Source organism: uncultured Albimonas sp. (assembly GCF_963977235.1).
Classification (GTDB): Bacteria; Pseudomonadota; Alphaproteobacteria; order Rhodobacterales; family Rhodobacteraceae; genus Albimonas.
Window position 1 is genome coordinate 1 of sequence record NZ_CAXBOD010000003.1, and the last position, 55,853, is coordinate 55,853.

General features: G+C 71.8%; 50 protein-coding genes (1 of these 50 running past the window's edge). 21 read left to right on the forward strand and 29 right to left on the reverse strand.

What is annotated here, in order from left to right:
* Window positions 1-77: 77 nt before the first annotated feature.
* Window positions 78-1,007 carry a class I fructose-bisphosphate aldolase gene (locus AAC134_RS03670; protein ID WP_339947703.1) on the reverse strand — a complete coding sequence of 310 codons (930 nt, stop codon included), beginning with the start codon at window positions 1,005-1,007 and terminating at the stop codon, window positions 78-80.
* 102 nt (window positions 1,008-1,109) lie between these two features.
* Entirely contained in the window at window positions 1,110-3,047 is a 1,938-nt protein-coding gene (locus AAC134_RS03675) for an acyltransferase family protein (protein WP_339947704.1), read from the reverse strand.
* Between the two features lie 524 nt (window positions 3,048-3,571).
* Here AAC134_RS03675 and AAC134_RS03680 point away from each other — a divergent pair.
* The gene (locus tag AAC134_RS03680; protein ID WP_339947705.1) at window positions 3,572-4,084 is read left to right on the forward strand and encodes a TspO/MBR family protein; all 513 of its coding nucleotides are present in this window, start codon (window positions 3,572-3,574) and stop codon (window positions 4,082-4,084) included.
* Window positions 4,085-4,230: 146 nt separating this feature from the next.
* Here AAC134_RS03680 and AAC134_RS03685 read toward each other — a convergent pair whose 3' ends face one another.
* A complete protein-coding gene (locus AAC134_RS03685) occupies window positions 4,231-5,805 on the reverse strand; it encodes a hypothetical protein (RefSeq protein WP_339947706.1) in 1,575 nt (524 codons plus the stop codon).
* A gap of 256 nt (window positions 5,806-6,061) precedes the next feature.
* A complete protein-coding gene (locus tag AAC134_RS03690; RefSeq protein ID WP_339947707.1) occupies window positions 6,062-7,252 on the reverse strand; it encodes a phosphoglycerate kinase in 1,191 nt (396 codons plus the stop codon).
* 267 nt (window positions 7,253-7,519) lie between these two features.
* Here AAC134_RS03690 and AAC134_RS03695 point away from each other — a divergent pair, with 267 nt between their 5' ends.
* The 6 genes from AAC134_RS03695 to AAC134_RS03720 all read left to right on the forward strand — a co-directional run bounded on the left by AAC134_RS03695 (window position 7,520) and on the right by AAC134_RS03720 (window position 13,429).
* Window positions 7,520-9,556 (forward strand): Ig-like domain-containing protein, encoded by a 2,037-nt coding sequence (locus AAC134_RS03695; RefSeq protein ID WP_339947708.1) that lies wholly within the window; start codon window positions 7,520-7,522, stop codon window positions 9,554-9,556.
* A gap of 37 nt (window positions 9,557-9,593) precedes the next feature.
* Complete coding sequence (locus AAC134_RS03700; protein ID WP_339947709.1) at window positions 9,594-10,439, forward strand: SDR family NAD(P)-dependent oxidoreductase; 846 nt, start codon at window positions 9,594-9,596, stop codon at window positions 10,437-10,439.
* A gap of 121 nt (window positions 10,440-10,560) precedes the next feature.
* Window positions 10,561-10,764: a twin transmembrane helix small protein gene (locus AAC134_RS03705; protein WP_339947710.1), complete on the forward strand. Its 204-nt coding sequence runs from the start codon at window positions 10,561-10,563 to the stop codon at window positions 10,762-10,764.
* Window positions 10,765-10,819: 55 nt separating this feature from the next.
* Entirely contained in the window at window positions 10,820-11,392 is a 573-nt protein-coding gene (locus AAC134_RS03710) for a cob(I)yrinic acid a,c-diamide adenosyltransferase (protein WP_339947711.1), read from the forward strand.
* A 347-nt stretch (window positions 11,393-11,739) separates the two neighbouring features.
* Window positions 11,740-12,501 carry an electron transfer flavoprotein subunit beta/FixA family protein gene (locus AAC134_RS03715; RefSeq protein WP_339947712.1) on the forward strand — a complete coding sequence of 254 codons (762 nt, stop codon included), beginning with the start codon at window positions 11,740-11,742 and terminating at the stop codon, window positions 12,499-12,501.
* A 1-nt stretch (window position 12,502) separates the two neighbouring features.
* The gene (locus AAC134_RS03720; RefSeq protein ID WP_339947713.1) at window positions 12,503-13,429 is read left to right on the forward strand and encodes an FAD-binding protein; all 927 of its coding nucleotides are present in this window, start codon (window positions 12,503-12,505) and stop codon (window positions 13,427-13,429) included.
* A 219-nt stretch (window positions 13,430-13,648) separates the two neighbouring features.
* On the opposite strand, the gene AAC134_RS03725 is transcribed toward AAC134_RS03720, so the two are convergent.
* The 3 genes from AAC134_RS03725 to AAC134_RS03735 form a co-directional block, all read right to left on the reverse strand.
* Complete coding sequence (locus AAC134_RS03725; RefSeq protein WP_339947714.1) at window positions 13,649-14,041, reverse strand: RidA family protein; 393 nt, start codon at window positions 14,039-14,041, stop codon at window positions 13,649-13,651.
* Window positions 14,042-14,173: 132 nt separating this feature from the next.
* A complete protein-coding gene (locus tag AAC134_RS03730; protein ID WP_339947715.1) occupies window positions 14,174-15,421 on the reverse strand; it encodes a multidrug effflux MFS transporter in 1,248 nt (415 codons plus the stop codon).
* A 157-nt stretch (window positions 15,422-15,578) separates the two neighbouring features.
* Complete coding sequence (locus AAC134_RS03735; protein ID WP_339947716.1) at window positions 15,579-16,490, reverse strand: DMT family transporter; 912 nt, start codon at window positions 16,488-16,490, stop codon at window positions 15,579-15,581.
* 506 nt (window positions 16,491-16,996) lie between these two features.
* Between AAC134_RS03735 and AAC134_RS03740 the strand changes: the two genes are divergently transcribed.
* From AAC134_RS03740 to AAC134_RS03770, 7 genes are all read left to right on the forward strand, one after another.
* Complete coding sequence (locus tag AAC134_RS03740; RefSeq protein WP_339947717.1) at window positions 16,997-18,043, forward strand: ABC transporter substrate-binding protein; 1,047 nt, start codon at window positions 16,997-16,999, stop codon at window positions 18,041-18,043.
* Window positions 18,044-18,140: 97 nt separating this feature from the next.
* Window positions 18,141-18,899 carry an ABC transporter ATP-binding protein gene (locus AAC134_RS03745; protein ID WP_339947901.1) on the forward strand — a complete coding sequence of 253 codons (759 nt, stop codon included), beginning with the start codon at window positions 18,141-18,143 and terminating at the stop codon, window positions 18,897-18,899.
* Between the two features lie 4 nt (window positions 18,900-18,903).
* Window positions 18,904-19,797, forward strand: a complete 894-nt coding sequence (locus AAC134_RS03750) for an ABC transporter permease (RefSeq protein WP_339947718.1) — start codon at window positions 18,904-18,906, stop codon at window positions 19,795-19,797.
* Between the two features lie 13 nt (window positions 19,798-19,810).
* Window positions 19,811-21,079 carry a cytosine deaminase gene (locus tag AAC134_RS03755; protein ID WP_339947902.1) on the forward strand — a complete coding sequence of 423 codons (1,269 nt, stop codon included), beginning with the start codon at window positions 19,811-19,813 and terminating at the stop codon, window positions 21,077-21,079.
* Window positions 21,076-22,482: an FAD-binding oxidoreductase gene (locus tag AAC134_RS03760; RefSeq protein ID WP_339947719.1), complete on the forward strand. Its 1,407-nt coding sequence runs from the start codon at window positions 21,076-21,078 to the stop codon at window positions 22,480-22,482. Before AAC134_RS03755 ends, AAC134_RS03760 begins: the two co-directional genes overlap by 4 nt.
* 111 nt (window positions 22,483-22,593) lie before the next feature.
* Window positions 22,594-23,550: a 2-oxoglutarate and iron-dependent oxygenase domain-containing protein gene (locus AAC134_RS03765; protein ID WP_339947720.1), complete on the forward strand. Its 957-nt coding sequence runs from the start codon at window positions 22,594-22,596 to the stop codon at window positions 23,548-23,550.
* Between the two features lie 3 nt (window positions 23,551-23,553).
* Window positions 23,554-24,369 (forward strand): creatininase family protein, encoded by an 816-nt coding sequence (locus AAC134_RS03770; protein WP_339947721.1) that lies wholly within the window; start codon window positions 23,554-23,556, stop codon window positions 24,367-24,369.
* Window positions 24,370-24,604: 235 nt separating this feature from the next.
* On the opposite strand, the gene AAC134_RS03775 is transcribed toward AAC134_RS03770, so the two are convergent.
* Window positions 24,605-26,809, reverse strand: a complete 2,205-nt coding sequence (locus AAC134_RS03775; RefSeq protein ID WP_339947722.1) for a methyl-accepting chemotaxis protein — start codon at window positions 26,807-26,809, stop codon at window positions 24,605-24,607.
* A 64-nt stretch (window positions 26,810-26,873) separates the two neighbouring features.
* Window positions 26,874-27,503, reverse strand: coding sequence for a hypothetical protein (locus AAC134_RS03780; RefSeq protein ID WP_339947723.1), 630 nt, complete (start codon window positions 27,501-27,503; stop codon window positions 26,874-26,876).
* A 217-nt stretch (window positions 27,504-27,720) separates the two neighbouring features.
* Here AAC134_RS03780 and gap point away from each other — a divergent pair, with 217 nt between their 5' ends.
* The 3 genes from gap to AAC134_RS03795 all read left to right on the forward strand — a co-directional run bounded on the left by gap (window position 27,721) and on the right by AAC134_RS03795 (window position 31,735).
* Window positions 27,721-28,722, forward strand: coding sequence for a type I glyceraldehyde-3-phosphate dehydrogenase (gene gap / locus AAC134_RS03785; RefSeq protein WP_339947724.1), 1,002 nt, complete (start codon window positions 27,721-27,723; stop codon window positions 28,720-28,722).
* Between the two features lie 82 nt (window positions 28,723-28,804).
* Window positions 28,805-29,086, forward strand: a complete 282-nt coding sequence (locus AAC134_RS03790; RefSeq protein ID WP_339947725.1) for a hypothetical protein — start codon at window positions 28,805-28,807, stop codon at window positions 29,084-29,086.
* Window positions 29,087-29,344: 258 nt separating this feature from the next.
* Window positions 29,345-31,735, forward strand: a complete 2,391-nt coding sequence (locus tag AAC134_RS03795) for a DNA topoisomerase IV subunit A (RefSeq protein ID WP_339947726.1) — start codon at window positions 29,345-29,347, stop codon at window positions 31,733-31,735.
* A 96-nt stretch (window positions 31,736-31,831) separates the two neighbouring features.
* Here the strand turns inward: AAC134_RS03795 and AAC134_RS03800 are convergent, their stop codons facing one another.
* The 4 genes from AAC134_RS03800 to AAC134_RS03815 form a co-directional block, all read right to left on the reverse strand.
* Window positions 31,832-32,260, reverse strand: a complete 429-nt coding sequence (locus tag AAC134_RS03800; protein WP_339947727.1) for an EVE domain-containing protein — start codon at window positions 32,258-32,260, stop codon at window positions 31,832-31,834.
* A complete protein-coding gene (locus AAC134_RS03805) occupies window positions 32,260-32,535 on the reverse strand; it encodes a YciI family protein (protein WP_339947728.1) in 276 nt (91 codons plus the stop codon). The genes AAC134_RS03800 and AAC134_RS03805 overlap by 1 nt, the downstream gene beginning before the upstream one ends.
* Before the next feature lie 181 nt (window positions 32,536-32,716).
* Window positions 32,717-33,838, reverse strand: a complete 1,122-nt coding sequence (locus tag AAC134_RS03810; RefSeq protein WP_339947729.1) for an FAD-dependent oxidoreductase — start codon at window positions 33,836-33,838, stop codon at window positions 32,717-32,719.
* Between the two features lie 53 nt (window positions 33,839-33,891).
* On the reverse strand, window positions 33,892-34,380 hold the full coding sequence (locus AAC134_RS03815; protein ID WP_339947730.1) for an Lrp/AsnC ligand binding domain-containing protein: 489 nt from the start codon (window positions 34,378-34,380) through the stop codon (window positions 33,892-33,894).
* A 97-nt stretch (window positions 34,381-34,477) separates the two neighbouring features.
* On the opposite strand from AAC134_RS03815, the gene putA reads away from it, so the two are divergent.
* A complete protein-coding gene (gene putA / locus AAC134_RS03820; RefSeq protein WP_339947731.1) occupies window positions 34,478-37,996 on the forward strand; it encodes a bifunctional proline dehydrogenase/L-glutamate gamma-semialdehyde dehydrogenase PutA in 3,519 nt (1,172 codons plus the stop codon).
* Between the two features lie 124 nt (window positions 37,997-38,120).
* On the opposite strand, the gene AAC134_RS03825 is transcribed toward putA, so the two are convergent.
* From AAC134_RS03825 to AAC134_RS03880, 12 genes are all read right to left on the reverse strand, one after another.
* Window positions 38,121-38,624 (reverse strand): prepilin peptidase, encoded by a 504-nt coding sequence (locus AAC134_RS03825; RefSeq protein ID WP_339947732.1) that lies wholly within the window; start codon window positions 38,622-38,624, stop codon window positions 38,121-38,123.
* A gap of 104 nt (window positions 38,625-38,728) precedes the next feature.
* Window positions 38,729-39,598, reverse strand: a complete 870-nt coding sequence (locus tag AAC134_RS03830) for a tetratricopeptide repeat protein (protein ID WP_339947733.1) — start codon at window positions 39,596-39,598, stop codon at window positions 38,729-38,731.
* Entirely contained in the window at window positions 39,595-40,188 is a 594-nt protein-coding gene (locus tag AAC134_RS03835) for a tetratricopeptide repeat protein (protein WP_339947734.1), read from the reverse strand. The genes AAC134_RS03830 and AAC134_RS03835 overlap by 4 nt, the downstream gene beginning before the upstream one ends.
* An 818-nt stretch (window positions 40,189-41,006) precedes the next feature.
* Window positions 41,007-41,969, reverse strand: coding sequence for a type II secretion system F family protein (locus tag AAC134_RS03840; RefSeq protein ID WP_339947903.1), 963 nt, complete (start codon window positions 41,967-41,969; stop codon window positions 41,007-41,009).
* A 172-nt stretch (window positions 41,970-42,141) separates the two neighbouring features.
* Window positions 42,142-43,104 (reverse strand): type II secretion system F family protein, encoded by a 963-nt coding sequence (locus AAC134_RS03845; protein WP_339947735.1) that lies wholly within the window; start codon window positions 43,102-43,104, stop codon window positions 42,142-42,144.
* 3 nt (window positions 43,105-43,107) lie between these two features.
* Window positions 43,108-44,526: a CpaF family protein gene (locus tag AAC134_RS03850; protein ID WP_339947736.1), complete on the reverse strand. Its 1,419-nt coding sequence runs from the start codon at window positions 44,524-44,526 to the stop codon at window positions 43,108-43,110.
* A 41-nt stretch (window positions 44,527-44,567) separates the two neighbouring features.
* Window positions 44,568-45,764 carry an AAA family ATPase gene (locus AAC134_RS03855; RefSeq protein ID WP_339947737.1) on the reverse strand — a complete coding sequence of 399 codons (1,197 nt, stop codon included), beginning with the start codon at window positions 45,762-45,764 and terminating at the stop codon, window positions 44,568-44,570.
* A 175-nt stretch (window positions 45,765-45,939) separates the two neighbouring features.
* A complete protein-coding gene (locus tag AAC134_RS03860; RefSeq protein WP_339947738.1) occupies window positions 45,940-46,584 on the reverse strand; it encodes an OmpA family protein in 645 nt (214 codons plus the stop codon).
* Window positions 46,571-48,043: a type II and III secretion system protein family protein gene (locus tag AAC134_RS03865; protein WP_339947739.1), complete on the reverse strand. Its 1,473-nt coding sequence runs from the start codon at window positions 48,041-48,043 to the stop codon at window positions 46,571-46,573. Before AAC134_RS03865 ends, AAC134_RS03860 begins: the two co-directional genes overlap by 14 nt.
* Window positions 48,044-48,345: 302 nt before the next feature.
* Entirely contained in the window at window positions 48,346-49,179 is an 834-nt protein-coding gene (gene cpaB, locus AAC134_RS03870; protein ID WP_339947740.1) for a Flp pilus assembly protein CpaB, read from the reverse strand.
* Window positions 49,180-49,358: 179 nt separating this feature from the next.
* Window positions 49,359-49,568: a pilus assembly protein gene (locus tag AAC134_RS03875; RefSeq protein ID WP_339947741.1), complete on the reverse strand. Its 210-nt coding sequence runs from the start codon at window positions 49,566-49,568 to the stop codon at window positions 49,359-49,361.
* A 386-nt stretch (window positions 49,569-49,954) separates the two neighbouring features.
* Window positions 49,955-50,158, reverse strand: a complete 204-nt coding sequence (locus tag AAC134_RS03880) for a hypothetical protein (RefSeq protein WP_339947742.1) — start codon at window positions 50,156-50,158, stop codon at window positions 49,955-49,957.
* A 366-nt stretch (window positions 50,159-50,524) separates the two neighbouring features.
* Between AAC134_RS03880 and AAC134_RS03885 the strand changes: the two genes are divergently transcribed.
* Complete coding sequence (locus AAC134_RS03885; RefSeq protein WP_339947743.1) at window positions 50,525-51,154, forward strand: lytic transglycosylase domain-containing protein; 630 nt, start codon at window positions 50,525-50,527, stop codon at window positions 51,152-51,154.
* A gap of 90 nt (window positions 51,155-51,244) precedes the next feature.
* On the opposite strand, the gene AAC134_RS03890 is transcribed toward AAC134_RS03885, so the two are convergent.
* From AAC134_RS03890 to AAC134_RS03905, 4 genes are all read right to left on the reverse strand, one after another.
* Window positions 51,245-51,874: a CoA transferase subunit B gene (locus AAC134_RS03890; protein WP_339947744.1), complete on the reverse strand. Its 630-nt coding sequence runs from the start codon at window positions 51,872-51,874 to the stop codon at window positions 51,245-51,247.
* Window positions 51,875-51,922: 48 nt separating this feature from the next.
* A complete protein-coding gene (locus tag AAC134_RS03895; protein WP_339947745.1) occupies window positions 51,923-52,798 on the reverse strand; it encodes a methyltransferase domain-containing protein in 876 nt (291 codons plus the stop codon).
* Window positions 52,799-52,800: 2 nt separating this feature from the next.
* Window positions 52,801-53,496, reverse strand: a complete 696-nt coding sequence (locus AAC134_RS03900; protein ID WP_339947746.1) for a CoA transferase subunit A — start codon at window positions 53,494-53,496, stop codon at window positions 52,801-52,803.
* Between the two features lie 200 nt (window positions 53,497-53,696).
* Window positions 53,697-54,980 (reverse strand): aspartate aminotransferase family protein, encoded by a 1,284-nt coding sequence (locus AAC134_RS03905; RefSeq protein WP_339947747.1) that lies wholly within the window; start codon window positions 54,978-54,980, stop codon window positions 53,697-53,699.
* A 152-nt stretch (window positions 54,981-55,132) separates the two neighbouring features.
* Here AAC134_RS03905 and AAC134_RS03910 point away from each other — a divergent pair, with 152 nt between their 5' ends.
* Together AAC134_RS03910 and AAC134_RS03915 are read left to right on the forward strand one after the other, a co-directional pair.
* Entirely contained in the window at window positions 55,133-55,615 is a 483-nt protein-coding gene (locus tag AAC134_RS03910; protein WP_339947748.1) for an Lrp/AsnC family transcriptional regulator, read from the forward strand.
* Window positions 55,616-55,781: 166 nt separating this feature from the next.
* A protein-coding gene (locus AAC134_RS03915) for an NAD-dependent succinate-semialdehyde dehydrogenase (protein ID WP_339947749.1) crosses the window boundary here: on the forward strand, window positions 55,782-55,853 show its start. Its footprint extends 1,407 nt past the window's final position; 72 of the gene's 1,479 nt are visible here — the first part of the coding sequence; its start codon is at window positions 55,782-55,784; its stop codon lies beyond the right edge, outside the window.

The following is a 55,853-nucleotide window of genomic DNA, read 5'->3' on the forward strand; positions in this document are numbered from 1 at the left end:
CGAAGGGCCCGGCCGATCGGCCGGGCCCTTCGCGCGTCTCGCGCCGCCCCTCCAGGAAGGGAGGGGCGGGTCGGGGCTCAGGCCTTGCCCTTGTAGATGTCGACCAGCTTCTGGAGCATGGCCAGCGCATCCTCGCGCGGACGCTGGAAGGTGTTGCGCCCGATGATCGAGCCGTTGCCGCCGCCGTCGCGGATCGCGCGGGCGTCGTCGTAGACCGAATCCTCGCCCTTCTTCGCGCCGCCCGAGAACACCATGATCCGGCGGCCGCCGAAGGCGCTCTCGACGCAGTGCTTCACGCGCGCGGCCTGGGTCGAGACGTCGATCCCCTCGGCCTCGTAGACCTTCTTGGCCTCGGGCAGCATCAGGTGGTCGGTCGACAGCTTGATCTTGATCACGTGAGCGCCGATCAGGGCCGCGATCTGGGCTGCGTAGGCGGCCACGTCGATGCCGGTCTCGCCGTCCTTGGAGATGCCCTCGCCGCGCGGATAGGACCAGATCACCGTGGCGATGCCGACCGAGGCGGCCTCGTTGCGCATCTCGACGATCTCCTCGAACATGTCGAGGGCGCAGTCGGAACCGGGGTAGATCGTGAAGCCGATGGCCGAGCAGCCCAGCCGCAGCGCGTCGTCCACGGACGCGGTGACCGCCTGGTCCTTGCCCGCGGTGCCCGACATCAGCGAGTTGGCCGAGTTGCACTTCAGGATCGTGGGGATCTGGCCGGCGAAGGTGTCGGCGCCCGCCTCGATCATGCCCAGCGGCGCGGCATAGGCGTTGAGGCCCGCGTCGATCGCCATCTGGTAGTGGTAGTGGGGGTCGTAGCCGGCGGGGTTCGGCGCGAAGGAGCGCGCGGGCCCGTGCTCGAAGCCCTGGTCGACGGGCAGGATGATCATCTTGCCGGTGCCGCCGAGCTTCCCGCTCATCAGCATGCGGCAGAGGTTGCCCTTCACGCCGGGGTTGTCGCTCTCGTATTTCGAGAGGATCTGCTTGACGGTGCGCGTCGCTTTCATGGGAGCTCCTGGGCCGTTTCTGCCGGTTCGAACAGGTCGCTCAGTCGGGTAGCCCGCCGGCCCCGCAGGGTCAAGCGACGGGGGGCCGCGGGCAAGCTGGTTTCAGTGGCTGGGCGCGGAAAGCGCTTCGTTCAGCAGGCTTCGGAACAGCGGCACGAGAGACACGGCGGCCGCGACGCTCACGTGATTGCCGTCGCGGTAGAGGGCGCCGATCTCCGGATCGACCCTCGGGCACGATCCTTCGCGGCACAGCGCGTCGACGAAAGCCGGGACGTATCGAACGTTGTCGTGCGCAGCAGCCAACCGCTCCAGCACAGGCTGGTACACCGTACGGTAGATCGCGACGTCGGAGCGCTCCAGCCCCTCACGGGAGTCACCCGAACGCGCAAACCAGTGGCGGGCAAGACTGAAACGATCGAGCGGCCGTCCCACGGGGTTGTCATCGAAGATGACGAAGCGCTTGCCTGGAAGATCATTGACGAACATCTCGAGGTTTCGGAACAGGCGCTCGTCGTTGCCAGCGATCACTCTGGGCGTCTCGACGACTTCGCTGTGATAGATGAAACCCGTCGCTTCGGCCGACCAAAAGCCGATGAGGAACACCGTCTCTACCGACAGGGCGCGCAGCGCATCGACGACCAGTGCGGTCCGGGCCTCGAGGTCTTCGCCATAGGGCCTGAAACCGCCCAGGACGATTTGATAGCCTGACAAACCGAGCTCTTGCGCGGCCACGAACACCCCGGGGGCCCAAGCGTCTGCATGACTGTCGCCCACCAGGGCGAAGCTCGGCGTCGCCCCGACCGCGCCCGCGACGCATATGTCATGAGCCTGCAGCCTGACGTCGTCGCTGTAGTCGCAGTCCAGGGAGGGATCGACCGCGGCGTCCTGCCAATCCAGAAGCTGAGCGACGTTCTGCGGCATGCGACCCGGGACGCCGTTCGACACGTATGTGAAGGCGCCCACGATCGCGATCGCCGTGAATGCGACGCTCGCCCCCCCGAAGATCGCACGGCGCGACGAGAACACTCGTCCGCGGCGGATCGGCGTCTCGATGTACTTCAGGGACAACGCTGAAAGCAGGACGCTCAGTCCGACCGCGATGCCTTTCTCCAGCAGGCTCGGGTCGCTCAGCGCACCATAGGCCCCGAAGACGATGATCGGCCAATGCCACAGGTACAAGGAATATGACAGCCTGCCGACCCAGACGAAGGGCGCCGTGGCCAGCGCCCGCGAGACCAGCGGCGCGTGCCCCCGTCCGGCGCTGATCAGCGCGGCTGCGCCGAGGCAGGGTAGCAAGGTTGCGAGACCGGGAAACGTCGTCTGGTCGTCCAGCGCGAAGATGGCCGCTAGCACGGCGACGGCCCCCGCGAGGGAGAGCGCCTCGGCCTGTCGCCGGCTCCGTGGCGACAACCCCGGGCAGGCCGCCAGCAGCGCCCCGAGCGCGAGTTCCCATCCGCGCGCCGGCAGGAGGAAAAAGGCGCTGCGCGTGCCGGCTGTCGCCAGCATCAGCCCAAACGAGATCACGGCCGCCGCGACCAGCGCGGCGACCACGGCGCGCCGCCCAAACCGCTGGGCGACCAGGTGCAGGACCAGAGGGAAAATCAGATAGTACTGTTCCTCGACAGCCAGAGACCAAGTGTGCATCAGCGGCTTGAGGTGGGCGGAGACGTCGAAATAGCCCACTTCCAGGAAGAACAGCACGTTCGAGACAAACAGCAGCGTCGCCAGCGCCGACCTGCCGAGCGCCTCGAAGTCGGAGGGAATCATCAGCCAGGCGCCGACGAGCAACGTGGCGAAGATCATCGCAAACAAGGCCGGGAAGATCCGGCGCGCGCGCCGCTCATAAAAATCAAGCAGCGAGAACCGGTCGCTCCCTGCGGACTGAAGCAGGATGGACGTGATAAGGTAGCCCGAAATCACGAAGAACACGTCCACGCCGACAAAGCCGCCCGGAAAACCGAGCTGAGCGTGGAACAGGACGACTGGCAACACGGCGACGGCGCGCAGCCCATCAATGTCCGCTCTGTAGCGCACGTTCACCCCTTCCCCTCTTGAAGGCCCCGCCGGCACAGAAACCCCTGAATGGGGCGCGACGTGCGTCTGGGAGCCTGCCGGCGTCACTGCAGTCCAGCTTTGGACGCGATGCAACTCCCTGCGGCGCCGCACGACTGCGCATTCGGGAAACGGTATTGTTGCTGTCCGTCGGGGGGAGAGCGCAGCGGCCCGCCAAGGATTGCAGGGCGAAAAGCGCCGACGCGGCCGCTGGCGTGGCACGGCATGGCGATGAACCGTCACTCCGCTTTGCGTTCAGTCCGCGCACGATGCTTCGGGGCGCGAAGGTCTCGCCACTTCCGGACATCTGATGTCCGGAAGTGGCGGGCGACGTGGCCGCTCGACGCACAACGCCAAGTAAGGTCAATTCATCGCCCGGGCGGAACGCGCGCGCCGCGGTGACGCCATATGCGCCGGACTCGGATCGGTCGACGCGGGACCCGTGGCGGGCTAGCTGTGCGGAGCGGCCTAGACGGGCGCCGCGAGAAACCAGGCGAAGCCGGGGGAAAGTGATGTTCGAGCCGATGATCGCGCTGGCGCTGGCGGCCGCGGCCGTGGCGGCGGCCTCGACGGGGATCCTGTTTCAGCCGGGCGAGTGGTATCGCGGGCTGGTCAAGCCGCGCTGGACCCCGCCCAACATCGCCTTTCCCATCGCCTGGACCCTGCTTTACGCCATGATGGTGATCGCGGCCTTCCGCGTCGCGGCGGGCCTTGCGGGGGGCGACCTGCCGCCGGGGGCCGAGCCCTTCGCCGTGGTCGGCCTGTGCCTGTGGGCCGCGCAGATCGTTCTGAACGCGATGTGGTCGCCGATCTTCTTCGGCGCCCATCGCGGCCGGGCTGGGCTGGTCTGCATCTGCGCGCTGTGGCTGGCGGTCGCGGCCACGCTGGCGGCCTTCGCGGGCGCCGATGCGGTCGCGGCGGCGCTGTTTGTTCCCTACCTCGCCTGGGCGACCTACGCCGGCGCCCTGAACGCCGCGATCCTGCGCCTGAACCCGCCGCAGGCGTTCCACCCCCACGACGCCTGAGCCCGCCGCGGGCGTCGCTGCCGCGTCCCGAACAGGGGCGACGGCGACGGCGCCCGGGCCGCCGCTCCCATCGGCGGAGGCGGCCCGGGCGCGCCAGCGGGCCGGGGCGGGCGCCGATCGCGCCCGCACCCGGCCGCGGGCGTCGGTCAGGGGGCGCGGCTGAGCCAGGCCTCGAAGGCGCGGGCGCGCAGCAGGTCGCGGCGGACATTCCAGAACTCTGCCCCGCGCGCCGCCAGCCGGCGGTCGAGCAGGTCGCGCCGCAGCGCCGAGCCGCCGTCGCCCAGCGCCGCGGCCAGGGTGAAGCCCATGTAGGCGCGTTCATAGTTGCGCGGGACCTCGCGCCCGGCCTCGAGGCGCGCGGCCTGCTCGGCCACGATCTGGCGCGGGGCGTCGGGGCCCAGCAGCGGATCGGGATCGGCGACATCCGCACCGGCGGCGTCCTGGGCGGCCATCACCTCGGCGAGACCGAGGTCGATCTCGATCTCGTCCATCCGCACCGCGGCGTCCATCCGCCCCTTGGAGGCGGCCGCCAGCAGCATCCGGTAGGCCGACGAGGGCTCGGTCGGGGCGATCATGCCGGCCAGCGTCACGGTGGCGTCGAGGTCGCCCGCGTCAACCAGCGGCTGCAGCATGCGGCGGGCCAGCGTGGGCATCTGCGGGGCGCCGCGTCCCTGGGCCAGCGCCTCGGCCAGCGCCCGGCGGCGGGCGGGGGGGACGGCCTCGGGGTCCTCGGTCGCAAGGCGCACCTCGGCGGGGTCGAGCTCGGTTGCGGCCAGCGGCGCCTCGGCGTCGGGCAGGCGCACCTGGACCGAGGCGAGCACCGACTCGGGGTCGTCGAGCAGCCCGGTCTCGAGCCAGAGCTCGTTGCGGGGGACGATCTCGACCTCCATCGCGCCCTCGCCCGCGGCGAGCCTGGCGACAGAGCCCGCCAGCGCATCGGAAAGCTCCAGCGTCTCGGGGCGCAACGGCCCCCCCTCGGCGGGCGCGAGCGCGTCGCGGAGGGACTGGCGCAGGCCCTCGGCCAGCGCCTCGGGCTGGGGGTCATAGCCCGCCAGCCGCATCGCGCGCGACAGCAGGCCCCGCTCCTCGATCCGCAGCGCCAGCCGGTCGAACCGGGCCGAGGGCAGCGGCGCCGAGCGGGTGAACCCCGGGTTCACCGGCCAGAAATAGCCCAGATCCAGCTCCACCCGCAGGTCCAGCGCCTCGGACGAGGCCGCGGAGAGATCGAGCGACAGCGCCGAGGAGCGCGGGTCGTAGGAGACGCGCAGCGTCAGCCCGTCGATCACGAAACGGTCGTAGCCGGCGCGCGCGGCCTCCTGGGCCAGCGCGTCGGGCAGGCAGTCGAGGGCCGCGTCGATGTCCTGGGCGCCCATCGCCGTCTCGGCGGGGCCGAAGAAGGCGCCGGGGAAGATCTCGACCCGGCCGATGTGGATGTCGCACCAGCCGTCGTCGCCGGTGGGCGGGGCAAGGTGCAGGCCCGAGATCATCACCTCGTCCCCGCCGGGCCCGATGGCCAGGCCGTCGTAAGTGACGTCCATCGAGGAGCGCAGGGAGTAGAGGGCGAACTCGATCCCCAGCCGGATCATCGGCTCGGTGGCGCGGCCGAGGCCGAGCGCGTCGAGCAGCCCCTGCCCGGCCGCGGGGCGCGGGGTCGCGGCCAGCCCCGCCCCCAGGCAGACGACGGCCGCGGCGGCCGCAAGGCGGTGTGTGGGTCGTCGCATCTGTGTCTTCTTTCGCTGCGGCGCGGGGCCGGTCCCGCCCCCGAGCCTCCTGGCCCAGGGTCGCGGTCGATCGAAACGGCGGCCGCCTGCCAGGCGGATCGCGGCCCGATCACAGACAGGAGAATGGGACGTTTGCGGGGCGCGTCCATGGCGCGGGGCCTTGGCGATGAGCCGCGGGGCGACGCCCCGAACGGCCGGCCGGCCGGCCGGTCGAGGCGTGACGGGGGGGCGGGCGCGGCGGCGCCCGCCCGGTCTCTCAGCTTTCCAGCGCGGCGACGCCCGGCAGGGTCTTGCCCTCGAGCCACTCGAGGAAGGCGCCCCCGGCCGTCGAGACGTAGGAGAACTTCGCCGCCGCGCCCGAAGCGTTCAGCGCCGCCACAGTGTCCCCGCCGCCCGCGACCGACAGCAGCCTGCCCTCCGCGGTCAGCTCGGCCGCGCGGGTGGCCGCGGCGTCGGTGGCATGGTTGAAGGGCTCGATCTCGAAGGCGCCCAGCGGGCCGTTCCAGACCAGGGTCTTGGAGGCCTCGAACTGCGCGGCGACCGCGGCCACCGCCTGCGGGCCCGCGTCGAGGATCAACGCGTCCTCGGGGCACTCGGTCGCCGGCACGGTCTGCGAGGGGGCGTTGGCCTTGAACTCGCGCGCCACCACCACGTCGGCGGGCAGCAGCAGCTTGCAGCCCCGCGCCTCGGCCTTGGCCATCACCTCGCGGGCGGTGTCGAGCAGGTCGTGCTCGCACAGCGACTTGCCCACGCCGACGCCCTGGGCGGCAAGGAAGGTGTTGGCCATGCCGCCGCCGATGACGATGGCGTCGACCTTCTCCATCAGGTTCGACAGCAGGTCGAGCTTGGTCGAGACCTTGGCCCCCCCGACCACGGCGGTCACCGGACGCTCGGGGTGAGCCAGCGCCTTCTCCAGCGCCGAGAGCTCGCTCTCCATCAGCCGGCCGGCGGCGCAGGGCAGCAGGCGGGCCAGCCCCTCGGTCGAGGCGTGGGCGCGGTGGGCGGCCGAGAAGGCGTCGTTGACGTAGATGTCGCCCAGCTTCGCCATCTCGGCGGCGAGCGCGGGATCGTTCTTCTCCTCTCCCGCATGAAAGCGGGTGTTCTCCAGCAGCAGGGTCTCGCCCGCGCCCAGCGCCGAGACGGCGGCCGCGGCGACGTCGCCCACGCAGTCGGAGGCGAAGGCGACCGGCGAGCGCAGCGCGGCCTCGAGCGCGGGGCGCACCACCGAGAGGCTCATCTCCGGCACGACCTGGCCCTTGGGCCGGCCGAAGTGGGCCAGCAGGATCGGCTTGCCGCCGGCGGCGAGGATGTCCTTCACCGTGGGCAGGATGGCGCGGATGCGGGTGTCGTCGGTGACCTTCCCGTTCGACACCGGCACGTTGACGTCCACGCGCACCAGCACGCGTTTGCCGGAGAGGTCGAGGTCGTCGAGGGTCTTGCGGCTCATGGGATCAGGCTCTCGCGGTCGGGAGGGGAAGGTTTCTCGCCCGGACATAGACCGCATCGGGGGCGCAGGGCGCAAGCCTGCGCGGCGAAGGACCTGCCCCGTGGGCGCCGCGGCGCGTTAACTCAAACTCCGTCGCATTCACCCTATTCACGATTCAGAAACCAACCTTTCCGCGTTAGGCACCAGATAACTTCAAATGCAAGCGGTCTTCCCCCCGGGGGACGGGCCGCCTCCGTCAGGACGGCGGGCTGTGCGGAACCTAGAGCGATGACCCAGGCGATCAGCGGCGCCCTGACCGGGACCCCCGGCGACGACACCCTCCTTGGCGAGGGGCTGCGCGACACGCTCTTTGGCGGCGCGGGCGACGACGTGCTGACGCTGGCGGGGCCGGGCGGCGCGGCCTGGGGGGGCGAGGGCGACGACCGGCTGATCTCGGGCGGGCCGCTGCGCGACTTTCTCTGGGGGGGCGCGGGCAACGACGTGTTCGAGCTCGATGGCATGGTCTATGCGTTCGGCGGCGAGGGCGACGACGTCTTCCGCCTGACCGGCGACACCTCGGCCGCGCTGGTGGTCGGCGGCGCGGGCGTGGACGTGCTGGAGCTTGAGGGCCCCGCTGCGCGCTACGCCGTCCGGGACGGGACGCTGACCCGCGACGGGGTGGCGGTGGCCGACCTCGCCGGAATCGAGATCCTGCGCTTCGAGGACCGCGAAGCGGCGGTGGCCGACCTGCAGCCCAGCTCGGTGAGGAGCGAGCCGCTGGGCGGGGGCGGCGAGGCGATCACGGCAAGCGGGCCGGCGCTGGTCCTGCGGGGCACGGGGGCGGCAGACCGGATCGTGGCCTGGGGCGGTGACGCGAGCGTGCGCGCGGGGGCCGGCGACGACGTCGTGCGGATCGACGGCGCGGGCTCCCACCAAGTGCGCGGCGGTGCCGGCGACGACCTGATCGAGGCCCTCGGCTGGGACGTGCAGGTTGACGCCGGCCGCGGCAACGACACGATCGCGGGCGGCTTTGGCGTGCAGACCGTGGACGGCGGCGCGGGGAAGGACGTGGTCGACTACGGCCTGCGCTCGATGGACGAGTTCGCGATCGAGATCCTGGGCCCGGGCCAGGCGCGGGTGGTGCGCCTGCCCACGACGGTCGACGGGGTGGCCCACCAGTGGGACGAGATCTCGCGCGTCGAGGTGCTGCGCTTTGCCGACGGCAAGATCCGGCTGACCGGCGCCCCGGTTGCCGACGCCGAGCATTTCGCGATGCGCGAGGGCGAGACGCTGCGAATCGCCGTGGCCGAGCTGCTGGACGGCGACGTGGACCCCACCGGCGGCGCGCTGCGCCTGACCGGCGTGGGCGCCGCGCAGGGCGGGATCGTGACGCTCGAAGGCGACGAGGTGGTGTTCGCCCCCCTGCCCGGCTTCCACGGCGCGGCGAGCTTCGACTATGTGGTCGAGGGCGCGGCCGGGAGCGCGACGCAGCGCACGAGCGTCGAGGTCGCCTCGACCAACGCCGCCCCGGTCGCGGCCGACGACGCCTTTTCGGGCGGAACGGGCGGCCGCCTGCGGGGCAACTTGCTGGCCGACAACGGCGCGGGCCCCGACTCCGACCCCGACGGCGACGCGCTGCGGGTGACCAACGTCGGCGGCGTGGCGCTGCCCGAGCGCAGAGCGGCCGAGATTGCGCTCGACGATGGCGTGAGCCTGCGCGTCTGGGCCGACGGGCGCGTCGCATGGGATTTCTCGCATGCCTTCCCCGGGCTGGGCATGGGCGAGACGGCCAGCGTCTCGGTCACCTATGTGCTGAGCGACCCCGAGGGCGCGGTGAGCCTGGGCCGCGCGATGGCCACCGTGACCGGCGGCGAGGGCGCGCTGCGGCTGCAGGGCGGCCCGGGCGAGGACGCGCTGGCGGGCGCCGCGGGCGACGACCGACTGGCCGGGCGCGGCGGGGACGATCTGCTTCGCGGCTTCGGCGGCGACGATCGGCTGAACGGGGGCGCGGGCGACGATGCGGTGCGCGGCGGCGCGGGGGACGACCGGCTGAGGGGCGCCGCCGGCGACGACCGCTTGACCGGCGGCGGCGGCGCGGACCTGTTCGTGTTCCGCCCCGGCGACGGCGACGACGTGATCACCGACTTCGACCCCACGCAGGACCGGCTGACGGTGCGTGGGCTCGACGAAGAGGACGGGCTCGTCACCCTCGACCTGGGCCGCGACCTGCTGATCCTTGGCGCCGACCTCTCGATCCGTATCGTCGGCGGCGGCGAAGGGGACGGCGGCCACGCCTGGACCGGAGACTGGGATCTCCTGGCCTGAGCGGCGCCGGCCGCGCCCCGCCGGAACAGGAGGGCGGATGAGCCGCACGGTGCTGATCACGGGATGCTCGAGCGGCATCGGACTGGACATGGCGCGCACGCTCCGGGCCCGCGGCTGGCGGGTGCTGGCGGCCTGCCGAGGGCCGGACGACGCGGCGCGGCTGGCGGAGGAGGGACTCGAGAGCCTGGTTCTCGACTACGCCGACCCCGACAGCGTGGCGCGCGCCGTCGACGAGACGCTTTCGCGCACGGGCGGGCGGCTCGACGCGCTGGTCAACAACGGGGCCTTCGCGATTCCCGCCCCGCTCGAGGACATCCCGCGCGAGGGCATGCGCGAGATCTTCGAAACCAACCTGATCGGCTGGCACGACCTGACCCGCCGCCTGCTGCCCGCCCTGCGCGAAAGCCGCGGGCGGGTGGTCAACGTCTCCTCGGTGCTGGGCTTCCTGTCGCTGCGCTATCGCGGCGCCTACAATGCCACCAAGTTCGCGCTCGAGGGCTGGTCGGACGCCCTGCGCCGCGAACTCGAGGGACCCGAGTCCCCCGCCCCCGGCTGCCGGGTGATCCTGATCGAGCCGGGGCCGATCCGCTCGGCCTTCCGGCGCAACTCGCTCGCCGCCTCGCGGCGCTGGGCGCGGCGGGAGGGCTCGGCCTGGGAGCGGGCCTGGAGGGAGAAGATCCTGCCGCGGCTGGAGGCGGAGGAATCGCAGACCTCGGCCCGGTTCGAGCTGGGCCCCGAGGCGGTGACCGCCAGGGCGGTCCATGCGCTGGAAAGCGCCCGGCCGCGGGCGCGCTACTTCGTGACCACGCCGACCTATGTCGCGGCGCTGGCGAAGATGCTGCCCACGCGGCTGCAGGACCGGCTGTTTCGCGGGGATCACTGAGCGCCCGCGCCCTCCCCTCCCCGCCAGGCCCTGCGTCCCCTCTGCCTGCGGCGCGTCCGAACGGCGCGGTGGCGCCCGGGCGCGGCTGCATTAGGTTGAGGGGCGTCAAGGAGGACCGATCATGGGTCAAGCTCTTCTGTGGATCGCGCTGCTGGCGTGTCTGGTCGTGCTGGGCGTGCTGCTGTTCGGCGTCGGCAGCTTTGCCAAGGGCGGCGATTTCAACCGCAAGTACGCCAACAAGATCATGCAGCTCCGCCTTCTGGCGCAGGCCATTGCGGTGGTGCTGATCCTGGTCGCCGTGGCCGCGCTGCGCTCGGGCAACTGAGCGGACGGCGCAGGCGGACCGGCGACGACTCGAAATCAGGGGGGATGCGGGCCAGATGGTCGTGCTGAACAAGATCTACACGCGCACCGGCGACAAGGGCACGACCGCGCTCGGCGACGGCAGCCGGCGGGCCAAGCACGACCTCAGGGTCGAGGCCTATGGCACCGTCGACGAGACCAACGCCGCCGTCGGGCTGGCGCGTCTGCACTCGCAGGGCGAAATGGACGCGGCGCTGGCCCGCATCCAGAACGACCTGTTCGATCTGGGCGCCGACCTGTGTCGCCCCGCGCCCGAAAAGGACGCCGAGGCGAAATACCCCGTGCTGCGGATGGAGCAGTCGCAGGTCGACCGGCTCGAGTCCGAGATCGACGCGATGAACGCCGACCTCGCGCCCCTGCGCAGCTTCGTGCTGCCCGGCGGCTCGGCGCTGGCGGCGCATCTGCACCTGTGCCGGACCGTCTCGCGCCGGGCCGAGCGCCTGGCCGCGGCGCTGGCCGAGGTCGAGGCGGTGAACCCGCCCTCGGTCGTCTATCTCAACCGGCTGTCGGACTGGTTCTTCGTCGCCTCGCGCGCGGCCAACCATGGCGGCGCCGGCGACGTCCTGTGGGTCCCGGGAGCGAACCGCTGAGCGCCGCGCGACCCTGCGCGCAAACGCCTTGCGTCCATGCGCGCAAGCGCCGCGCAAGAATCTTGCGCGCGGGACGCCCGCGACGCTTGTGCGACCCTCCGCCCTTTGCGAGACACCGGGGCGGATGCTACCTCGCGGCGCAGGTTGACGTGCGCGTCGGCCTGGTTCGCCCCAGCTCTGGCGCCCTCGGGCGCCGACAGACTTGCGGGGCCGCGGCGACCATCACGGGTCTACCATCCGGCCGGCAGGCGGTGTAGAGCCCACAGGCAATGATCGGCGCGCGTTCCGCGCGTCGGAAGGACCGGTGCGCAGACCCCGCGCGCCGGAAACAGGAGGAGAAGCGCGCGATGAAGGTGCTCGTGCCCGTCAAGCGCGTGATCGACTACAACGTGAAGGCCCGCGTGAAGGCGGACGGATCGGGCGTCGATCTCGCGAACGTCAAGATGTCGATGAACCCCTTCGACGAGATCGCCGTCGAAGAGGCGATCCGGCTGAAGGAGAAGGGCGCGGCCGAAGAGGTCGTGGTCGTCTCGATCGGCGTCAAGCAGTCCCAGGAGACGCTGCGCACGGCGCTGGCGATGGGCGCCGACCGCGCCATCCTGATCGAGGCCGCCGACGACGTTCACACCGACATCGAGCCGCTGGCCGTGGCCAAGCTGCTGAAGGCGGTGATCGACGAAGAGCAGCCCGGCCTGGTCATCGCCGGCAAGCAGGCGATCGACAACGACATGAACGCCACCGGCCAGATGCTGGCGGCGCTGCTGGGCTGGGCCCAGGCGACCAACGCGGCCGAGATCGCCATCGAGGGCGACAGCGCCACCGTCACCCGCGAGATCGACGGCGGCATGCAGACCCTGAAGGTCAAGCTGCCCGCCATCATCACGGCCGACCTGCGCCTGAACGAGCCGCGCTACGCCTCGCTGCCCAACATCATGAAGGCCAAGAAGAAGCCGCTCGAGGCCAAGACCGCCGCCGACTACGGCGTCGACGTCGCGCCCCGGCTGACCATCGTCACGACGACCGAGCCGCCCTCGCGCAAGGCCGGCGTCAAGGTCGAGAACGTGGACGAGCTGATCTCGAAGCTGAAGAACGAAGCGGGGGTGCTGTAACATGGCCGTTCTGCTGATCGCCGAAACGCTCGCCGGGGAGCTCTCCGTCGACGCCACCGCCAAGGCCCTGACCGCCGCCAAGCAGCTGGGCGACGTGACGATCCTGGTCGCGGGCGAGCATGCCAAGGGCCCGGCCGAGGCCGCCGCCAAGCTCGACGGCGTGACCAAGGTGCTGTGCGCCGAGGACCCGATGTTCGGCCACAACTTGGCCGAGCCGACCGCGGCGCTGGTCGTGTCGCTGGCCGGGGACTACGACGCCATCGTCGCGCCCTCGACCATGGCCGGCAAGAACCTGGCCCCGCGCGTCGCGGCGCTGCTCGACGTGATGGTCATCTCCGACGTGTCCGAGATCAAGGGCGCGGACGAGTTCGTGCGCCCGGTCTACGCCGGCAACGCCATGCAGACCGTGAAGTCCTCGGACGCCACGAAGGTCCTGACCGTGCGCACCTCGAGTTTCGAGGCCGCGGGCGAGGGCGGCTCGGCCTCGGTCGAGGAAATCGGCGCGGTCGAGAACCCCGGCGTCTCCGAGTGGATCGAGGACAAGATCGCGGCCAGCGACCGTCCCGAGCTGACCTCGGCCAAGCGGATCATCTCCGGCGGCCGGGCGATCGGGTCGAAGGAGAACTTCGCGATCATCGAGAAGGTCGCCGACAAGCTGGGCGCCGCGGTCGGCGCCTCGCGCGCGGCGGTGGACTCGGGCTACGCGCCCAACGACTGGCAGGTCGGCCAGACCGGCAAGGTCGTGGCGCCGGAGCTCTACATCGCGGTGGGCATTTCGGGCGCGATCCAGCACCTGGCGGGCATGAAGGACTCCAAGGTCATCGTGGCCATCAACAAGGACGAGGAGGCGCCGATCTTCCAGGTCGCCGACTACGGCCTGGTCGCGGACCTGTTCGACGTGCTGCCGGAGCTGGAAAGCAAGCTCTGATCCCCACCCGATCCCGGGATCTCGAGGGCCGCCCGATCGGGCGGCCCTTTTTCGTGCAACGTCGCTCCTGGCGGCGTCGCCGTGCAGGCGAGGTCGGGAGCGGCTCTCGCGCCCGCTGCGCGGACGCATCGCCCGCCCGCCGACCCCGCTGCCGGTTCCCGGGTCGGCGGGCGGGCGTCCCGGCCGCGCAGCGGACGGCAGAGCCGACCCGCCGGCCGATCAGGGCGCTTTCGCAGGGATCCGCGCGGTGACCTCGATCTCGATCTTCATGCCCGGCGCGATCAGACCCGCCTCCAGCATCGTCGCGGCCGGAGGCGCTTCCCCGAACACTTCGCGCAGCACGGGCCAGCAGGGCTCGAAATCCGCGCGGTCGGGCAGCAGATAGGTCACCCGCACCACGTCCCCGAAGCCGGCGCCGAACTCTGCCAGCGCCCGGCCGACGGTGGCGAGCGTGTTGCGGCACTGCTCGACCACGCTCTCGGGCATCGCGCCGGTCTCGGGATCGGCGCCGGTCGAGCCGGAGACGAAGATCCAGCCGTCCGCCTCGACGGCGCGGCAATAGGCGACCTTCGCCTCGAAGGGGCCGCCGGAAAAGTGACGTCGAAAGGCCATGCGCATCGCTCCATCGCAGGGGATCGGGACGAGCATGCAACGCCGCGCAGGCAAAGACGAGGGCCGCTCGACGTCAGACGTCGAGCGGCCCTCGGAACACGCCGCCGCGCGTTGGCCGCAAAGGCCCGCCCCCTACTGGGAGGAGCCCCACAACCGACCGCGCTCCACCACCAGGACCATGATCAGCGCCGCCGTGCCGAAGATGAAGTAGCCCGCGGCCAGCGGCAGGGCGGTGCCGTCGTAGGACTGGCCCACCAGCCAGCCCAGGAAGGCCGCGATGCCGGTGGTGGCGCAGCCCACGAAAGACGAGGCTGTCCCCGCGATGCGGCCCTGCGGCTCCATCGAGATGGCGTTGAAGTTCGGCATGATCAGACCGAAGCAGTAGAGTTGCAACATCATCATCGCCATGAAGACCGGCAGCGGCAGCACCCCGGGCAGCATCTCGAGCGCCATGTGCGCGCCGCCCACGGCCGCGTAGCAGATCAGCGCGGTGTGCCCGATCTTGCGCATCCCCAGCCGCCCCACCAGCCGCGCGTTGGTGACCGCGGCCCCCGCCATCGCCAGCGCCACCAGGGCGAACAGGGCGGTGAACCAGGCGCCGGACCGATAGACCTCGTTGTAGACCTGCTCGGCCGAGTTCACGTAGGCCATCATGCCGCCGAAGGCGACGCCCGTGGCCAGCGTGTAGCCGATGGTCTGGCGGGTGGTCACGACCTGCCGAAAGGCGGCGCCGACCCACTTCAGGCTCAGCGGCTCGCGCAGCTCGCGCGGGCGGGTCTCGGGCAGGCGGATCCCGGTCCAGAACAGGATGGCCAGCGCCACGACGCCCAGGAACAGGAAGATGTCGTGCCAGTCGCCGAACAGCAGGATCGCCGAGCCCAGCGCGGGCGCAAGCGCGGGGACGATGATGAACACCGTCATCACGAAGGACATCACCTCGGCCATGCGCCGACCGCCGTAAAGGTCGCGCACCACCGCGATCGCCACCACGCGGGGGGCGGCGTTGGACATGCCCTGCAGGAGGCGCGCGGCGAGCAGCACCTCGAAGCTCGGCGCCACGAGGCAGAGGATCGCGGCGGCGGCGTAGACCGCGAGGCCCGCGCCCAGCACCACCTTGCGGCCGAACCGGTCCGAGAGCGTGCCGTAGAACAGCTGACCGACGCCGAAGCCGACCATGTAGAGGGTGATCACCAACTGCTGCGCATTGGGATCCACGACCCCGAAGGAGTCGCGGATCAGCGGCAGGGCGGGCAGCATGATGTCGATCGACAGCGCGGTCAGCGCCATCAGGCTCGCCATCAGCGCCACGAATTCGGGAAGCTTGGGCGCCCGGGCGACGCGCGGCGCGTCGACCTGGTCGGGTGAGGTCGTCGAGGGCATGGGAACCGGAGGATCCTGGTCGTTCGTAATCTTATGGAGCCCTTATCACTATAGCGCAGACAGGTCAGGATGCCAGACGCATTTCGAAGACTCGGCATGCCGGCCGCGTCTTCCTGCCATGCGCGCCGCGCAGGGCCAAGGCCGGGATGCGCGGAGGTCAGCGACGCCGGGTCACCAGCCAGGCCCCCAGGACCACCGCGGCGAAAGCGGCGAGCAGAACCGGGGACAGCGGCTCGCCGAGCGTCAGCGCCGAAACGGCGATGGCGATCAGCGGGGTGAAGAAGTTGATCGTGGCCGCCGAAGCCGGGCCCGCCGCGCGGATCAGCATGTACATCGCGCACATCGCGGCGGCGGTCGAGAGCACCCCGTTGGCGGCGATGGCGGCGAAAGGAACCGGGGCCAGCGCCGGGCCGATCTCGACGCCGGGCCAGAGCAGCGTGACCGGCGTCAGCATCGCCGCCCCGCACAGCACCTGGCCGAGAGTCAGGGAGCGGGGATCGAGGTCGGGATAGCGCTGCAGCAGGATCGAGCCCACCGCGAGGCAGGCCGCGGCCGCGAAGGTCATCGCGACGCCGAGGAGCGCGCCCTCGCCCCCGCCGCCGGTGGCGAGCGTCACGCCTGCGAGGCCCACGGCGCAGCCGGGCAGCCGGCGGGCCTCGATCCGCGGGAAGGGCGGCAGCAGCGGCGCGGCCAGCACCACGATCAGCGGGATCGTGGCGAAGACGACGCCGCCGAGGCCCCCGCCGATCCGCGACTGTCCGGCGGCGAGCAGGAAGAACGGGAGGGCGGTGGAGAGCGCGCCGAGCATCGCGCTCGCGCCCCAGGCGCGGGCGCCGCGCGGAGCGGGCACCCCCATCGCCCAGAAGCCCAGCGCCAGCGCCAGCGCCGCCACCCAGGCCCGCAGCATGGCGACCGCGATCGGCGAGGCGGACTCGACCGCCACGTGGTTGAGCGGGAAGGAGACGCCAAAGCCGATCGCCGCGATCGCGCCCAGCCCCAGCAGCCGGAGACGCTCGACAAGGCTTCCGGCGGCCGGCGGAGGCGACGGGGCGGACGGAGGGGGCGTCATGCGCGCGTCCTTCGGACTGCGAGGCTGGAGGGGCGGCGGGGACGCGCAGGGCGCGGTCGGGGCGGGGCGAGAGGCGCGGAGGGCATGGCGCATCGTCTGCGCCCGTCCGGGGGGCGCGGTCAAGCGGAGGGAAAGGGGCGCGGTCATGCGCCCAGGGGCGGGAAGGGTCGTCGGGACGGCTCTGCCGTCCGCTGCGCGGCCGGGACGCCCGCCCGCCGACCCCGGAACCGGAGGGGGCGGAGAGGTTGCGCGAGGTCCGGAGGGCGGCAGCGCAGGGCGGGGCGTTCACGCCTGGTCGCCAGGCCGGGGGATGGGCGGGGAATCGTTTCCGCCACGCGCGGCATCTCGCCGGCGTTCATTTCCGCCTGTTCGGCAGGCGCCGGCCGCCTCCGGGCGCCGAGAAACCGGGCGCCGGCCCGGACAATTTTCCGCAACCGCGAAATCCCCCTTTCGCCCGGCGCCTCGGCCGCCGAGAATGCGGCCGCCGGACAACGAGGGAGATCGCCATGTCCTCCAGACTTCCGCTCGCCGCCGCCGCGGCCGCGTGCCCCGTCGCGCTTGGCGCGACCATCCTCGGCGCCGCGCTGGTCGCGCCCGCCTCCGCCCAGGACCTGACCGAGGTCAGCTTCGGCACCAACTGGGTCGCCCAGGCCGAGCATGGCGGCTACTACCAGGCCGTCGCCGACGGCACTTACGAGGCCTGCGGGCTGAAGGTCACCATCGTCCCCGGCGGCCCGCAGGTGAACAACCGCGCGCTGATGCTGGCGGGCAAGGTCGACTTCTCGATGGGCGGCAACCTGCTGCAGGCCTTCTCGGCCGTGCGCGAGGGCATCCCCCTCAAGGTCGTGGCCGCCCACTTCCAGAAGGAGCCGCAGGTCATCCTGACCCATCCCGGCGCCGCCGAGAGCTTCGAGGACCTCAAGACCCTCGGCACGCTGTATATCGGCGACAACGGCTTTCAGTCCTACTACCAGTGGATGATGACCGCCTACGGGTTCAAGGAAGAGACCCGCAAACCCTACACCTTCAACCCTGCGCCCTTCATCGCCGACGAGGACTCGGGCCAGCAGGGCTATGTCACCTCCGAGCCCTACGCGGTCGAGACCGAGGGCGGGTTCAAGCCCGACGTCTGGTCGCTCGCCGACGCCGGCTTCTCGACCTACGCCACCACGGTCGAGACCATGCAGGCCACCATCGACGAGACCCCCGAGGTGGTTAAGTGCTTCGTCGAGGGCTCGGCCATCGGCTGGGCGACCTACCTCTACGGCGATCCCTCGGCGGCCAACGCCCTGATCCAGGCCGACAACACCGACATGTCGGACGCGCAGATCGCCTTCTCGATCGAGGCGATGAAGGAATACGGCATCGTCGACTCGGGCGACGCGCTGGAGTTCGGCATCGGCGCGGTGAAGGGCGCCACCGTGAAGGACTTCTACGACAAGATGGTCGAGGCCGGGGTGACCGAGGCCGGGCTCGACCTCGAGATGGTCTACACCGAGGACTTCGCGAACTCGGGCGTGGCGCTCGAGGTCAAGAAGAAGCTGACCGAGTGATCCGCGCGTGACCCCGGAAACCGCAAACGGGGGCGCGGCTGCGGCCGCGCCCTCCCCCGCCGCATCCGCCGCCGAGCGCGCGGCGCGGGCGCCGCTGATGTCGGTGCGCAACGTCACCAAGGTCTTCGGACGCGACGTGGTGGCGCTGCGCGGCATGTCGATGGAGGTGCGCCAGGGCGACTTCATCTCGTTGCTGGGCCCCTCGGGCTGCGGCAAGTCGACGGCGCTGAGGCTGATCGCTGGCCTCTCGAACCCCACCTCGGGCAGGATCGAGTGGGCGAGCGGCGGACGCTCGGACGCCGACCTCGGCGTGGTGTTCCAGGAACCCACGCTGATGCCCTGGGCGACGGTCGCGAAGAACGTCTGGCTGCCGATGCGCCTGCGCGGCAAGAGCTTCTCGAGCTGCCGCGCCGACATCGAGGACGCGCTGGAGACCGTCGGCCTGAAGGGCTTCGAGGGCGCCTATCCGCGCGAGCTGTCGGGCGGCATGAAGATGCGCGTCTCGATCGCCCGGGCCATGGTCACCCGGCCCAAGCTGATCCTGATGGACGAGCCTTTCGCCGCGCTCGACGAGATCACCCGCTTCAAGCTCAACAACGACCTGCTGGCGATGCGCGCCAAGCTGAACTGCACGGTGATCTTCGTCACCCACTCGGTCTTCGAGTCCGTGTTCCTCTCGGACCGGATCGTGGTGATGGCCGCCCGCCCGGGCCGCGTGATCCGCGAGCTGAACGTGGACGAGCCCTATCCCCGCGCCGAGATCTTCCGCACCTCGGCCGAATACGCCGCCCAGTGCCGCGCCGCCTCCGAGGCGCTGAACGAGGCCATGGGCGGCGCCTCCGCCGGACATGAGTGAGCCGATGACCGTCGCCGACACCGACCCCGCCCGGATCGACGCCCCGATCGACATCGACGAGCTGGCCCGCCAGCGCCGCCGCCGCGTCGAGAAGATCGCGAGCTGGGTGCTGCCAGCCGCCGTGATCCTGGGCGCGCTGTTCGCGTGGCACTGGACCGTGGTGGCCAACGAGATCCCCCACTACATCCTGCCCGGCCCGGGCCTCGTGTGGGAGGCGCTGGTCGAGAACGCCGCCACCCTGTTCGCAAGCTGGCTGATCACCATCCAGACCACCGCGCTGGCGCTGCTGGCCGCGGTCGCCGGCGGCGTCGGGCTGGCGGTGCTGTTCAACCAGTCGCGCTTTGCCGAGATGGCCTTCTATCCCTTCGCCGTCATCCTGCAGGTGACGCCGGTGGTGGCCGTCGCGCCGCTGATCCTGATCTATGTCACCGACGTCGACCTCGGGCTGTTCGTGATCCCCGAGAAGGTTCTGGGGATGCTGATCGTGGCCTGGATCGTGGCGTTCTTCCCGATCCTGTCGAACTCGACGCTGGGGCTGCGCTCGGCCGATCACAACCTGCGCGACCTGTTCTCGATCTATGGGGCGACGCGCTGGCAGAAGCTGCGCTACCTGCAGATCCCGGCCGCCCTGCCCTACTTCCTGGGCGGCCTGCGCATCGCCGGCGGGCTTTCCCTGATCGGCGCGGTGGTGGCCGAGTTCGTCGCCGGCACCGGGGGCATGGGCTCGGGCCTCGCCTTCCGGATCCTCGAGGCGAACTACCGGCTGAAAACCGATCTCGCCTTCGCCGCCCTGATCCTGATCGCGCTGACCGGCGTGCTGATCTTCGCCCTGCTGTCTTTCCTCAGCCACGCGCTTCTGCACAAGTGGCACGAGAGCGCCGTCAAGCGGGAGGTCTGAGACCTTGGATTTCATGGAACTGCCGCAGGCCCCGCGTCTTCGGCTGACGAACCTGCGCGCGCCCGCCTGCCTGTCGGGCCGCGCGGGCGACCTCGAGAGCCTGGACCTCTCGATCGCCGACGGGCGGATCGTGGACGCGTCCGAACCTGCGGATGCCGAGATAGACATGGGCGGCCGCATGGTCTTCCCCTGTTTCACCGACGCGCACACCCATATCGACAAGGGGCATATCTGGGCCCGCTCGCCCAACCCCGACGGCACCTTCATGGGCGCGCTTACGACGGTCGGCGCGGATCGCGTCGCCCGCTGGTCGGCCGAGGACGTGCGCCGACGGGCCGATTTCTCGCTGCGCTCGGCCTGGGCGCACGGCACGCGCAGCCTGCGCACGCATCTGGATTCCTCGGCCCCGCAGGACGAGATCTCCTGGTCCGTGTTCCGCGAACTGCGCGAGGACTGGGCCGGCTGCGTCGACCTGCAGGCGGTGTGCCTGGTGGGCGTCGATGCGGTGGACGGCGGCCCGGCCTGGCGGAAGCTGTCGCAGATCGTGAAGGACTCGGGCGGCGTGCTGGGCACGGTCACCTACCCGATCCCGGACGTGGCCGCGCGCCTCGACCTGTTCTTCGAGACGGCCGGAGAGCTCGGCCTCGACGCCGACTTCCACGCCGACGAGACGCTGGACCCGACCTCGGCCACCCTGCGCGAGATCGCGCTGGCCGCAAAGCGCACCGGCTACACCGGCATGATCAACTGCGGGCACTGCTGCTCGCTGTCGACCCAGGACGAGGCGGAGGCGCTGGCGACGCTGGATCTCTGCGCCGAGACCGGCATGTCGATCACCTCGCTCGCGATGTGCAACATGTACCTCCAGGATCGCCACGCCGGCCGCACGCCGCGCAACCGCGGCGTCACCCTGGTGCATGAGGCGCGCGAACGGGGGATCCCGGTGATCTTCGCCTCCGACAACACCCGCGATCCCTTCTACGCCTACGGCGACCTCGACATGATCGAGGTGATGCGGGAGGCGACCCGGATCGCGCATCTCGACCATTCGCGCGGCGACTGGGTCGAGGCGTTCCTGACCGCCCCGGCCCACGCCTGCGGCTTCGAGGCGCCCAGCCTTGCCGCGGGGGCGCCGGCGGATCTCGTGATCACCCGCGCGCGAAGCTGGACCGAGCTGTTCGCGCGCCCCCAGACCGACCGCATCGTGCTCCGGGCTGGGCGGGCCATCGACCGGACCCTGCCCGACTACGCCGAGCTCGACGACCTGATGGAGCCCGCATGACCCCCAACGTCCTCGCCGCCAAGGAGGCGCTCTCGCATCTCGACCTCGACGAGAAGCCGGCCTCGGTGAAGGCCAAGAGCCGGGACTTCTTCTGGTATTCGCCGATCCTGAAATCGCGGCTCGACCACCTGGTCGGCGACTTCGTCGTCGCGCCCAAGTCCGAGGCCGAGGTGATCGAGGTCCTCAAGGCCTGCTACGAGCATGACGTGCCTGTCACCACCCGCGGCGCCGGCACCGGCAACTACGGCCAGGCGATCCCGCTGGCGGGCGGCTGCATCCTGCACATGCGCCACATGAACAAGGTCGTGGACATCAAGCCGGGCCGCGTGATCGTGCAACCCGGCGCGATCCTGCGCGAAATGGACCAGGAGATCATCGAGAAATCCGGGCAGGAGATCCGCATGTTCTCCTCGACCTACGCCACCGCCACCGTCGGCGGCTTCATCGCCGGCGGCTCGGGCGGCGTCGGCTCGGTCCGCTGGGGGCAGCTTCGCGATCTCGGCAACATCCTGCGTCTGCGCGTGGTGACGATGGAGGCCGAACCCCGCGTGCTGGAGTTCACCGGCGAGGAGCTGCACCGCGTCTCCCACGCCTACGGCACCAACGGCATCATCACCGAGGTCGAGCTGCCGCTGGCGCCCGCCTACGACTGGGTCGACGTGCTGGTGGGCTTTGACGACTTCATGGAGGGCGCCCGCTGGTCCGAGGGGCTGGGCAATGAGGACGGCATCCTCACCAAGCTGATCACCCCGGTCGAGGCGCCCCTGCCCCACGACTATTTCCTGCGCATCAAGAACCGGATCCGGCGGGACCAGTCGGTGGTGATCGTGATGGTGGCGCCCCACGCGATGGACGCCTTCATGACCTACACGGCGCGCACGAAGGGGGCGGAGATCATCTACCGCTCCGACAAGGTGACCGCCGAGGAGAAGAAGGCATTCGGCGTCGCCTACGAATACGCCTGGAACCACACCACCCTGCGCGGGCTGCGGGTCGATCCCACGATCACCTACCTGCAGGTGCGCTACACCCAGCCCGGCGCGCTCGAGCAGGTGGACCTTGTGCGCCGGACCTTCGGCGACGAGGTCGTGCAGCACCTGGAAGGGATCCGGATGAACGGCAAGCTGTCGTTCGCGGGCCTGCCGGTGGTGCGCTACTCGACCGACGCGCGGCTGGAGGAGATCGTGAAGATCCACGAGGACATGGGGATCTGGGTGTTCAACCCGCATCGCTACACGCTCGAGGAGGGCGGCCGACAGGCGGCCGACGACCGCCAGCTGCAGTTCAAGCGCGAGGCGGACCCCAAGGGCCTGCTGAACCCGGGCAAGATGATCACCTGGGACCGGCCGGATTTCGACTACAAGTCCGTCTACGACTATGCCGGCATGCGCCGGCCCGGCTGACGCCGGAGGCCGCGGGTCGAGGCCGCGCCCGGTCGCGCCGCCTCGCCCCCGCGGCCCGCGACCCTCGCGCCGGGGGCGGGCGTCTCCGGCGACGAGGGGAGGGAGACAGCGATGAGCGATTTCGACATTCCGGTCCTGGACTTCTCGAGCTTCCGCGACGGGGACGCGGCGGCCCGCGCGGAGTTCGCCGGGGACCTGGGCCGCGCCTGCCGCGACACCGGTTTCTTCCTGCTCAGGAACACCGGCATCCTCGACGCCCAGCGCACGGCGATGTTCACCGTGGCCCGCAACTTCTTCGCCCTTCCCGCCGCGGCGAAGGAGGCGGTGGCGATCGCCAACAGCCCCCACAACCGCGGCTACGTCGCCCAGCAGGTCGAGGCGCTGGACCCCGCCTCCGGCGTCGCCGACGCCAAGGAGGCGTTCAACGTCGGCCTGGACCTTGGGCCGGACCACCCCGAGGTGATCGCGGGAAAACCGTTCCGGGGCGTGAACCTCTGGCCCGCGGACGAACCCACCTTCAAGGCCGAGTGCCTGGGCTGGTACACGGCCTGCCTGCGCCTGGGCGCCGAGCTGCACCAGGCCTTCGCGCTCGATCTCGGCCTGCCCGAGGACTGGTTCGCCGACAAGTTCCAGGCCCCGCTGGCGACCCTTCGGCTGCTGCGCTACCCCGCCGGCGGCGAGGGCATCGGGGCGGGGGCGCACTCCGACTATGGCTCGGTGACGCTGCTGGCGACCGACGGGGTGGCGGGGCTGCAGGTGCAGCCGCGCAGCCTGCGGGGGACGGGGGAGTGGCTGGACGTGCCCTCGGTCCCCGGCGCCTTCGTGGTCAACATCGGCGACTGCCTCGAGCGGTGGACCAACGACGTCTACGTCTCGACGCCCCACCGCGTGCTGGCGCCCAAGGCAGAGCGGTTCTCGATCGCCTTCTTCCTCGACCCCGATCCGGACGCCGAGGTCATGGCGCTGCCCACCTGCGTGGGCCCCGACCGCCCGGCCCGCCACGCGCCGACCACCGGCGCCCGGCACCTGGCCGAGCGCCTGGACGCAACCTACAAGCATCGGAGCTGAGCGATGACGCGCCGCCTGCATTGGCTGGACTACTCGACGACCGAGTACGCCGACATCGACCCCGCGAAAACCATCGCCATCCTGCCCACCGCCGCCATCGAGCAGCACGGGCCTCACCTGCCGGTCGGCGTCGACACCGAGATCAACCTCGGCATGCTGCGCGAGGTCTGCGCGCGGGTCCCCGAGGATCTCGACATCCGCATCCTGCCGGTGCAGGCGGTGGGCAAGTCGAACGAGCACCTGCATGCGCCCGGCACTCTGACGCTGAGCGCCGAGACGGCGCTGGCGGCCTGGGTCGAGATCGGCCTGTCGGTGGCGCGGGCCGGCGTGCGCAAGCTGATCATCGTGAACTCTCACGGCGGCAACCTGGACCTGATCTCGATCGCGACGCGGGAGCTGCGGGTGCGCGCGGGAATGCTGGCCGTGCGGTGCCAGTGGGGAGCGTTCGGGCATCCCGAGGGGATGTTGAGCGAGCGGGAGAAGACCTACGGCATCCACGGCGGCGACGCCGAGACCTCGCTGATGCTGCATTTCCGGCCGGAGCTGGTGCGGATGGAGCGGGCGAAGGATTTCGCCTCCAGCGCCGAGGGGATGGGCGATTTCCGCTGGCTGCGGCCGACGGGCTCGGTGGCCTACGGGTGGATCGCCAAGGACCTGAACCCGGACGGGACGGTCGGCGACGCCTCGGCGGCGACGGCGGAGAGGGGGGCGGCGATCGCCGCGCACCAGGCGAAGGGGTTCATCGAGCTGCTGCGGGAGGTGGAATCGGTGGATCTCGCGACCTTCGCGGCGTTCTCCGATCCGCCGCCGGGCGCCTGATCGGGCGCGGGGGCGTCTCGAGCGCTGGCGAGGGCGCCCGACACCACTCTGGCGACCGCTCGGGCCGCCAGAGATGTCTGCCGCCGCGGCGCGGGCCCGGCGCGTTGCGTCGGGGGTTCCCCGCAGAGCCGCGCGAGGAGCGCCGCTCGATGCATGAGGTCGGCCCCGCGGGCCCCGGCGCCGTGAACGTGGAGCGGTCGCGCCCGACCCCGGTTCCCCGGGGACGGGCGGAGGATCAGGCCGCGTGGCTGGAGGCGGGGCGCCCGGCGACGTGGTCGGCGTTGCGGAAGAAGCCGATCAGTTCGGCGAGCTGATCCGACTCGGAGCGCAGGGCCGTGGCGGCGCGGGCGCTTTCCTCGGCCAGAGCCGCGTTGCGCTGGGTGGCGTCGTCCATGTGCGTCACCGCGGAGGTGATCTCCTGCATGCCGGTCGCCTGCTCCTGGCTGGCCTGGGCGATGTCCTCGACCGAGCCCGCGATGCTCGAGATCGACTCGAGCAGTCCGCCGAGCGCGTCGCCGGTGGCGTTCACCAGGCGCACGCCGTCGGCGACCTTGGCGCCGGAGGCCGCGATCAGCTCCTTGATGTCGCGCGCGGCCTCGGAGCTGCGCTGGGCGAGGGTGCGCACCTCGGAGGCGACCACCGCAAAGCCCTTGCCGGCCTCGCCGGCGCGGGCGGCCTCGACCGCGGCGTTCAGGGCCAGCAGGTTGGTCTGGAAGGCGATGCCGTCGATCACCGCGGTGATGTCGCCGATCCGCCCGGAGCTCGTCTCGATCTCGGACATCGAGGAGACGGCGTCGCCCACCACCGACTGGCCGTGCTGGGCGCGGGAGCGGGCCTCGCGCGTTATCGCGGCGGCCTCGCGGGCGCCGTCGGCGTTGGTGGCGATGGTGGCCGAGATCTCCTCGACCGTGGCCGAGGTCTGCTCGATGGCCGAGGCCTGGGCCTCGGTCCGACCTGAGAGGTCGCGGGCCCCGCCCGAGACCAGGTCGATCGAACGTCGGATCGCGTCCTCGGCATGCTTGATGTCGCCGACCAGCGAGGCGAGCCGGTCGATGGTCCGGTTCAGGCTCTCGGCCAGGTGGCCGAAGCGGCCCTCGTGACCGGTCCCGGCGCGATGGGAGAGGTCGCCCTGGGCCATCGCGGCGACGGGGCGGTCGACGTCGGTCAGGAAGCCGTCGACCGTCTCGCAGATGCGGTTCACCTGGGCGGCCACGCGATCGAGGTTCTCGTCCGCGCCGGCGCCCAGCTTCAGGCGACGGCCGAACTCGCCCTGCGCGGCGGCGGCGGCGGCGGCGTCGATATCGGCCAGCAGGGCCAGGTCCTCGGTCCGGTCGAGCCACTCGACCACCGTGCCCATGCGCTTGCCCCCGGGAGTGTGGATCGGATTGACCACCAGGTTCACGCGACGGTCGCCGAGGCGGATGTCGCTGGTGATGGTCTTGGTCATGTTGCGCAGCATCCCGGCCTGATGGGCGCGGTTGGCGTGAAAGACGTTGAAGTCCACGCCCACGAGATTGTGGGCGTCGAAGCCGGGCGCCCGCTGTCGCACCGCGCCGGCGACGCCGTTGAGCATCGTCGTCAGCCCGGGACTGACGTAGGTGATGCGGTCCTCGTCATCGGCGACCATCAGCAGCACCTGGGCGCTGTCGACGGCCTGCTTTAGGCGCGCGGCATCCAGCCCCTTGTCGTGGATCGAGGTCATCGCGCGGGCCAGCGCGCCGATCTCGTCCTTGCGGCGCTGGCCGGGCACCCGCACAAGCTCGCCTTTCAGCAGGCTGTTGATGGCGCGCTCCATCGCCGTGAGGGGCTTGCCGAGGATCGAATGCAGCGACCACAGCGCAAAGATCGAGCAGCCGACGCCGACGACCAGGCCGAGCAGGGCGTTGCGCCAGGTCGCGGCGGCGACCCGGTCGGCGATGGCCATGTCGCTCCAGAGCACGGCGAAGGCGCCGACGACGTCGTTGTCGGCGCCAAAGCCGATCGGGCGGACCAGCGCGAGACCGTCGACCGAGGCCCAGGTCTCGCCCGAGGCGATCGCCTGACGCACCGCGGTCTCGACCTCGGGCGAGGCGGGCCTTGCGCCCGCGCTTGCCAGCAGGTCGCCCTTGGCGTCGTAGGCGGCCGCGCCCACCAGATCCTGACCGTTCGATTCGGCAAGCCGCGCCAGCTCCGCCTCGACGATGTCGGCCTTGCCGAAGCGCACGGCGCCGCCGAGCCCCGAAGCCGTCAGCTGGGTGACCTGAGAGGCGCCAGAGGCGAATACGGAGCGCGCCAGCGCCGACTGCTCCCACGCGGCCAGGCCACACAGGAGCGCCGTCAGCAGGATCGAGGCCAGGGCGGCCGCGAGCGCGATGCGCCGCCCCAGGCTGGCCTGGGGCCCCGCCGAGGAGACCCCGGCGACGGCGGAAGGGGCGGCGGAGGAACGGTCGGCCGGGCTCATGCTTGCATCTCCGAGGGAGCGGGCGGCAGGCGGCCCTCGGCCCCCTGCGGCGGGACGGCTGGGATCAGTCCAGATACTCGACGTTGACGCCGAAGGTGATCGCCCCGATCGGCGCGCCGGACGCGTCGACCACGGTCAGCGACACCTGGGCCTGATAGGTCTGCGTGCTCTCGTCCAGCTCGACGTCCGAGACATGCATGGCCCCCGCGCCGGCGAGATAGGTCTGCGACCACTTCGCCTCGTCCCCCTGCCAGTAGTCGGAAGTGGGCTCGCTGACCGCGACGTTCAGGCCGACCTGATCCATGAGGATCACCTCGGTGATCAGGCCCTGGCTGGCGTCGCGGATCTCGGCCAGGCGGGCGGAGGCGGGGGCCCCCGTGACCTTGTCGACCAGCGGCGAGGCGGCGCCGCCGACCTGGGCCCGCCACTCGGCGTCGAGCTGGTCGACGCGCGACTGGTCGGGCTTGCCGGCGGCGTTCTGGGTGGCGACGGCCTCGACCAGCGCAGGCTCGGCCGCGTAGGCGGCCAGCCGCTCGGCGGCCAAGGCGCGCAGGCTGGCGTCGAACTCGGACGCGCCGGCGAAGGCGGCGCCGGCCGAGACCAGCAGCGCGGCGGCGGCGATCGTCGCGCCGGAGGCGAAACGGCGAAGGGACCGCGAGGAGGCGGACCGGGCGGCGGAGGCGGCAGGGCGCATTCTGATCTCCCGAAGAGGGGCAACGGCGGACAGGACAGGCGCGGACTTTTGGCCTGTGGAAGCTACCGTGAGGTTAAGACGCCGCCGCGCGCGCCACCGCGGCGTCAAGGCCGCCCCGCGACGGTTCCGTCAGGCCCCGGGCGCCTATATACAGTCCACGAAACATCGGGCGGCCGGAACGCGCCGCCCTGCGCAAGCGCCAGGAGGAGATCTGAACATGACGGTGAAGGTTGGCATCAACGGGTTCGGCCGAATCGGGCGCAACGTGCTGCGCGCCATCGTCGAGAGCGGGCGCACCGACATCGAGGTCGTGGCGATCAACGACCTGGGCCCGGTCGAGACCAACGCCCACCTGATCCGCTACGACAGCGTTCACGGCCGCTTCCCGGGCGTGGTGAAGGTTGACGGCGACACCATCGACGTGGGCCGCGGCCCGATCAAGGTGACGGCCGAGCGCGACCCCAAGAACCTGCCCTGGGGCGACGTCGACGTGGCGCTGGAGTGCACCGGCATCTTCGCCGACAAGGAGAAGGCCTCGGCCCACCTGGCCAACGGCTCGAAGCGCGTGCTGGTCTCGGCCCCCGCGGGCGGCGCCGACAAGACCATCGTCTACGGCGTCAACCACGGCGTGCTGACCGCGCAGGACAAGGTCGTCTCGAACGCCTCGTGCACCACCAACTGCCTGGCGCCGGTCGCCTATGTGCTGGACAAGGCGGTGGGGATCGAGAAGGGGTTCATGACCACCATCCACTCCTACACCGGCGACCAGCCGACGCTGGACACGATGCACAAGGACCTCTACCGCGCCCGCGCCGCGGCGCTGTCGATGATCCCGACCTCGACCGGCGCCGCCAAGGCCGTGGGCCTGGTGCTGCCCGAGCTGAACGGCAAGCTCGACGGCGTGGCGATCCGGGTGCCCACGCCCAACGTCTCGGTCGTCGACCTGACCTTCATCGCCAAGAAGTCGACCACGGTCGAGGAGATCAACGCCGCCATCAAGGCCGCGGCCGACGGCGAGCTGAAGGGCGTGCTGGGCTACACGACCGAGCCGCTGGTCTCGGTGGACTTCAACCACGACCCGCACTCGTCGGTGTTCCACATGGACCAGACCAAGGTGATGGACGGGACCATGGTCCGCATCCTGACCTGGTACGACAACGAGTGGGGCTTCTCGAACCGGATGTCCGACACCGCCGTGGCGCTGGCCGCGACGATCTGATCCCGAACGCGGGCGGGGGCGCGGCGCCCGCCCCCCGCCTGCGATCCCGAGAGACTGCAGCGCCGACCCTCCGGGGCCGGCGTTGCGCGTTGAGGGCGGCCGCCACCCCTCGACGTCCCTGCCGACCGTGCCGATCCTCGATCTCGACCTCGATCCCCCGCTGCGGTCCGCCCGCCCCTCCGACGCGATGACGATCGCCGTGCTGTCGAACGAGGCCGGCTGCGGGATCCCGTGGCATCTGAAGACGGCGAAGGCGGATGCGGGGGGCGAGGCCTGGACGCAGGGCGCGGCGGCGATGCCGGGCGAGATCGCCGCCGGCGCGCTGGTCGCCAACGACGCCAACCCGGAGGCCCGCCGCCTCTAGGAGCGGCTGGACTTCGAGGTCGTCTCCCGCGAGCCGCAGGCCGAGGGCTTCGGCTGGCGGCCCCAGGGGCGCGGGCGGCTGCCGATGCGCCGCGAGCTGGACGCGGCCGAGCGCGCCTCCGCCGCGACCTGAGCCGCCGCGCCGCGGGTTGCGCCGGGCCGCGCGAGCGCATAGGCCCCGGGGCTCCGACGCCCCTCCGGCGGCCTGGGCGCGTTTGTCCGCTGGACGCGCCCTCCGCCCGCAAGCTACACAACATATATGGCCGACGACATCGACATAGACGACATCGGGGGCGGAGACGGCGGCGGCGCGATCAGCGCCGAGCCGCTGCGCCGCGCCCTGGGCGAGCGCTATCTGCAGTACGCCCTCTCGACCATCATGCACCGCGCGCTGCCCGACGCGCGCGACGGGATGAAGCCCGTGCACCGCCGCATCCTGTGGGCCATGCGCCTGCTGCGGATGGACCCCAACCAGGGGTTCAAGAAGTCGGCCCGCGTCGTCGGCGACGTGATCGGCAAGTACCACCCCCACGGCGACACCGCGGTCTACGACGCGCTGGTTCGCCTCGCCCAGACCTTCGCCGTGCGCTACCCGATGGTCGACGGCCAGGGCAACTTCGGCAACGTCGACGGCGATAGCGCGGCGGCGATGCGCTACACCGAATCCCGCCTGACCTCGGTCGCGGTCCTGATGATGGAGGGGCTGGACGAGGACGCCGTCGACCTCCGCCAGACCTACGACGGCGAGGAGGAGGAGCCCGTCGTCCTCCCCGGCGCCTTCCCCAACCTGCTGGCCAACGGCGCCACGGGCATCGCGGTGGGTATGGCGACCTCGATCCCGCCCCACAACGCCGCCGAGGTCGCCTCGGCCGCCCTGCACCTGATCAAACACCCCAACGCCGAGATCGAGACCCTGCTCGAGAAGATGCCGGGCCCCGACTTCCCCACCGGCGGGGTGATGGTCGAAAGCCGCGCTTCGATCCTCGAGGCCTACCGCACGGGGCGCGGCGGCTTCCGCCTGCGCGCGCGCTGGCATGTCGAGGATCTGGGCCGCGGAACCTGGCGGGTCATCGTCGACGAGATCCCCTACCAGGTGCAGAAATCCCGCCTGATCGAGCGGCTGGCCGACCTGATCAACACCCGCAAGATCCCGATCCTCGCCGACGTGCGCGACGAGAGCGCCGAGGACGTGCGCGTGGTGCTCGAGCCCCGCTCGCGCAACGTCGACCCCGCGGTGCTGATGGAGACGCTGTTCAAGCAGACGGACCTCGAGACCCGGTTCCCTCTGAACATGAACGTGCTGATCGACGGCAAGGTGCCCAAGGTCTGCGACCTGCGCGAGGTGCTGCGCGCCTTCCTCGACCACCGGCGCGAGGTGCTGGTTCGCCGCGCCAACCACCGGCTCGCGCGGATCGAGCGGCGGCTGGAGGTGCTGGGCGGCTACATCGTGGCCTTCCTCAACCTCGACCGGGTGATCGAGATCATCCGCAACGAGGACGAGCCCAAGGTCTCGCTGATGGCCGAGGACTGGTCCCGCTGGGGCTTCATCCAGGCCGACGGCTGGACCTGGAACCCCGAAGGAACCGGCGTCGGCGTGTTCCTGACCGAGGTGCAGGCCGAGGCGATCCTCAACATGCGCCTGCGCAGCCTGCGCCGCCTCGAGGAAATGGAGATCCGCGACGAGCGCGCGGCGCTCGAGACCGAGCGGGCCGGCCTGCTGGAGCTGCTGGGCTCGGAGGACGCGCAATGGTCCGCGATCTCCGACCAGCTGCGCAAGGTGCGCGAGGACTACGGCGCCCCCCGGGCCTTCAAGGGCGCCTTCGCGCCCGAGGCGCTGGACGCGCTGAAGGCGAGCTACGAGCCCTATCCGCTCGGCGCCCGCCGCACCGCCTTCGCCGAGGCGCCCCAGGTCGACGTGCTGGCCGCCGAGGCGATGATCGAACGCGAGCCGATCACCGTGATCTGCTCGGCGATGGGCTGGATCCGGGCGGTGAAGGGGCGCCAGGCGCTGGACGCCGAGGTGAAGTACAAGGACGGCGACGGCCCCCGCTTCGTGTTCCACGCGGAGACGACGGACAAGATCCTGCTGTTCTCCTCCTCGGGCCGCTTCTTCACGCTGACCGCCGACAAGCTGCCCGGCGGGCGCGGCATGGGCGAGCCGGTTCGCCTGATGGTGGACCTGCCCAACGAGGACGAGATGCTCGCCCTGTTCCCCCACCGCCCCGGCGCGAAGCGGCTGCTGGCCTCGAGCGCGGGCGACGGCTTCGTGCTGGTCGAGGACGAGGCGGTGGCCCAGACCCGCGCCGGCAAGCAGGCGCTGAACGTGAAGGCGCCGGGCAAGGCGCTGGTCTGCGCGCCGGTCGAGGGCGACACGGTCGCGGTGGTCGGCGACAACCGCAAGCTGCTGGTGTTCCCGCTGGAGGAGCTGCCGGAAATGGCCCGCGGCAAGGGCGTGCGCCTGCAGAAATACAAGGACGGCGGCCTGTCCGACGCGCGGACCTTCACCCGCGCCGAGGGCCTGCAGTGGACCATGGGCGGCGGGCGCACCCGCACCGTCCTCGACCCCGAGCTGCAGGAATGGACCGGTCCCCGCGCCGCCGCCGGCCGCATGGCCCCGCGCGGCTTCCCGCAGGACCGCAAGTTCAGCTGAGGCCCCGCCTGACGCCCCAAGAGGCCCCCGCGAAACGAAGAACGCCCGGACCGACGGTCCGGGCGTTCCTGTTTCCGCCAACCCGGGCCGCCTGTTTCAGGCGCCGGGCCCTTCGTAGCCGCCCATCTCGCACACCAGCTTCCACTCGGCCTCGCTCACCGGCTGCACCGAGAGGCGGGTGTTCTTGACCAGGAACATCTCGGCGAGGCGCGGCTCATCCTTGCACTCGGCCAGCGTCACCGGGCGCGGGAACGGGGCGATGGCCTTGATGGTCACGCATTCCCAGCGCGGGTCATCGGTCTTGGGGTCGGGCGCTGCGGGGGCGATGACCTCGATCACGCCCATCACCCGCTTCTCGTTGACCGAGTGGTAGAAGAAGCCGAGGTCCCCCACCGCCATCTCGCGCATGTTGTTGCGGGCCTGGTAGTTGCGCACGCCGTCCCAGGGCTCGCCCTCGTCGCCCTTGGCGACCTGATCGTCCCAACCCCAGGTGTTGGGCTCCGACTTGAACAGCCAGTAGCGCATCAGGCGCCCACCACGTGCACGAAGCCCTTGATCTCGACCGACTCGAACAGGCCCGCCTGCGCATAGGGATCGGCCGCGGCCCAGGCCTCGGCCTCGGCGCGGTCGTCGGTGCGCAGCATCAGGATCGAGCCGCAGGGCTTGCCGTCGTCGCCCAGCATCGGCCCGCCGAAGGCGGCGGCGCCGGTCTCGGCGATATAGGCCAGATGCGCCTCGCGGGTGGCGAGCCGCAGGTCCAGCGCGCCGGGCTTGTCGCGGCAGATCACGATGTGGGGCATGGGCGTCCTCCGGTTGGGGTCGCCTCGCGGAATGCCATTTTTCGCCGGCGCCCGCCAGTGCCCGACCATGGCGCGTCCCCCGCGACGCAAGCCCGCGCGCCGCCCCCGGCGCGCCGGGGTGGGCGGGCGGGAGGTGCGCCGGGGGCGGCGCGCGGGCGGGTCCGGGCGCGCGCCGCGCAAGTCACGCCGGCCGGGCGGCCATGCGGCGGGCGGCCTCGGCCTCGGAGACCTCGCCCAGCGCCGCGGCGGCCACGTCCTCGCCGCTCAGCGCCCCGAACTTGAAGCCGTGGCCGGAATCCGCCGAAACCGCCCACAACCGCGCCCGCCGTCGCAGCACGAAGCGGTCCTCGGGCGCGCAGGTGAAGTGGTTTGCCTGGCCCCAGCGGATGCGGAACCGCTCGATCCCGCGGAAATGGCCGCGATAGGCGTCGAGCATCCGCTGCATCTCCTCGGCCCGCATGGTGCGGTCCTCGGGGTCCGGGTTGGGAATGCCGAAGGCGCCGCAGCCAAGCTTCAGCGGCAGCCCTTCCACCGGCGGCAGCCCCCACAGATCGCCGTCCCCGCCCAGATCGGTCCAGGCGGGCGCGGTCGCCCAGGCCTCGGCCAGGTCCTCTGGCGGATCGGCGTAAAGGATCACCGTGCGCCGCGCCCACAGGTCGGGCAGCAGGTCCGGCGCCAGCGCCTGCGCGCCCACGCCCCCCGCCAGCACCACCACGTCCGCCGACAGACGGCGCCCGTCGGCCAGCGAGACCTCGCCCGCCTCCGCATCGATCGCCGCCACCGGCGACTGCTCGAGGATCGTCGCGCCCTGCCCGCGCAGCCGCTCGGCCAGGTCCGTGAGGATGTGGTTGGCCATCAGGCAGCCGCCCTTCGAGAGGAACCCGTAGGTCACGTTCGAGGGCTCGAGATGGGCGAACCGCGCCGCGATCTCGCCCGGCGCCAGCCGCTCGTAGGGCTGACCCGCGACATCCATGGCCGCCCGCGCCCGGTCGCCCCAGTCGCCCTCCCCGCGGCTGAGGGTCAGCACGCCGCGCGCGTGATAATAGCGCGTGCCGCCGCCGGGAAGGTCGGCCCACAGCGCCTCCCATGCGGCATAGGCCTCGCTCATGCGGGCGCAATAGCCGGGGTCGGCGTAGCTCAGCCGGATCATGCGGTGATGATCGCAGGAGGCGGCGCGCGGCTCGGGGACGGACCCGCGCTCGACCACCGTGACGGCGGCCCCGCGACGGGCGAGCGACCAGGCGGCGCAGAGGCCCACGACCCCCGCGCCCACCACGATCGCCGAGGGCGTGGACTGGCTCATGCGCGCGACCCTGCGACGGCCCGCGGAGGGCGTCAAGCAGGCTCGACCCGCGCTCAGATCTCCCCCGCGGGCGCGTCGTCCTTCACCGCCTCCATCGCCACATAGGTCGAGGAGGAGGCGACATGGGGCAGCGCCGAGATGCTCTCGGCCAGCACCGCGCGATAGCCGGCGATGTCGCGCGTGCGCACCTTGAGAAGATAGTCGAACCCGCCCGCGATCATGTGGCACTCTTCCACCTCGGGGATCGCCCGCACCGCCGCGTTGAAGGCCCTGAGCGCCGCCTCCCGCGTGTCGGCGAGGCGCACCTCGACAAAGACGACATGCGCCAGCCCAAGGCGGATGGGCGACAGCACGGCCCGGTAGCCCGCGATCACCCCCGCCTCCTCCAGCCGCCGCACCCGCGCGGCGACCGGGGTCTTGGAGAGGCCGACGCGGGCCGCCAGTTCGGTCAGGGACATCCGCCCCTGCGCCGACAGCTCGCGCAGAATCGCGCGATCGAACTGGTCGAGCGCCGGAAGTCCGTTCGGATCGTCAGAGGCCATGATTTTGGTCCGATCGACCAAGCGAAAGAAGATTGAAGCCGAAAAGGCTGGAGAGACGCCGATAGTCTAGTCCGAACCTGATGGAGGCGAAAGCCAGATGACCGGACCGCGCGACACCCACCCCGACGCCTGGGCCCTGATCGAGGGCGGCAAGCGCCGCCCCGAAGTCCCCCTGCTGGCAGACCTGGAGGCCGCGGCCGATCTCTCGCCCGCCGCCCGCGCCGACGCGGTGGCGCGGGCCGCGGGCTGGGTGCGCGCCGTGCGCGAGGGCGACAAGCCCGGCCTGACCGAGTCGATGCTCGCCGAATACGGCCTCTCGACCGAGGAGGGAGTCGCCCTGATGTGCCTCGCCGAGGCGCTGCTGCGGGTGCCCGACGCGCAGACCATCGACGCGCTGATCGAGGACAAGATCGCCCCCTCGGACTGGGGCCGGCACCTGGGACGCTCGGCCTCGAGCCTGGTCAACGCCTCGACCTGGGCGCTGCTGCTGACGGGGCGGGTGCTCGACGACCGCTCTCCGGGGATCGCGGGGCGGCTGCGCGGCGCGGTCAAGCGGCTGGGCGAGCCGGTGATCCGCAGCGCCGTCGCCGCCGCGATGCGCGAGCTGGGCCGCCAGTTCGTGCTGGGCGAGACCATCGGCGCCGCCATGGACCGCGGCAAGGGCATGGAGGCGAAGGGCTACGCCTACTCCTTCGACATGCTGGGCGAGGCCGCGATGACCGCCGCCGACGCCGCCCGCTACGCCCGCAGCTACGCCGACGCGATTGCGGCCATCGGCGCGCGGGCAAAGCACAGGGATGTCCGGAAGAACCCCGGCATCTCGGTGAAACTCTCCGCCCTGCACCCCCGCTACGAGGTGGCGCAGGAGGCCCGGGTGATGGCCGAGCTGGTCCCCGCGCTCTCGTCCCTCGTGCGCCAGGCGGCGGCGGCCAACATCTCGCTGGCCATCGACGCGGAGGAGCAGGACCGCCTCGCCCTGTCGCTGAAGGTGATCGAGGCGGTGCTGTCGGACCCCGCGCTGAAGGGCTGGGACGGGTTCGGCGTGGTGGTGCAGGCCTACGGCCGCCGCGCCCTGCCGGTGGTGGAGTGGCTGCACGCGCTCGCCTCCCGCCTCGACCGCCGCATCACCCTGCGGCTGGTGAAAGGCGCCTACTGGGACGGCGAGATCAAGCACGCCCAGGTCGAGGGGCTCGAGGATTTCCCGGTCTTCACCCGCAAGGCGGCCTCCGACGTCAGCTACCTCGGGATCGCCCGGCGGCTGCTGGGGATGACCGACCGGATCTTCCCGCAATTCGCCACCCACAACGCGCATACTCTTGCCGCCGTCCTGCAGATGGCCGGCGACCTGCCGCGAGACGTCTTCGAGTTCCAGCGCCTGCACGGTATGGGCGAGGCGCTGCACGACCGGGTCAAGGCCGAGGCGAAGACCGGCTGCCGGATCTACGCCCCCGTCGGCGCGCATCGCGACCTGCTCGCCTACCTGGTGCGCCGGCTGCTGGAGAACGGGGCGAATTCCTCCTTCGTCAACCGGATCATGGACGAGAACGTGTCCCCCGAGGCCGTCGCCGCCTGCCCGTTCGCCGCACTCGCCGCCTCGCCCGTGCCCAACCGGCGCCTGCCGACCGGACCCGACATCTTCGCCCCCCGCGCCAACAGCGCCGGCGCCGACCTGACCGACGCCCCCGACCTCGCCGCCATCGAGGCCGAGCGCGCCGCGGCGCTGGCCGGAGACCTGCCCCTCGCCGCCCCGATGCTGGCGGTCGAGGCGCAGGGCCGCGCCCCGATCCCGGTGATCTCGCCGGCCAGCGGCGAGAGGGTGGGCGAGGTGACCGACGCGGCCCCTGCGGACGTCGAGGCCGCGCTCGCCGCCGCCCGCCCCTGGGACGCCCCGCCCGAGACCCGCGCCGCGGTGCTGCGCCGCGCCGCCGACCTCTACGAGGCCGACCGCGGCCCGATCCTCGCGATCCTGGCGCGCGAGGCCGGCAAGACCATCCCCGACGCCATCGGCGAGATCCGCGAGGCCGTCGACTTCCTGCGCTACTACGCCGACGGGGCCGAGGGCGGCCACGGGAGCCCCCTGCCCGGCGCCCCGCGCGGGGTCTTCGCCTGCATCAGTCCGTGGAACTTTCCGCTGGCGATCTTCACCGGCCAGGTGTCCGCCGCGCTGGCCGCCGGCAACGCCGTGCTGGCAAAGCCCGCCGAGCAGACGCCCCTGATCGCCCATCTCGCCGTCCAGCTGATGCGCCGCGCCGGGGTCCCGGCGGAGGCGCTCCAGTTCCTCCCCGGCGACGGCGAGAGCGTGGGCGCGGCCCTGACCTCCGACCCCCGCGTCGACGGCGTGGCCTTCACCGGCGCCACCGAGACCGCCCAGGCGATCCGCCGCGCAATGGCCGACAACCTCGCCCCCGGCGCGCCCCTGATCGCCGAGACCGGCGGGCTGAACGCGATGATCGTCGACACCACCGCCCTGACAGAACAGGCGGTGCGCGACACGGTCAACTCCGCCTTCCGCTCCGCCGGCCAGCGCTGCTCGGCCCTGCGCTGCCTCTACGTGCAGAAGGAGGCCGAGGGGCGGCTGGTCTCGATGCTCAAGGGCGCGATGGACGAGCTGGCCATCGGCGACCCCTGGCCGCTGTCGACCGACGTGGGCCCGGTGATCGACGCGCAGGCGCGCGAGGGCATCGCGGCCCATGTCGAGACCGCCCGCGCCGAGGGCCGCCTTCTGCACGAGTGCCGCCTGCCGGCGCAGGCGGCGGCGAGCGGCCATTTCCTCGCCCCCACCCTGATCCAGGTGACCGGCATCGCCGACATCGAGCGGGAGGTCTTCGGCCCGGTCCTGCATGTCGCCACCTTCGAGGCGGACGAGCTGGACGCGACCATCGACGCGATCAACGCCCGCGGATACGGGCTGACCTTCGGACTTCACACCCGCATCGACGGGCGCGTGCAGCACGTGGCCGAGCGGGTGCGCGCGGGCAACCTCTACGTGAACCGCAACCAGATCGGCGCCATCGTCGGCTCGCAGCCCTTCGGGGGCGAGGGCCTGTCGGGGACCGGACCCAAGGCCGGGGGGCCGCGCTACCTCGCCCGGTTCCGCGCCCTGCCCGCCCCGCCGGCCGAGGCCGAGGCGCCGGCCCCCGGCGGTCCGCTCGAGGCCCCCGCGCTCGCAGCCCGGCTCGCCCGCGCGACCGGCGCCGGCGCGACGCTCGAGGCGCAGTCCCTGCCGGGCCCCACGGGCGAGTCGAACCGTCTCGTCCGGGTGGCGCGCGCGCCGCTCCTGTGCCTCGGCCCGGGCGCCGGCGCGGCGGGCGCCCAGGCCCGCGCGGTGCGCGCGCTCGGCGGCGTCGCGGTCGAGGCGTCCGAGGCCCTCGCGCCCGAGGCGCTCACGACCCTCGAGGGCTTCGCCGGCGCGCTCTGGTGGGGGGACGAGGCGACGGGCCGGACGCTGGCCCGGGCGCTGGCCGCCCGGCACGGGCCGATCCTGCCGCTGATCACCGGCGCGCCTGACGCCGGCCACGCGGCGCTCGAGCGGCACCTGTGCGTGGACACCACCGCGGCGGGGGGCAACGCCTCCCTCCTCGCGGCGGCCGAGGACGCGCCCCCGGCGGCCGCCTGAGGCCCCCCTCGCCGGCCGGGAGACGCCCGCAAGGGCCCGCCCCGCCCGGTCCCGCCGCGGCGAGCGCGCGGTCCGCGACCGGCGGGCGCGTCGCGCCGCGGCTTCTGCGCCCGCCGCCGGGAGCTCAGCTCGACAGGGCGGCGAGCACGCCGAGATAGGCCAGCATCGCGGCCGAGATCGACAGGCCCATAGGAAAGCGCGCGCCCTTGCGCAGGGAGCGCCACTCGGTCTCGCGTCCGCGCAGGGCGAGGCGAGCCAGGTGGATCGCGCCCAGGCCCAGCGCCAGCGCCAGCGCCAGAAGCTGCAGCACCGTGCCCGCATGGTGCAGCGGCACGTAGAGCGCGCAGGCCGCCAGCATCTTCACGTCGCCGCCCCCCATGCGGCCGAAGGTGAAGAAGGCGAAGCCCACGACCAGCACCAGCAGCCCGCCCGCCACGCGCCAGGCGATCTCCTCGGGCGGCAGGATCGCGAGGCCCAGCGCCAGGAAGATCGCCACCAGGCCGCCGTTGAGCCAGTTGGGAATCCGCATTCGCCGCAGGTCCCAGACCGCGGCCGCGACCAGAAGCGGCGCGGCGCACAGCACCGTGGTCCACGCTGCCTCGGCCCGCGTCAGCTCGAGCAATGCCATCCTCCCCCTCTTCCTGCCTTCGTCCGGGGGGACGACGGCCTCAAAGCGCGCGCAGGCGAGCCCCCACGGCCCCCGCGCGCGAAGTTACGCAACGGTACCGCGGCTCATGAACCGCGCAAGGCCGACAGTTTCTCCGCCGCCGGCTCGTAGAAGGCGGGATGGGTGTCGAGCGATTGCTGGAGCAGCGACTCGGCCATCTCCCGGTCGCCCTGGCGCAGGGCTATGACGCCCAGGTTGTGCAGCAGCACCGCCTTCTCCTGGTCGGTCAGCGTCGTCACCGGCAGGCGATAGCGCCGCTGCAGCCCGTTGGCGATCGCCAGGTTGTTCTTGGCCGAGAACATCGAGGGGTCGTAGATCAGCGCCTGCTCGAACATCCGCTCGGCCTCGGCGAACTCGCCGCGGGCCATCTTCGAGACGCCCCAGTTGTTGAGCACCGCCGCCGGCTGGGGCGAGAGGGCGCGCGCCCGCTCCCAGGCCGCGTCGGCGGCGGCCCAGTCCTGGCGGTGGTCGGCCATCAGCGCGGTCAGCATGGTGCGACGGTCCGACTGATAGTCGGCGGGGACCTTCTGGGCCTCGATCTCCGCCTCGTCCCACAGGTCCAGCCGCGCCAGCGTCAGCGCGTATTCGACATGGTCGCGCGGCGCCGCCTGCCCGGTCTCGACCAGGTCGCGGAACACGGTGCGCGCCTCGGCGTAGCGGCCGGCCTTGGCGAGGCTGCGCGCCAGGCCGCGGCGCAGGCTGGGGCTGTCGGGGTCCGAGGTCAGCGCGTCGCGGAAATAGGCCACCGCCTCGTCGGCGCCGGCGACGGTCAGCATGATCTCGTTGATCGAGGCCTCGTCGAGCGGATTGCGGTTGTCGCGGCGCTCGGCGTCGCCGTCGACATCGGTGCGGGGCAGATCGCCGGTGCAGCCGGCGAGCAGCGGCGCGCCCAGCAGCAGCGTCGCGAGGGCGAGGCGGCGGAGGATGGGTCTCACGCTTCGGTCTCCGGTCGGGGAACGGGGGGGCGGACCGCCACGGGCGCCGGGGCGCCGGGCGGCGTCGCGGCCGGGGTCTGGATCCCGCTCGCGGGCGGGACCGCGGCGGCGGGGAAGGCGGCGGGGGGGAAGACGGCGGGGGGGACAACGGCGGGAAGCGGCTCGGGGGTCGGGGCCAGCGGCGCCCCGCGGGCCCGGGCGACCATCGCGAGGTTGCGCGACACCTCGGTCGAGGGCGCAAGGCCCTGGCGCGACATCAGATCGGCCGCGGCGCGGAACTGGCCCTCGGCCGCATCGAGCCGGCCGATGTCGAACAGCACGGTCCCGAGGTTGTTGCGCGCCGCGGGGCTGTCGGGCCAGGCCTCGGCGGTGCGGGTCAGCACCTCGAGCGCGGGGCCGCGGCGGCCGAGCGCGCGGTAGGCGGCGCCCAGACCCAGCATCGTGCCCAGCGTCGGCCCCTCCTCGATCAGGGCCTGGCGGAAGGCGCGGGAGGCGGGCTCGGCCCGGCCCGAGTCGAGCAGCGCCCAGCCCCGGCGCGAGGCCGGACCGGGGCCGCGGGCGGCGGCGGCGTTCGCCTCGGCGCGCGCCACGCCCTCGAGCGCAACGGCGACCTTCGTCGCCGGCGCGGGAACTGGCTGGCCGAGGTCGGGCCCCTCGTCCTCGTCATCGCCGCCGCCGAACAGCCTGGCGAAGAACCCGCCGGCCTCGGCCGGCGCCGCCTCGGGCGGGGAAGCCTCGGCGGGGACGGCCGGAGAGGCCGGCGCCGGAGCCGCGCCTGGCGGGGCGGCCGAAGGGGCAGCCGACGAGGCCGCCGACGGGGGGGCGGGCGCCGGGACGACGCGCGCGCCGCCTGAGGGCGACGGCGCGGGGGCGAACAGCGCGGCGGCGGTGGCCCGCGCCTCGGGCGTGGTCGGGCCGCGGACCGCGGGGCGATCCGCGCTCGGCGCGGCTGCGGCGAGGGGCTGCGGGGCGCTCGGCGGCGATGCCGCGATCGCCTGGGTCGGCGGGGCGCCTGGCGGCGACGCGGTGACTGTCCGGGCTGGGGCGGACGCTGCGGCCGGGGGCGGGGCCGGGCTCGCCGAGGGCGCGGGGGGCGCGGTCGCGACCCTCGACGGCGTGGATTGCGGAGCGGACGGCCGCGCGCCCGGGGTGGGCGAGGCGAGGCCCATGCGGGCGGTCCAGTCGGTGAGGCTGGCTCCGGGGGCGGGACGCGGGGCGTCGGGGAAGGCGCCCGCGGCCGACGCGCCGGGGGCGGCCTCCGTCTGCGGCCCGCCGCTCCCCGCACAGCCGGCGGCCAGCGCGAGAAGGCCAAGCGCGAGCCCCGCCGCCGCGCGGCGAGGCGCGGGCGGGCCCTGCGCGGGGGACCGGCCCGAGGGCGCCCGGGGCGCGGAGGAGCGGGGCGGTCCGGTCACTGATCGCCGGACAGGAACTTGGCGATGTCCGCCAGCGAGGGGCCGATCAGGATGATCATCAGCGGCGGAACGGTGAAGAACATCGTGCCCAGCGTCAGCTTGGTGGGCAGCTTGTTGGCCTTCTCCTCGGCCCGCATCACCCGCTTGTCGCGCATCTCCGAGGCGTAGACCCGCAGCGCCTCGGCGATCGAGGTGCCGAACTGCGAGCTCTGGATCAGCACCGTCACGAAACTGGAGATGTCCGAGACGCCGGCCCGGTTGCCGAAGTCGCGCAGGACCTGGGCGCGCTCCTTGCCCGCGCGCATCTCGACCGAGACGATCTCGAACTCCTCGGCGAGCGCGGGGTGGGCGTGCTGCATCTCGGTCGAGACGCGCATCAGCGCCTGGTCCAGCGACTGCCCCGCCTCGACGCAGACCAGCATCATGTCGAGCGCGTCGGGAAAGCCGTTGCCGATCTCGTCCTGCCGCGCCGCGCGCCGCCGCGTGACCCAGTAGGAGGGCAGCGCATAGCCCGCCGCCACCCCCCCGATCACGGAATAGGACAGCACGTCGACCTCGGTCCCGCGCAGCAGCGCGAAGGCCAGCGCGCCGATGCCGATCAGCGCGGCGCCCAGCACGCGGGCCACGAAGAACGCCTGCACCGCGGTGCGCGAGCGATAGCCCGCCTGCATCAGCTTCTCGCGCGCGCCCTGGATCTTCTCCTGGTCCTTGGGCTGGAACAGGGGGGCGAGGGTCGCAAGGCGCCCGGGCTTGGCGCTGTCGGCGCGCAGGCCCTCGCTCTCCGGCCGGCGGCGCACGGCGCCGTTGGCGGTGGCCGAGCGGCTGGCGGCGGCCAGACGCATCGCCTCCCGCTCGCGCTCCAGCTTCTCGAGCGGGTCGTTGCGGCGGAACATCAGCATCGGTGCGGCCGCGACGATCAGGATCAGGCCGAGACCGCCCATGACCCAGACGGGCCCCATGGGACCGAAGGCCGCCGTCAGCGCTTCGAAGATCCGGTTCACCTGCTGCTCGTCTCGCTGCTGCGCGGCGCGCGTCGTCGCGCCCGTTCCCGTGCCGGCGCGGTTCGCCACGCCCTGTTTCGTTGGTGTCCGCCGCCGCCGCACCCGCCTGCGCGGACGCCGCGCGCCGGGGTCAGACCTTGATGTTCACCATCATGCGCATGAACACGATGTTGATCGCAAGCATCACCCCCACCGCGATGGTCGCGGGCACGAAGAAGGGACTGTCCACCACCCCGTCATAGTAGTCCGGCCGGATCAGCTGCACCGCGACCAGCGCGAGCACCGGGAAGGCCGAGAGGAACCAGCCCGACCAGCGGCTTTCGGCGGTGATCGCGTTCACCCTGCGGAACAGCTTGAAGCGGGAGCGGACCACCGCGGCGAGCCCCGCCAGGATCTCGGCCAGGTTGCCGCCCGACTGGCTCTGAATCGCGACCGCCATGGCCAGGAACCGCAGGTCGGGCACCGCGATCCGCTCGGCCATCCGGTCGAGGCTTTCGTTGACGTCGAGCCCGTAGATCGCCTCGTCGGCGATGATCCCGAATTCGGTCCCGATCGGGTCTGGCATCTCCTGGGCCACGATCGACACGGCCGAGGAGAACGGGTGCCCGATGCGCAGGGCGCGGACCATCAGCTCGATCGCGTCGGGGAGCTGCTCCTCGAAGCGGGCGAGGCGCTTCTTGGCGCGGCCGTTGACCCAGAAGAACATCACCCCGAAGGCCATCGCGAGGCCCACGGGCGCCGAGATCAGCGGGCCGAGGGTGGTGAACACGCTCAGCGCCGCGAACACCGCCGTTGCGGCAAGTCCGGTCAGCAGCATGATGGTGCGCGGCGACCAGGGGATGTTGGCCTGGGCGGCCTTCTCGAAGATGCCCGCCAGCAGCGGCGTGCCGGAGGCCGAGACGTGACGCTCCCGCTCCTTGCGCAACTGGGAGAGAACCTCGAGCGGGTCTTCCCCCTTCTCGAGCATCATCAGGCGGCGGTTGACCTTGGAGTTGCGGCGCGCCGAGCGGCCGAACGCCAGCAGGTAAAGCCCCTCGACCGCGAGGAACACCCCCACGAAGATCAGTCCGAAGACCAGCGGCGCGACGCCCATGGCTCAGCCCAGCTTGCGGTTGGGGGCGTAGATCTCGGCGGGGAGATCGTAGCCCCAGGTGGAGAACCGCTCCGCGAAGTGGGAGCGGATGCCGGTCGCCTCGAAGTGCCCCAGCACGGTGCCGTCGGCGTCGAGGCCGGTGCGCTTGAAGCGGAACACCTCGTGCATGGCCACGACCTCGCCCTCCATGCCGGTGATCTCGGCGATATGGGTCATCCGGCGCGAGCCGTCGGACAGACGCGAGACCTGCACGATGACATGCACCGCCGAGGCGATCTGGCTGCGGGTCGCCTTCAGCGGGATGTCGATGCCCGACATCAGCATCATGTTCTCGATGCGGCCGATGGCGTCGCGGGGGCTGTTGGCGTGAACCGTGGTCATCGAGCCGTCGTGGCCGGTGTTCATCGCCTGGAGCATGTCGAGCACCTCGTCGCCGCGGGTCTCGCCGACGATGATCCGGTCGGGGCGCATGCGCAGCGCGTTCTTGAGCAGGATGCGCTGGGAGACCTCGCCCTTGCCCTCGACGTTGGCCGGCCGGCTTTCCATCCGGGCGATGTGGGTCTGCTGGAGCTGAAGCTCGGCGGTGTCCTCGATCGTGGCGATGCGCTCGTCATTGGCGATGAAGGAGCTGAGCGCGTTGAGCGTAGTGGTCTTGCCCGAGCCGGTGGAGCCCGAGACGACGACGTTCAGCCGGGTGGCGACGACCGCCTGCAGATAGGCCGCCATCTCCTCGGTGAAGGCGCCGTAGGCGATCAGCCGGTCGATCGAGAGCGGCGACTTGGAGAATTTGCGGATCGACAGCAGCGGGCCGTCGACCGCGCAGGGCGGCACCACGGCGTTGACGCGGCTGCCGTCGGCGAGGCGCGCGTCGACCCAGGGCTGGCTCTCGTCGACGCGGCGGCCCACGGCCGAGACGATCTTGTCGATCACCCGCAGCAGATGCTTGTTGTCCTTGAACTCCACGCCCGAGAGGACGAGCTTGCCGCGACGCTCGATGAACACCTGGCGGGCGCCGTTGACCAGGATGTCCGAAACGCTGTCGTCCTTGAGCAGCGGCTCGAGCGGGCCGAGACCGGTGACCTCGTCGATCAGCTCCTGGGTCAGCAGCTCGGCCTCGGCGGCGTTGAGCACCATGCCCATGTCGCGCAGCCCCTCGCGGGCGATCGAGGCGACCTCGCGGCGCAGCTCGGCCTCGGGGACCTTGTCGATGATCGAGAGGTTGAGCGTGTCGAGCAGCCGGCGGTGAAGGTCGACCTTCACCTGCATCAGGCGCTGGCGACGCTTGATCTCGCGGTTCTCGGCGGCGGCGGCCTCGGCGGCGGCGGCGGCCTCCGCGGCCGCGGCGCGCTGGGCGGCGGCCTGGGCCGAGGCCGACATCTCGACGACCTTGGTCTCGGCCTCCTTCTGGTAGCGCTTGAACATGCGCCGATCTCCTTACGCGGCCCCCGGCGCCCGGCCCGGTGTCAGGCGGGCGCCGTGCGGGAGGCCTGGACCTCTTCGAGGACGGCGCGGGCGGTCTTGCGGATTTCCTTCCGCAGGGCGTTGCCCGAGGCGAACTCGGCCAGCGGCGAGCCATGATCGCAGGCCTGGATCACCGCCTTGCCCCCGTCCGGCAACAACACTCCATACTCGATTCCAAGCGTTTCCGCCATTTTCTTGACCCGCCCTCTTGCGCCGAAATCTCCGAAACCCGGCACCCGGTTCATCACGTAGTCGACCTTGTCGAAGGGCAGCTCCTCGGCCTGCAGCGCCCGCAGGAAGCGCAGCATGTTCTGGGCCGAGCGCATGTCGATCTCCATCACCGCCCAGAACCTCTGGGCGGAGGCGAGCGCGGTCTCGGTCCACTCGGTCAGCGTGCTGGGCATGTCGACGATCACCACGTCGAAGGCGTCGCGCGCAAAGCCCAGCAGCTTCTCGACGTCGGGGGGCGAGACGATGTTCAGCGGCAGCGCGTCGGCGGGCGCGGTCAGCACCGAGATGCGCTTGCCCCGATCCTCGAGCGCGGCGGCAAAGCCGTTGGGATCGGCGCGGTCGATGCCGGTCAGCAGCTCGAACACCGAATCCCGGCGCGGCATGTCGAGGTAGGTGGCGACCGAGCCGTACTGGAAGTCGAAATCGAGGATCGCGATCTTCAGGCCGGTCTTGCGCGCCTCGTTGGCGATCTCCCAGGCGAGGTTGACCGCGAAGGTGGTGGCGCCGACGCCCCCCGCCACGCCGTAGACCGGGTAGATCAGGCCGTTGCGCGCGACGCGGCTCTCGCCCTCCTGGCGCAGATCGCCGAGCTGGGCGAGGCTCTCGGCCAGGGCGCCGGCGGGCAGCGGCACCGGCAGGAAGTCCTCGGCGCCCGCGCGCATCATCCGGTGGACGGCCATCGGCGGCAGGTCCTGGACCAGCAGCACCATCATCGAGCCGCGCGCCCGGCCCAGCGAGATCAGCGAGACCAGCTCGTCGATGCGGCCGAGGTCGGTGGCGTCCACGGCCAGCAGCGCATAGGCGGGGGGCTCGGCGTCGAGCGCCTTGCGCAGGCCGCGCAGGGTGACCGCGGCCCAGCCGCCGTCGGGAAATTCGGCCTCGAGTTCGCGCCGCAGCCCGTCGAAGGCGTCGAGGTTCTCCGCCACGACCATCATGTCGGCCGCATCGCCGCCGCGTTTGAGGATCATTCCGTCGCGCCCCTTCCAGACGGCGGCGCCATGCCGCCTTCCGACGCGCTAGCGGACATGGACGCGGTCCGCAAGCCAACCCCGATCCGCGGCGCGCCGTCCGCAGGGGGGAGAACAGGTCCGCCGGGCGCGGACGGGGAGGGTCCGGGAGAGCCGGACAGGAGACGCGCCGCCCTCAGCCGCCGCCGCTGGGCAGGGCGATCACCGCCTCGCTCTCGTCGGCGGTGTACTGGCTGTAGACGACGGCGGCGCGCTTGCCGTCGAAGGCGCGGCGCTTCCAGCCCAGGCCATAGCCCTCGACCACCGTCACCGCGCGGCGGTTGAGACGCTCGCGGTCCTGGGTGGGGACCACCGGCTCGCTTTCGCCGCGGGTCGCGACCAGCAGCAGGCGGTCCTCGCCCACGCCCATGCCGGTCAGGGCGCGGGCGGCGGCGGCGGCGCGGCGCAGGCCGATCCGCTGGTTGTAGGCGTTGGCGCCGACAAGGTCGGCGTGGCCGTAGATCGCCACCAGCGCCGAAGGGTTCGCGACCAACCACTCGGCCTGGCCCTGCAGGGCGACGAGGGCCGCGGGCTCGAGGACGTCGCTGTCGAAGGCGAAGGTGATCGTCGGCTCGGCCGCGGCGGCGAACTGCGCCGCCATCAGGCGCAGCCGCTCGGGATCGACGATGCCGCGCATCGCCAGGATGTTCTCGCGGTTGGCATAGCCGTGCTGGTCGGGATTGGGCAGCCCGCCCGCCGGCGTGTTGCATGCCGCGAGCAGCAGCGCCGCGGCGAGCGCCGCCAGCGCCCCCCCTCGCCCTGCCCGCTCATTCGAGGACATAGCCGAACTCCCCCTCGAAGTTGCGCGAGCCGACGGAGCGGGCGATGGGGTCGCGCTCGGCCTCGAGCTTGCCCAGCAGGAACAGCTCCCGCTCGGAGGGCACGCGCAGGCGGTCGCCGGGCAGCTGCACCACGTCGTCCTTGACCGGATCGACCAGATAGGCCGTGACCAGGATCACCAGCTCGGTCTGCCGACGCTGGAAGCCCGACGAGCGGAACAGCGCCCCCAGGACCGGCACGTCGCCCACCCAGGGGATCTGGCTGGCGTTGTCGCGGAAGTCGTCCTGCAGAAGGCCCGCGATGGCGAAGCTGTCGCCGTCCTTCAGCTCGATGGTGGTGCGGGCGCGCCGGGTGGAGAAGCCGTTGAACTGGATGCCCTGGTTCTCGATCACGATCGAGGCGTCGATGGCCGAGCTTTCCGCCTCGAGCTCGAGGTTGATCAGGTCGCCGTCGACCACCGTGGGCGTGAAGCCCAGCGAGATGCCGAAGGGCCGGTATTCCACCGCAATGTTGCCGTCGTCGCCGCCGTAGACGGGGATCGGATATTCGCCGCCGGCCAGAAAGTTGGCGGTGTCGCCCGACAGCGCCACCAGGTTCGGCTCGGCGAGCGTGCGGGCGTAGCCCTTGCTCTCGAGCGCGTCGACGGTCAGCGAGGCGAAGACCCCCCCGGCGCCGAAACTGACGCCCAGGATGCCCTCGGGGTTGCCGCCGGGCGTGTAGCCGGTGTCGGGGTCGCCGTCGATCTGGAAGCCGCCGTTGTTGTCGTTGACCAGGAAGTCGGCGTGCTCGCCGCCGATGGCCCAGTTGCCCGCGCCCACGCCGAAGGCCCAGTTGAAGCCCAGTTCCTTGGCCGCGTTGCGCTGCACCTCGGCGAAGCGCACCCGCAGCAGCACCTGCTGGGAGCCGCCCACCGTCAGCATGTTCGAGACCCGGCCCGGCGCATAGCGCTCGGCCAGCTCCAGCGCGCGCGAGAGGCGCACGGTCGAGGACACGTTGCCCGACAGAACGATGCCGTCCGCGGCCGAGCGCACCTGGATCCGCTCCTGCGGGAGGATGTCGGAGAGGCGCTCCTTGAACTCGGCGAGGTCGGGGCCGACGGAGACCGAGATGTTGGTGATCAGCCGCCCGTTGGGCCCCAGCAGGGTCAGTGTGGTGCGCCCGGCCATCTTGCCCAGGATGTAGACCGAACGGTTGGACAGCGCGGCGACGTCGGCGATGGCGGGGTTGGCGACCGAGACCTCGGCGAAGGCCTCGGCGGATTCGATGACGATGGCGCGGTTGACCGCGACGCTGAGGTCCGGCGAGGCGGCGCCCTCGAGCACCCGGATCACCGGCGCGCCCTGGGCCCGCGCGACGCCCGGCGCCTGCAGGAGGGCGCCGGCCATGGCGGTCGCGACCAGCATCGCCCCGGCGGCCCGCGCGAGGTCGCGCAGACGCCTGGCCTGGCGTCGCCGGATCATGCCGCTGCTCCCCTCACTGTCGATACCCCGCTTTAAGAGTCAGGCGCAAACCTCGGGAATAAAGCTCTTTTCGAATTCGACCTTCAAGATACTTCGGGGCGGCCGGAAACAGGATTGCGGGCGGCGCGCGCAAACTGTGGCCAAATGGCGACGCTGAGGAGCCTCGCCGGACGGATCGTCGCCGAGGGGCGCGGCGCCGGAAGCGAGGGACAGACGAGCGCGCCGCGCCCCTTTCGGGACGCGGCGCGGGACGGCGCGGGAACGGGCTGCGCCGCGGGACGGGACCCCGCGGCGCTCGCGCTTCAGTGCATGGTCTTGACCTCGACCTGGCTGCCGCGGCGAACGATGACGCGCACTTCGGGCTCGGGCTCGGGGGCCGCCTCGACAGGCTCCGGCTCGGAGGCCGGGGCCTCCTCGACCACGCCGAGCAGGGCGTTGCGGTCGAGCACGCCGGCGTCGTTCACCGCCTCGCCGCCAAAGCCGCGCAGCGACAGCGACAGGCTGCCCACCGAGGAGGCCAGCGTCAGCGCCTGCACCTGCTCGGGCGTGCCCTGCACGGTGACGGTCTTGGCGATCTTGGCCTCGATCCGGTCGGGATCGGTGTCCTGGTCGACGGCCACGATCTCGATGTTCTGGATCAGCACGCGGGCGGTCGGACCGGCGCGGTCCTTGGTGGTCAGGATGATGTCCACCCGGCTGCCCGGCAGCAGGAAGCCGCCCACGGCCGAGGCCGCGTCGACCGGCAGGGTGTAGGCGCGCATCCCCGGCTCGATCAGCGTGGCGACCGTGGCGCGCTGCCCGAAGCCGGTGATCTTGGATTTCAGGATCAGCTCGCTGGGCTCCATACGGCGCAGCACGGTGCGCGGCTTCACGTCCTCGCCCTCGCCGAACAGCTCGGTGGGGGAGGTGAAGGCGTTCTCGGGCACGGCGTCGGCCGGGAAGCGCACCACGCGCACATCGGCCTTGGTCAGCGGCTGACCGAATTTCAGGTCCTTGTTCGCCACCGCGACGGGCACGGTCGCGACGGGATCGCCGGCGCGCGCCTCGGCGGCCTGCACCTTGGCGAAGACATACCAGGCGGCGCCTCCGGCGAGCGCCAGCCCTGCGACGAAGATGAATACGGCGAGCGATCTCATGGCGGCGGCCTCGCTGCGGTCAGGATTGCGTCCGGGTCTGGAATGGCGCGAGCCGCCCACGGTCGTTCGACCGGGAGCGGCTCAGCCGATCAACTGATGTCCGAGGCTTCCCGCGGGGTCCGCGTCGCGTCTGGCGCGACGCGGACCTGGCCGCGGAAGCCGTGCGGCTCAGATCAGGATCACTCGGTCACCCACTGACCGGAGACCTCGCCGGCGCCCACGGACAGCTCGGCGTCGATCGAGGTCATCAGCGCGTCGACACCGCCCGACAGGGTGGTGATGGCGCCGATCGAGAGGATCACGACGGCGGCGGTCAGCACGACCCAGTCGACGGTCACGGCGCCGGACTCGTCGGAGATCACGCGGCGGGCTTTGGTGAAGATGTTCATGTCAGGCTTCCTTCTGCAACACGGGATCCGGCTCATGCCTGGAAGGATCCCTCATCGCCCACTCGGGCGAACACTTACTAAACCCCGGACCGGGGCACGGAACTGCGCCCCACGCGGGGCGGTCTGGTTCGCGGCTTCGGATAACCTCTGCTGCGGTGCTCATATACATGAACGTCTCGGATCTGGAAATCAACCCGATTCGTCGGGGCTGGATCAGGAAATGCGCGCGTGTTTAAGTTGATCAATCATGAACGACCCTCTGGAAACTCGCCCCGAAGCGCAGATCGATGGGGGCGGGGTCCGAATGCAGGGGGCGCCTGAGCGGCGGGCCCGCCGCGGCTCACGCGGCAGAAGTCAGGTCCAGGCGTCGTCGGGTCCAGGTGTCGTCAGGTCCAGGAGTCCTCGACCGCAACGGCGCCGTCGTTGATCAGCTGCGTCACCGCATCGAGAAGCGCCTGCAGGCCGTCGCTGAAGGCGGTGCCGAAGCTTATGGTCAGCATGATGACGCTCGCGGACAGGATCACGAAATCCGCCGTCACCGCGCCATCCTCGCGTGCCACGAGGCGGGAGATATGCTTGTACTCGAGCAAGGTTACGCACCGTTTCTCTGGACTGGCCCCTTGTTACACCATCTCGCAGCTTTCAGCCACATGAACCTAGGGCGCCCCGAGGGCTCGCGCATGGGGCGACCTGTGGTCGCGTCGGCCGGCCCGGCGCCCCGGGGCGGGCGGCTGCGGGGCCTTCTGGCGGCGGGTCTGGCGGTGGTTGCGCTGGCCGGTCCGACGCAGGCGCAGCTCGGCCTGTCGCGTCTGCCGGCCGGTGAGGTCGGGTTTCGCAGCGTGACCCCGCCCGCCCCCGGGACCCGGAAGCGGATTGTCTTTCACGATCAGCCTGTTGCGCCGGCCGTCAAGGCCGCGGCGCAGGGGTTCTGGTCCCGGCCGGAGGCGCGGCCGGAGGTGACGCTAGGGCGTCCCGTCGCGCCGGCGCTGAAAGCCGCCGCGGCCTGGGGCGACGCCGGCGGGCGCAGGGCCGCGTCAGACCGCGCCACGGCCCGCCGGATCATGGCGGCCCACGGCCCGGCGATGCTGGGCGCGGCGCAGAGCTCGGGCCTGTCGCTGAACCTGCTGCTGGCGGTGGCGATCGCGGAATCGGGCGGTGATTCGCGCGCGGTCAGCCCCAAGGGAGCCCGCGGACTGATGCAGCTGATGCCCGCCACCGCCGCGGAACTGGGCGTGGGAGACGCGTTCTCGCCCGCGCAGGCGGCCCCGGGCGCGGCCCGGCACCTCGAGGCGCTGCTGCGCCGCTTCGACGAGGATCCGCTGGCGGCCCTGGCGGCCTACAACGCCGGCGCGGGCGCGGTGGCGAGTCGCGGCGGCGTGCCCCCCTGGGCCGAGACCCGCGCCTATGTCCCCCGGGTGCTCGCCGCCGCCGCGGCGGTGCAGGAGCTGTGCCTGACCCCGCCCGCAAGCTTCCGCGAGCCCTGCGCCCCCTCGGCCGGGCTGCACCGCCCGGCAGCGGCCGCGCCCGCCCCTGCCCGTTCGGCCGCGCGGGGCGCCCGACCGGGCTGGGTCGCCGCGCCGCGCTGATCCCGCCGGCCGGGGAAGCCCCCCGAAATGCAACAGCGCCCCCGCGGCGAGGGAGCCCTGCGATGTCGGTTCAAGCCGGCGGCACGGCGGTCAGTCGACCAGCGTCGCCTCGGTCTTGGCGCGGATCTCGTCCATCTCGACGCCCTCGGCGAGCTCGACGACCTTCAGCCCGCCCTCGACCACGTCGAAGACGCCCAGGTTGGTGATGATCCGGTCCACCACGCCCGTGCCGGTCAGCGGCAGGGTGCATTCCTTGAGCAGCTTCGATTCGCCGGCCTTGTTGGCGTGATCCATGATCACCACCACCCGCTCGACGCCCGCCACCAGGTCCATGGCGCCGCCCATGCCCTTCACCAGCTTGCCCGGGATCATCCAGTTGGCGAGATCCCCGTTCTCGGCCACCTCCATCGCGCCCAGGATCGCCATGGCGATCTTGCCGCCGCGGATCATCGCGAAGCTGGTCGAGCTGTCGAAATAGGCGGTGTGGGGCAGCGCCGTCACCGTCTGCTTGCCGGCGTTGATCAGGTCGGCGTCGACCTCGTTCTCGGTCGGGAACGGGCCGATGCCGAGCATCCCGTTCTCGGACTGCAAGGTCACGTCCACCCCCTCGGGGATGAAGTTGGCCACCAGCGTCGGGATGCCGATCCCGAGGTTCACGTACATGCCGTCCTCGAGCTCCTGCGCGGCTCGTGCGGCCATCTGGTCACGGTCCCAGGGCATTGTCGTCTCCTTCGCGCGCGGCCGCGGGGGCCGGCGTCCTCAAAGATGTCAGCGCACGCCGCGCATGGCGATGCGTTTTCCCTTGCGGTACTGGCCGGCCGAATCCGGGATCGGCTGCGGCGGCTCGACGAACGCGGGGGTCCAGCCGAACTCCGTGAGCCAGGCGGCGAGCGCGGGCTCGGAGGGGATCGAGGACAGCGCCTGCGGACGCTTGCCGTCCCAGATCTGGGCGGGGCCGCCGGTCTTTTCCCAGCGCAGCTGCACCATCGCCCGCTTCTTGCGCGGCAGGATCGCGGAATCGAGGATCACCGCGGAGGCGCCCAGCGCCGAGATGGCGGCGAACAGCTCGTACTGCCGGGCGGTGTGGTAGAGGAAACCCAGCACCATCACGGTGTCGATCGAGCCCGGCTCGATCTCGCCGATCCGCTCGAACATGTCGCCTTCCAGAAAGCGCCAGCGGCTCTCGTCGACCTGGTGGAAGCGCAGGTTCTCGCGCGCCGCCTCGGTGTGGTCGGCGCGGGCCTCGATGCCGGTGACATGGGCGGCGCCGGCCTCGAGCGCGGCATAGCTGAAGCGCCCGTCATGGCAGGCGAGGTCCAGCACCCGCTTGCCGGTCAGCAGGTCGGCGTTCGCCTCGATGATCAGGCGGTGGCGGAAATCGAGCCGCTGCAGGTCCGAGGCCACGTCCGAGGTCTCGGCGAAGCGGGGGTGGTTGGAGAAGAAGCCGGGCGGGGGCGGGGCCATCGGCGCGGCCTCGACCGGGCCGCGGCCCTTGCCGCCGCCCTGGCCCTTGCCGCCACCCTTGCCCCGGCCCTTGCCGCCCTGGCCCTGGCCCCGGCCCTTGCCGCCGCCGCCATTGCGCTTGCCGGCCCCGCGCCCCTTCGAGGGAACGGTCTCGGTCGCGTCGTTGTTGCGCCAACCCATGATCAGGCAGCCCTCGTCGTTCGTTTCTCGATGCGTTTCTCGAACCGGCCCTGCACCAGGCGGTGCACGAAGACGCCCGGCAGGTGGATCGCGTCGCCGTCGAGCTCGCCGGGTTCGACGATCTCCTCGACCTCGCAGACGCAGACCTTGCCGCACATGGCGGCGTCAGGATTGAAGTTCCGCGCGGTCTTGCGGAACACGAGGTTGCCGGTGGTGTCGGCCTTCCACGCCTTGACGATGGCGAGGTCGGCGACGATGGCGCGCTCAAGGATATAGGTCTGGCCGTCGAAGTCCTTGTGCTCCTTCCCCTCGGCGATGCGGGTGCCTACGCCGGTCTTGGTGTAGAAACCGGGGATGCCGCAGCCGCCGGCGCGCATGCGCTCGGCCAGCGTGCCCTGGGGATTGAACTCCAGCTCCAGCTCGTTCGAAAGATACTGGCGCATGAATTCGGCGTTCTCGCCCACATAGGACGAGATCATCTTCTTGACCTGCTTGGTCTGCAGCAGCACGCCCAGCCCGAAGTCGTCGACCCCGCAGTTGTTGGAGGCGATGGTCAGGTCCTTCGTGCCTGCGTCGCGGATCGCGGCGATCAGGTTCTCGGGGATGCCGGACAGGCCGAAGCCCCCGGCCGCGATGGTCATTCCGTCGAACAGGAGGCCGTCGAGCGCCTCCGCGGCGGAACCATAGACCTTCTTCATGAATCTCCTCCGGATCGCGCGGGGATGCCGGGGGATGAAAGGGCGCGAGGGCCCTCCCCGGCCCGGTCGTCCCCTTAGTTGCGCCCCCTCGCCCTTGCTGTCAACGCAGGTGCAGCAGGGGGGCGCAGGGGTTTCGGGACGCGGTCAGTTTGGCGCGCGTCCCGGCCGGCCCGAGGCGGTCCCCGGCGCCCGCGCGCGCCTCAGCACTCGGCCAGCGCGCGGTCCATGACGGCCATGGCCTCGTCGATCTCGTCTTCGGAGACGGTCAGCGGCGGGGCGATGCGGAAGATCGAGGTCATCCCCTCCAGCGCCGCGATGTTCACCGACAGGCCCAGCTCCATGCAGCGCTTCATCACCGCCTTGCCGTAGGCGTTGGCCGGCGTCTTCGAGGCCCGGTCCTCGACCACCTCCAGCCCGCACAGCAGGCCGCGGCCGCGCACATCGCCGATGCGCGCGTGCTTCTGGCCGAGGTCGCGCAGGCGGCCGCGCAGCACCTCGCCCATTTCCCCGGCGCGCGCGGCAAGACCGTCGCGGGTCACGATCTCCATCACCTTCAGCCCCACCGCCGCCGGCAGCGGATCGGAGACATGGGTAGTGTAGAACAGGAACCCCCGCTCGGCGCAGGTCTCCTCGATCTCGTCCGAGGTGATGATCGCGGCCAGCGGCAGGCCCGCGCCCAGCGTCTTGGACAGCGTGAGGATGTCCGGGGTCACGCCGTCGCGCTCGAACGCATACATCAGCCCGGTGCGGCCGAGGCCGGTCTGCGCCTCGTCGAGGATCAGCAGCATGCCGCGGGCCTCGCATTCCTCCTTCAGCGCGCGCAGGTAGCCCTCGGGCAGGTCGAGGATGCCGCCGGTCGACAGGATCGGCTCGGCGATGAAGGCCGCAAGCCCGCCGTTCGACTGCGCGTCGATCAGGCGGAAGTCGGCGGCCAGCAGCTCGCGCCAGCCGGGCCCGTCCTCGCCGAAGCGGGGGCGGTAGGCCGAGGGCGCGGGGATCGCGAAGGCGCCGGGCATCCCCGGCCCGTAGCCCTTGCGCCCGGCCGAGAACGTGGCCGCCGCCGCGCCCCCGGTCATGCCGTGCCAGGACTGGGCGAAGGAGACCACCTCCCACCCCCCGGTGAAGCACTTGGCCATGCGGATCGCGGCCTCGTTGCTCTCGCCCCCCGTGGACAGCAGCAGCACCCGGTCCAGCCCCTCGGGCAGCGAGTCGGCCAGCGCCTCGGCCAGCGCCACCACCGGCTCGCTCAGCATGCCGGAATAAAGATGCGCCAGACGGCCGGCGTAGTCCTGGATGGTCTCCACGATCTCGGGGTGGGAATGGCCCAGCACCGCCGACATCTGCCCCGAGGTGAAGTCGAGGACCGAGGCGCCCCCGGCCGTCTGCACCCGCGCGCCCAGCGCCGAGACGATCTCGCCGTCGAAGAAGTCGGGGCCGTAGCGAACCATGCGGCGGCGGGCGCGGGTCATGAAATCGTCGGTCATCCTGTCTCTCCTCGGCGCGATCGGGTTTCGCGCAGCATGGGCGAGCGCGCCGGCGAGAGGGCGTCGAATTTCGCCCGACGGCGGGAAAAACTCTCGCGACCCGGCCCGATGCGCGAGAAACTCGACGGGTCGGGAGACGAGGGGAGAGAACCATGTTCGACGGAATCGACCGCCGGCTGCTGCTGGCCCTGCAGGAGGACGCCCGACGCACCAACGCCGAGCTCGCCGAGGACGTGGGTCTGTCGATGTCGGCCTGCGCCAAGCGCACCGCCCGCCTGTGGTCGGAGGGGCTGATCGCAGGCGCCGTGGCGATCCTCGACCGCAGGCGGTTCCGCCGGCCGGTGACGGCGATGGTCACGGTCACCCTGACCTCGCCCACCGCGCGCAACTCCGACGCTTTCGTGCAGGCGATCCTGCGCCACGCCCAGGTCCAGCAGTGCCACGTGGTGACGGGGGACTTCGACTTCCTGCTGATGATCCAGGAGCGCTCGATCGAGGCCTACCATGACTTCGCCATGGAGGTTCTGGGCGCCCTGCCCTTCGTGCAGGCCTACAAGACCACCTTCGTGCTGCGCACCTGGCGCAACCGCGACTCCCTGCCCGGCTGGTGCCTCGAGGCGCCCGAGCCGGGCTGAGCGGCGCGTCCCACGGTCGCCCCGGGACTGGCGCGGCCAGGAATGGGCGCCATTTTAAAGGTCGATCAACATTTCCCGACCAGACAGCGCAGGCGGCCGTTCGGGTCGCCGTTGCCGCCGCCGGGTCCCTTGGATAGGGTCGCCCTGACCCATGGGAGGATGCCCAATGAACGTCGCGATGACTTTCCCCGTGAAGCTGAAAGACCCCTCGCTGCTGACCGGCCGCGCCTATATCGGC

Excerpts from the sequence above, each read along its gene's own strand:
- AAC134_RS03670 (WP_339947703.1), bottom strand. The coding sequence starts at position 1,007 with ATGAAAGCGACGCGCACCGTCAAGCAGATCCTCTCGAAATACGAGAGC.
- AAC134_RS03680 (WP_339947705.1), top strand. The coding sequence starts at position 3,572 with ATGTTCGAGCCGATGATCGCGCTGGCGCTGGCGGCCGCGGCCGTGGCG.
- AAC134_RS03685 (WP_339947706.1), bottom strand. The coding sequence starts at position 5,805 with ATGCGACGACCCACACACCGCCTTGCGGCCGCCGCGGCCGTCGTCTGC.
- AAC134_RS03690 (WP_339947707.1), bottom strand. The coding sequence starts at position 7,252 with ATGAGCCGCAAGACCCTCGACGACCTCGACCTCTCCGGCAAACGCGTG.
- AAC134_RS03695 (WP_339947708.1), top strand. The coding sequence starts at position 7,520 with ATGACCCAGGCGATCAGCGGCGCCCTGACCGGGACCCCCGGCGACGAC.
- AAC134_RS03700 (WP_339947709.1), top strand. The coding sequence starts at position 9,594 with ATGAGCCGCACGGTGCTGATCACGGGATGCTCGAGCGGCATCGGACTG.
- AAC134_RS03705 (WP_339947710.1), top strand. The coding sequence starts at position 10,561 with ATGGGTCAAGCTCTTCTGTGGATCGCGCTGCTGGCGTGTCTGGTCGTG.
- AAC134_RS03710 (WP_339947711.1), top strand. The coding sequence starts at position 10,820 with ATGGTCGTGCTGAACAAGATCTACACGCGCACCGGCGACAAGGGCACG.
- AAC134_RS03715 (WP_339947712.1), top strand. The coding sequence starts at position 11,740 with ATGAAGGTGCTCGTGCCCGTCAAGCGCGTGATCGACTACAACGTGAAG.
- AAC134_RS03720 (WP_339947713.1), top strand. The coding sequence starts at position 12,503 with ATGGCCGTTCTGCTGATCGCCGAAACGCTCGCCGGGGAGCTCTCCGTC.
- AAC134_RS03725 (WP_339947714.1), bottom strand. The coding sequence starts at position 14,041 with ATGGCCTTTCGACGTCACTTTTCCGGCGGCCCCTTCGAGGCGAAGGTC.
- AAC134_RS03730 (WP_339947715.1), bottom strand. The coding sequence starts at position 15,421 with ATGCCCTCGACGACCTCACCCGACCAGGTCGACGCGCCGCGCGTCGCC.
- AAC134_RS03735 (WP_339947716.1), bottom strand. The coding sequence starts at position 16,490 with ATGACGCCCCCTCCGTCCGCCCCGTCGCCTCCGCCGGCCGCCGGAAGC.
- AAC134_RS03740 (WP_339947717.1), top strand. The coding sequence starts at position 16,997 with ATGTCCTCCAGACTTCCGCTCGCCGCCGCCGCGGCCGCGTGCCCCGTC.
- AAC134_RS03745 (WP_339947901.1), top strand. The coding sequence starts at position 18,141 with ATGTCGGTGCGCAACGTCACCAAGGTCTTCGGACGCGACGTGGTGGCG.
- AAC134_RS03750 (WP_339947718.1), top strand. The coding sequence starts at position 18,904 with ATGACCGTCGCCGACACCGACCCCGCCCGGATCGACGCCCCGATCGAC.
- AAC134_RS03755 (WP_339947902.1), top strand. The coding sequence starts at position 19,811 with ATGGAACTGCCGCAGGCCCCGCGTCTTCGGCTGACGAACCTGCGCGCG.
- AAC134_RS03760 (WP_339947719.1), top strand. The coding sequence starts at position 21,076 with ATGACCCCCAACGTCCTCGCCGCCAAGGAGGCGCTCTCGCATCTCGAC.
- AAC134_RS03765 (WP_339947720.1), top strand. The coding sequence starts at position 22,594 with ATGAGCGATTTCGACATTCCGGTCCTGGACTTCTCGAGCTTCCGCGAC.
- AAC134_RS03770 (WP_339947721.1), top strand. The coding sequence starts at position 23,554 with ATGACGCGCCGCCTGCATTGGCTGGACTACTCGACGACCGAGTACGCC.
- AAC134_RS03775 (WP_339947722.1), bottom strand. The coding sequence starts at position 26,809 with ATGAGCCCGGCCGACCGTTCCTCCGCCGCCCCTTCCGCCGTCGCCGGG.
- AAC134_RS03780 (WP_339947723.1), bottom strand. The coding sequence starts at position 27,503 with ATGCGCCCTGCCGCCTCCGCCGCCCGGTCCGCCTCCTCGCGGTCCCTT.
- gap (WP_339947724.1), top strand. The coding sequence starts at position 27,721 with ATGACGGTGAAGGTTGGCATCAACGGGTTCGGCCGAATCGGGCGCAAC.
- AAC134_RS03795 (WP_339947726.1), top strand. The coding sequence starts at position 29,345 with ATGGCCGACGACATCGACATAGACGACATCGGGGGCGGAGACGGCGGC.
- AAC134_RS03800 (WP_339947727.1), bottom strand. The coding sequence starts at position 32,260 with ATGCGCTACTGGCTGTTCAAGTCGGAGCCCAACACCTGGGGTTGGGAC.
- AAC134_RS03805 (WP_339947728.1), bottom strand. The coding sequence starts at position 32,535 with ATGCCCCACATCGTGATCTGCCGCGACAAGCCCGGCGCGCTGGACCTG.
- AAC134_RS03810 (WP_339947729.1), bottom strand. The coding sequence starts at position 33,838 with ATGAGCCAGTCCACGCCCTCGGCGATCGTGGTGGGCGCGGGGGTCGTG.
- AAC134_RS03815 (WP_339947730.1), bottom strand. The coding sequence starts at position 34,380 with ATGGCCTCTGACGATCCGAACGGACTTCCGGCGCTCGACCAGTTCGAT.
- putA (WP_339947731.1), top strand. The coding sequence starts at position 34,478 with ATGACCGGACCGCGCGACACCCACCCCGACGCCTGGGCCCTGATCGAG.
- AAC134_RS03825 (WP_339947732.1), bottom strand. The coding sequence starts at position 38,624 with ATGGCATTGCTCGAGCTGACGCGGGCCGAGGCAGCGTGGACCACGGTG.
- AAC134_RS03840 (WP_339947903.1), bottom strand. The coding sequence starts at position 41,969 with ATGGGGCCCGTCTGGGTCATGGGCGGTCTCGGCCTGATCCTGATCGTC.
- AAC134_RS03845 (WP_339947735.1), bottom strand. The coding sequence starts at position 43,104 with ATGGGCGTCGCGCCGCTGGTCTTCGGACTGATCTTCGTGGGGGTGTTC.
- AAC134_RS03850 (WP_339947736.1), bottom strand. The coding sequence starts at position 44,526 with ATGTTCAAGCGCTACCAGAAGGAGGCCGAGACCAAGGTCGTCGAGATG.
- AAC134_RS03855 (WP_339947737.1), bottom strand. The coding sequence starts at position 45,764 with ATGATCCTCAAACGCGGCGGCGATGCGGCCGACATGATGGTCGTGGCG.
- AAC134_RS03860 (WP_339947738.1), bottom strand. The coding sequence starts at position 46,584 with ATGTCCTCGAATGAGCGGGCAGGGCGAGGGGGGGCGCTGGCGGCGCTC.
- AAC134_RS03865 (WP_339947739.1), bottom strand. The coding sequence starts at position 48,043 with ATGATCCGGCGACGCCAGGCCAGGCGTCTGCGCGACCTCGCGCGGGCC.
- cpaB (WP_339947740.1), bottom strand. The coding sequence starts at position 49,179 with ATGAGATCGCTCGCCGTATTCATCTTCGTCGCAGGGCTGGCGCTCGCC.
- AAC134_RS03875 (WP_339947741.1), bottom strand. The coding sequence starts at position 49,568 with ATGAACATCTTCACCAAAGCCCGCCGCGTGATCTCCGACGAGTCCGGC.
- AAC134_RS03890 (WP_339947744.1), bottom strand. The coding sequence starts at position 51,874 with ATGCCCTGGGACCGTGACCAGATGGCCGCACGAGCCGCGCAGGAGCTC.
- AAC134_RS03895 (WP_339947745.1), bottom strand. The coding sequence starts at position 52,798 with ATGGGTTGGCGCAACAACGACGCGACCGAGACCGTTCCCTCGAAGGGG.
- AAC134_RS03900 (WP_339947746.1), bottom strand. The coding sequence starts at position 53,496 with ATGAAGAAGGTCTATGGTTCCGCCGCGGAGGCGCTCGACGGCCTCCTG.
- AAC134_RS03905 (WP_339947747.1), bottom strand. The coding sequence starts at position 54,980 with ATGACCGACGATTTCATGACCCGCGCCCGCCGCCGCATGGTTCGCTAC.
- AAC134_RS03910 (WP_339947748.1), top strand. The coding sequence starts at position 55,133 with ATGTTCGACGGAATCGACCGCCGGCTGCTGCTGGCCCTGCAGGAGGAC.